The 57,671-nt window shown below is 41.4% G+C and carries 49 protein-coding genes, 4 tRNA genes, 1 pseudogene and 3 riboswitches (2 of these 57 running past the window's edge); of the genes and pseudogenes, 38 read left to right on the top strand and 16 right to left on the bottom strand.

Annotated elements, in window-relative coordinates:
- On the bottom strand, positions 1-1,615 hold the 5' portion of the coding sequence (locus ACZ5B7_RS30235) for an SH3 domain-containing protein (RefSeq protein ID WP_464492190.1). It extends 662 nt beyond the left edge of the window; 1,615 of the gene's 2,277 nt are visible here — the first part of the coding sequence; the start codon lies at positions 1,613-1,615; its stop codon lies beyond the left edge, outside the window.
- Between the two features lie 299 nt (positions 1,616-1,914).
- Between ACZ5B7_RS30235 and ychF the strand changes: the two genes are divergently transcribed.
- The 22 genes from ychF (at position 1,915) to rlmH (ending at position 21,510) form a co-directional block, all read left to right on the top strand.
- Positions 1,915-3,015, top strand: coding sequence for a redox-regulated ATPase YchF (ychF, locus tag ACZ5B7_RS30230; RefSeq protein ID WP_213147845.1), 1,101 nt, complete (start codon positions 1,915-1,917; stop codon positions 3,013-3,015).
- Between the two features lie 173 nt (positions 3,016-3,188).
- On the top strand, positions 3,189-3,476 hold the full coding sequence (gene rpsF / locus ACZ5B7_RS30225) for a 30S ribosomal protein S6 (protein ID WP_213147846.1): 288 nt from the start codon (positions 3,189-3,191) through the stop codon (positions 3,474-3,476).
- 217 nt (positions 3,477-3,693) lie between these two features.
- The gene (gene ssb / locus ACZ5B7_RS30220) at positions 3,694-4,209 is read left to right on the top strand and encodes a single-stranded DNA-binding protein (protein ID WP_464492189.1); all 516 of its coding nucleotides are present in this window, start codon (positions 3,694-3,696) and stop codon (positions 4,207-4,209) included.
- Positions 4,210-4,261: 52 nt separating this feature from the next.
- Entirely contained in the window at positions 4,262-4,501 is a 240-nt protein-coding gene (rpsR, locus tag ACZ5B7_RS30215; protein WP_173062335.1) for a 30S ribosomal protein S18, read from the top strand.
- Between the two features lie 199 nt (positions 4,502-4,700).
- A complete protein-coding gene (locus ACZ5B7_RS30210; RefSeq protein WP_464492188.1) occupies positions 4,701-5,645 on the top strand; it encodes a YybS family protein in 945 nt (314 codons plus the stop codon).
- 25 nt (positions 5,646-5,670) lie between these two features.
- Positions 5,671-7,644 (top strand): DHH family phosphoesterase, encoded by a 1,974-nt coding sequence (locus tag ACZ5B7_RS30205; RefSeq protein WP_423800252.1) that lies wholly within the window; start codon positions 5,671-5,673, stop codon positions 7,642-7,644.
- Complete coding sequence (rplI, locus tag ACZ5B7_RS30200; RefSeq protein WP_464492187.1) at positions 7,641-8,090, top strand: 50S ribosomal protein L9; 450 nt, start codon at positions 7,641-7,643, stop codon at positions 8,088-8,090. The genes ACZ5B7_RS30205 and rplI overlap by 4 nt, the downstream gene beginning before the upstream one ends.
- Positions 8,091-8,262: 172 nt before the next feature.
- Positions 8,263-9,615 carry a replicative DNA helicase gene (gene dnaB / locus ACZ5B7_RS30195; protein WP_213147851.1) on the top strand — a complete coding sequence of 451 codons (1,353 nt, stop codon included), beginning with the start codon at positions 8,263-8,265 and terminating at the stop codon, positions 9,613-9,615.
- Between the two features lie 199 nt (positions 9,616-9,814).
- Complete coding sequence (locus tag ACZ5B7_RS30190; RefSeq protein WP_464492186.1) at positions 9,815-11,107, top strand: adenylosuccinate synthase; 1,293 nt, start codon at positions 9,815-9,817, stop codon at positions 11,105-11,107.
- Positions 11,108-11,242: 135 nt separating this feature from the next.
- Positions 11,243-11,318: transfer RNA gene (locus ACZ5B7_RS30185), tRNA-Lys, on the top strand.
- A gap of 12 nt (positions 11,319-11,330) precedes the next feature.
- A tRNA-Glu gene (locus tag ACZ5B7_RS30180) sits at positions 11,331-11,402 on the top strand.
- Positions 11,403-11,470: 68 nt separating this feature from the next.
- A tRNA-Asp gene (locus ACZ5B7_RS30175) sits at positions 11,471-11,547 on the top strand.
- A 158-nt stretch (positions 11,548-11,705) separates the two neighbouring features.
- Positions 11,706-11,778, top strand: a tRNA-Phe gene (locus tag ACZ5B7_RS30170).
- 356 nt (positions 11,779-12,134) lie between these two features.
- Positions 12,135-13,589 (top strand): peptidoglycan DD-metalloendopeptidase family protein, encoded by a 1,455-nt coding sequence (locus tag ACZ5B7_RS30165; protein ID WP_464492185.1) that lies wholly within the window; start codon positions 12,135-12,137, stop codon positions 13,587-13,589.
- Between the two features lie 177 nt (positions 13,590-13,766).
- Positions 13,767-14,477, top strand: a complete 711-nt coding sequence (yycF, locus tag ACZ5B7_RS30160; protein WP_213116976.1) for a response regulator YycF — start codon at positions 13,767-13,769, stop codon at positions 14,475-14,477.
- Between the two features lie 6 nt (positions 14,478-14,483).
- The gene (gene walK, locus ACZ5B7_RS30155) at positions 14,484-16,313 is read left to right on the top strand and encodes a cell wall metabolism sensor histidine kinase WalK (protein WP_464492184.1); all 1,830 of its coding nucleotides are present in this window, start codon (positions 14,484-14,486) and stop codon (positions 16,311-16,313) included.
- Positions 16,310-17,632, top strand: a complete 1,323-nt coding sequence (locus ACZ5B7_RS30150; RefSeq protein ID WP_464492183.1) for a YycH family regulatory protein — start codon at positions 16,310-16,312, stop codon at positions 17,630-17,632. The genes walK and ACZ5B7_RS30150 overlap by 4 nt, the downstream gene beginning before the upstream one ends.
- On the top strand, positions 17,619-18,416 hold the full coding sequence (locus ACZ5B7_RS30145) for a two-component system regulatory protein YycI (RefSeq protein WP_464492182.1): 798 nt from the start codon (positions 17,619-17,621) through the stop codon (positions 18,414-18,416). The genes ACZ5B7_RS30150 and ACZ5B7_RS30145 overlap by 14 nt, the downstream gene beginning before the upstream one ends.
- Before the next feature lie 5 nt (positions 18,417-18,421).
- Positions 18,422-19,219, top strand: a complete 798-nt coding sequence (locus ACZ5B7_RS30140) for an MBL fold metallo-hydrolase (protein WP_464492181.1) — start codon at positions 18,422-18,424, stop codon at positions 19,217-19,219.
- Positions 19,220-19,396: 177 nt separating this feature from the next.
- A complete protein-coding gene (locus tag ACZ5B7_RS30135) occupies positions 19,397-20,632 on the top strand; it encodes a S1C family serine protease (protein WP_464492180.1) in 1,236 nt (411 codons plus the stop codon).
- Positions 20,633-20,737: 105 nt separating this feature from the next.
- A complete protein-coding gene (locus tag ACZ5B7_RS30130; RefSeq protein WP_464492179.1) occupies positions 20,738-20,929 on the top strand; it encodes a CxxH/CxxC protein in 192 nt (63 codons plus the stop codon).
- Positions 20,930-21,030: 101 nt separating this feature from the next.
- Positions 21,031-21,510, top strand: coding sequence for a 23S rRNA (pseudouridine(1915)-N(3))-methyltransferase RlmH (rlmH, locus tag ACZ5B7_RS30125; protein ID WP_464492178.1), 480 nt, complete (start codon positions 21,031-21,033; stop codon positions 21,508-21,510).
- 100 nt (positions 21,511-21,610) lie between these two features.
- Here rlmH and ACZ5B7_RS30120 read toward each other — a convergent pair whose 3' ends face one another.
- From ACZ5B7_RS30120 to ACZ5B7_RS30110, 3 genes are all read right to left on the bottom strand, one after another.
- The gene (locus ACZ5B7_RS30120; protein WP_464492177.1) at positions 21,611-21,769 is read right to left on the bottom strand and encodes a hypothetical protein; all 159 of its coding nucleotides are present in this window, start codon (positions 21,767-21,769) and stop codon (positions 21,611-21,613) included.
- A gap of 339 nt (positions 21,770-22,108) precedes the next feature.
- Complete coding sequence (locus tag ACZ5B7_RS30115; protein ID WP_464492176.1) at positions 22,109-22,816, bottom strand: ABC transporter ATP-binding protein; 708 nt, start codon at positions 22,814-22,816, stop codon at positions 22,109-22,111.
- A 3-nt stretch (positions 22,817-22,819) separates the two neighbouring features.
- Positions 22,820-23,887 carry an ABC transporter permease gene (locus tag ACZ5B7_RS30110; protein ID WP_464492175.1) on the bottom strand — a complete coding sequence of 356 codons (1,068 nt, stop codon included), beginning with the start codon at positions 23,885-23,887 and terminating at the stop codon, positions 22,820-22,822.
- Positions 23,888-24,070: 183 nt separating this feature from the next.
- Between ACZ5B7_RS30110 and ACZ5B7_RS30105 the strand changes: the two genes are divergently transcribed.
- Positions 24,071-25,045: a MerR family transcriptional regulator gene (locus tag ACZ5B7_RS30105; RefSeq protein WP_464492174.1), complete on the top strand. Its 975-nt coding sequence runs from the start codon at positions 24,071-24,073 to the stop codon at positions 25,043-25,045.
- Between the two features lie 109 nt (positions 25,046-25,154).
- Here ACZ5B7_RS30105 and ACZ5B7_RS30100 read toward each other — a convergent pair whose 3' ends face one another.
- The 5 genes from ACZ5B7_RS30100 to pruA all read right to left on the bottom strand — a co-directional run bounded on the left by ACZ5B7_RS30100 (position 25,155) and on the right by pruA (position 31,154).
- Entirely contained in the window at positions 25,155-25,664 is a 510-nt protein-coding gene (locus ACZ5B7_RS30100; protein ID WP_464492173.1) for a hemerythrin domain-containing protein, read from the bottom strand.
- Positions 25,665-25,863: 199 nt separating this feature from the next.
- Complete coding sequence (locus tag ACZ5B7_RS30095; protein ID WP_423800239.1) at positions 25,864-27,408, bottom strand: glycine betaine uptake BCCT transporter; 1,545 nt, start codon at positions 27,406-27,408, stop codon at positions 25,864-25,866.
- Between the two features lie 49 nt (positions 27,409-27,457).
- The gene (locus ACZ5B7_RS30090; protein WP_464492172.1) at positions 27,458-28,123 is read right to left on the bottom strand and encodes a hypothetical protein; all 666 of its coding nucleotides are present in this window, start codon (positions 28,121-28,123) and stop codon (positions 27,458-27,460) included.
- A gap of 177 nt (positions 28,124-28,300) precedes the next feature.
- Complete coding sequence (locus ACZ5B7_RS30085; protein ID WP_464492171.1) at positions 28,301-29,248, bottom strand: SDR family NAD(P)-dependent oxidoreductase; 948 nt, start codon at positions 29,246-29,248, stop codon at positions 28,301-28,303.
- Positions 29,249-29,522: 274 nt separating this feature from the next.
- Complete coding sequence (gene pruA, locus ACZ5B7_RS30080) at positions 29,523-31,154, bottom strand: L-glutamate gamma-semialdehyde dehydrogenase (RefSeq protein ID WP_464492170.1); 1,632 nt, start codon at positions 31,152-31,154, stop codon at positions 29,523-29,525.
- A gap of 298 nt (positions 31,155-31,452) precedes the next feature.
- A riboswitch (glycine riboswitch) is annotated at positions 31,453-31,531 on the top strand.
- Positions 31,532-31,660: 129 nt separating this feature from the next.
- Between pruA and ACZ5B7_RS30075 the strand changes: the two genes are divergently transcribed.
- Complete coding sequence (locus tag ACZ5B7_RS30075) at positions 31,661-33,025, top strand: amino acid permease (RefSeq protein ID WP_464492169.1); 1,365 nt, start codon at positions 31,661-31,663, stop codon at positions 33,023-33,025.
- A 74-nt stretch (positions 33,026-33,099) separates the two neighbouring features.
- Here the strand turns inward: ACZ5B7_RS30075 and ACZ5B7_RS30070 are convergent, their stop codons facing one another.
- The 4 genes from ACZ5B7_RS30070 to ACZ5B7_RS30055 form a co-directional block, all read right to left on the bottom strand.
- A complete protein-coding gene (locus ACZ5B7_RS30070; protein ID WP_464492168.1) occupies positions 33,100-34,299 on the bottom strand; it encodes a phosphoglycerate dehydrogenase in 1,200 nt (399 codons plus the stop codon).
- 49 nt (positions 34,300-34,348) lie between these two features.
- A riboswitch (ZMP/ZTP riboswitch) is annotated at positions 34,349-34,427 on the bottom strand.
- A gap of 256 nt (positions 34,428-34,683) precedes the next feature.
- On the bottom strand, positions 34,684-36,135 hold the full coding sequence (locus tag ACZ5B7_RS30065; protein ID WP_423800223.1) for a carbon starvation CstA family protein: 1,452 nt from the start codon (positions 36,133-36,135) through the stop codon (positions 34,684-34,686).
- 170 nt (positions 36,136-36,305) lie between these two features.
- Entirely contained in the window at positions 36,306-37,043 is a 738-nt protein-coding gene (locus tag ACZ5B7_RS30060) for a LytR/AlgR family response regulator transcription factor (RefSeq protein WP_464492167.1), read from the bottom strand.
- Positions 37,044-38,777, bottom strand: coding sequence for a LytS/YhcK type 5TM receptor domain-containing protein (locus tag ACZ5B7_RS30055; RefSeq protein WP_464492166.1), 1,734 nt, complete (start codon positions 38,775-38,777; stop codon positions 37,044-37,046).
- 327 nt (positions 38,778-39,104) lie between these two features.
- Here ACZ5B7_RS30055 and ACZ5B7_RS30050 point away from each other — a divergent pair, with 327 nt between their 5' ends.
- From ACZ5B7_RS30050 to ltrA, 6 genes and pseudogenes are all read left to right on the top strand, one after another.
- The gene (locus tag ACZ5B7_RS30050) at positions 39,105-40,265 is read left to right on the top strand and encodes an ABC transporter substrate-binding protein (protein ID WP_213147872.1); all 1,161 of its coding nucleotides are present in this window, start codon (positions 39,105-39,107) and stop codon (positions 40,263-40,265) included.
- A 152-nt stretch (positions 40,266-40,417) separates the two neighbouring features.
- Positions 40,418-41,302 (top strand): branched-chain amino acid ABC transporter permease, encoded by an 885-nt coding sequence (locus tag ACZ5B7_RS30045; protein ID WP_213117017.1) that lies wholly within the window; start codon positions 40,418-40,420, stop codon positions 41,300-41,302.
- A gap of 4 nt (positions 41,303-41,306) precedes the next feature.
- Positions 41,307-42,266 (top strand): branched-chain amino acid ABC transporter permease, encoded by a 960-nt coding sequence (locus tag ACZ5B7_RS30040; protein WP_464492165.1) that lies wholly within the window; start codon positions 41,307-41,309, stop codon positions 42,264-42,266.
- Positions 42,250-43,023: an ABC transporter ATP-binding protein gene (locus tag ACZ5B7_RS30035; RefSeq protein WP_378586379.1), complete on the top strand. Its 774-nt coding sequence runs from the start codon at positions 42,250-42,252 to the stop codon at positions 43,021-43,023. The genes ACZ5B7_RS30040 and ACZ5B7_RS30035 overlap by 17 nt, the downstream gene beginning before the upstream one ends.
- Entirely contained in the window at positions 43,016-43,729 is a 714-nt protein-coding gene (locus tag ACZ5B7_RS30030) for an ABC transporter ATP-binding protein (protein WP_464492164.1), read from the top strand. Before ACZ5B7_RS30035 ends, ACZ5B7_RS30030 begins: the two co-directional genes overlap by 8 nt.
- Positions 43,730-44,325: 596 nt before the next feature.
- Positions 44,326-45,584 (top strand): annotated as a pseudogene (gene ltrA / locus ACZ5B7_RS30025) (group II intron reverse transcriptase/maturase).
- 80 nt (positions 45,585-45,664) lie between these two features.
- Here ltrA and ACZ5B7_RS30020 read toward each other — a convergent pair.
- Entirely contained in the window at positions 45,665-46,264 is a 600-nt protein-coding gene (locus ACZ5B7_RS30020; RefSeq protein WP_464492163.1) for an NADPH-dependent FMN reductase, read from the bottom strand.
- Between the two features lie 247 nt (positions 46,265-46,511).
- On the opposite strand from ACZ5B7_RS30020, the gene ACZ5B7_RS30015 reads away from it, so the two are divergent.
- From ACZ5B7_RS30015 to ACZ5B7_RS29985, 7 genes are all read left to right on the top strand, one after another.
- Entirely contained in the window at positions 46,512-47,603 is a 1,092-nt protein-coding gene (locus tag ACZ5B7_RS30015) for an LLM class flavin-dependent oxidoreductase (RefSeq protein WP_464492162.1), read from the top strand.
- Between the two features lie 296 nt (positions 47,604-47,899).
- A complete protein-coding gene (locus ACZ5B7_RS30010; RefSeq protein WP_464492161.1) occupies positions 47,900-49,459 on the top strand; it encodes a flavin monoamine oxidase family protein in 1,560 nt (519 codons plus the stop codon).
- A 123-nt stretch (positions 49,460-49,582) separates the two neighbouring features.
- Positions 49,583-49,629: riboswitch (PreQ1 riboswitch) on the top strand.
- Positions 49,630-49,750: 121 nt separating this feature from the next.
- Positions 49,751-50,251: a preQ(1) synthase gene (queF, locus tag ACZ5B7_RS30005; protein WP_213147880.1), complete on the top strand. Its 501-nt coding sequence runs from the start codon at positions 49,751-49,753 to the stop codon at positions 50,249-50,251.
- Between the two features lie 205 nt (positions 50,252-50,456).
- Entirely contained in the window at positions 50,457-51,884 is a 1,428-nt protein-coding gene (locus ACZ5B7_RS30000) for a L,D-transpeptidase family protein (RefSeq protein WP_464492160.1), read from the top strand.
- Positions 51,885-51,997: 113 nt separating this feature from the next.
- The gene (locus ACZ5B7_RS29995) at positions 51,998-52,444 is read left to right on the top strand and encodes a DUF3052 domain-containing protein (RefSeq protein WP_464492159.1); all 447 of its coding nucleotides are present in this window, start codon (positions 51,998-52,000) and stop codon (positions 52,442-52,444) included.
- A gap of 924 nt (positions 52,445-53,368) precedes the next feature.
- Entirely contained in the window at positions 53,369-54,535 is a 1,167-nt protein-coding gene (locus ACZ5B7_RS29990) for an Alp7A family actin-like protein (RefSeq protein WP_464492158.1), read from the top strand.
- A gap of 15 nt (positions 54,536-54,550) precedes the next feature.
- Entirely contained in the window at positions 54,551-55,144 is a 594-nt protein-coding gene (locus tag ACZ5B7_RS29985; RefSeq protein WP_464492157.1) for a hypothetical protein, read from the top strand.
- A 216-nt stretch (positions 55,145-55,360) separates the two neighbouring features.
- Here the strand turns inward: ACZ5B7_RS29985 and ACZ5B7_RS29980 are convergent, their stop codons facing one another.
- Together ACZ5B7_RS29980 and gdhA are read right to left on the bottom strand one after the other, a co-directional pair.
- Positions 55,361-55,495: a DUF4023 domain-containing protein gene (locus ACZ5B7_RS29980; protein WP_464492156.1), complete on the bottom strand. Its 135-nt coding sequence runs from the start codon at positions 55,493-55,495 to the stop codon at positions 55,361-55,363.
- A 109-nt stretch (positions 55,496-55,604) separates the two neighbouring features.
- The gene (gene gdhA / locus ACZ5B7_RS29975) at positions 55,605-56,987 is read right to left on the bottom strand and encodes an NADP-specific glutamate dehydrogenase (RefSeq protein ID WP_464492155.1); all 1,383 of its coding nucleotides are present in this window, start codon (positions 56,985-56,987) and stop codon (positions 55,605-55,607) included.
- A gap of 158 nt (positions 56,988-57,145) precedes the next feature.
- Between gdhA and ACZ5B7_RS29970 the strand changes: the two genes are divergently transcribed.
- Positions 57,146-57,671, top strand: the 5' portion of a protein-coding gene (locus ACZ5B7_RS29970) for a LysR family transcriptional regulator (protein WP_213148103.1). It continues 380 nt past the right edge of the window; the window shows 526 of its 906 coding nt (coding positions 1-526); its start codon is at positions 57,146-57,148; its stop codon lies off the right edge, out of view.

Here is a 57,671-nt window from a genome sequence, read left to right as displayed (position 1 = left end):
TCCCTTTTACTATACCAAGTATTTGCAGCTGTTCCTGTGCCTTCACCTGACCGATTGACCAATAGTCTGTGCCGGCGCCGCCCCTTACATTCCAGACGGCACCATTTACGGTTCCGTTTGCAGGGCCGTTTAACGTTAAGGCATCAGCGCGGATGAAGGCTGTGTATTTCTTATCTGTTTGCGGACTAACACCCATTTCTAGCTTTACCATGTCAGTCAGACTGATATTATAGTTTTCGTAAACTTTATCTATGTTGTTGTTGGTTACATTTGGATTAAATGGTTCTGAAGCAGATAAGTACTGTGCACTAACATAACCTGTTTGTCCATTTGCTGTAACCTTTGCCCATCCGTTTTCTTCAGAGTTGACGGTTACAATCGTGCCTCTAGCAAGCTTTGTCAAGACAGCACCTGTTGTTGAAGCCTCGGCACGCATATTTAAGCTAGAGCCATAGACGACACTTACATATTTCTCCACTACTGCATTATCTTCTTGTGCTGGATTGTTTTCTGGAGCGGGCTCCGTACCGGCAGCCGGCTTTGTTTCCGATAAAAACTGCGGATCGACATAGCCTGTTTGTCCATATGCTTCAATCTTTGCCCAGCCATTTTCTTCTGATAAAACTGTCACCGTTGTTCCGCGGGCCAGCTTAACCAATACCGAAGCATCTGCCGCGGCACCTTTTCGCATATTTAAGGAGGAGTCATAGCCGACGTTTACATACTTGGTTACAGATACGGGTTCTTCCTTTTTGACTTCAGTATTTGTGTTTGCTTTTGCTGGGGCCAGATATTCAGCGCTGACATAACCTTCCTGGCCATTTACGTTAATCTTTGCCCAGCCATTTGCTTCAGAATAGACAGTTACTTCTGTTTCATTTGTCAGTTTTGTAATAACAGCAGAACTAGTGGAAGGGCTTTTTCGCACATTCAATTTGGAACGGGAATCGATATTCACATATTTAGTTACTGCCGGTTGTGGAGCCGGTGCTGTAACGCTGCTGCTTGCTGAAGGCTTGTCTGCCAAATAGGCTGAACTGACAAAGCCAGTTTTTCCATTTACCTCAATTTTAGCCCAGCCGTTTGTTACGGAAATAAATTTCACCTCTGTGCCCTTAGCGAGTTTTGCCATAATGGTGGCACTTGTTGATGCACTATTTCTCATATTAAGTGAGCCGCTGACTACATTCACATATTTTAATGTTGTTGCTGTTGTTGGCGGTACAGCAGGGGCAGCTGGATTTTGATTTGATAAAAATTTTGAGCTGACATATCCGCTTTTTCCACTTGCTGCGACGCTTGCCCAGCCGTTCACTTCGGAATAAACTGTTACAGCCGTTCCTTTTGGTAAAACGGCAAGTACAGCTGAACTTGTCGAAGCACTTTTTCGCAAATTAAGTGAGCCGCTATCAACATTTACATACTTTGTAATGGCTGATTGGACATTGCTTGTTTGTGTCGAATTGGATTCAGCAAAGACGGCTTCTTCGAAGGCAGCCGCTGACAGAACCGCAAAACAAAACGTCGGCAATATGGCCTTTTTTACAACACTAGGTTGGGGACGGGAATTTTTGTACTTTTCTACTCTGCTTGGTAATAACTCTTGTTTTTCCATTTCTCCTCCCTATAACTCATAAATATGTATTTTTTTCCTAACGTTAAGGAAAAAGTAATAGATTTATATTAAATTTTACCATATTTGCTAATTTAGTAGAGAAATTTAAGGAAAATTGTTGCAATAAAACGGCGTTTTTTTCACATTTTCTTTGATTATGAGGTTTTATGTCGTGTACTTTAGTCAGGAAAGGTCCATTCTTGTCTTTTTATAAACAAATGCCTATAATGGTGAAAGGCTTGTAATTTTTAGGACGAATAAAATTGAAATAGATATTTTATCTTGAGGAGTGAACGTAAATGGCTTTAACAGCGGGTATTGTGGGGCTTCCAAACGTGGGCAAGTCCACATTATTTAATGCAATTACCCAGGCGGGAGCGGAATCGGCAAACTATCCCTTCTGCACAATTGACCCTAACGTTGGGATTGTAGAGGTACCGGATTATCGTTTGCAAAAATTAACGGAGCTTGTTCAGCCGAAAAAGACAGTTCCGACAGCGTTTGAATTTACCGATATTGCCGGGATTGTTAAAGGCGCCAGCAAGGGGGAAGGATTAGGGAACAAATTCCTTTCTCACATTCGTGAAGTGGATGCAATCTGCCAAGTGGTACGCTGCTTTGCCGACGAAAATATTACCCATGTATCCGGTAAGGTTGACCCGATTTCTGATATCGAGACCATCAACTTGGAATTAATTCTTGCTGATATGGAATCGGTGGAAAAACGTATCGGCCGTGCAGAAAAATTGGCCAAGCAAAAGGATAAAGATTCTGCAGCAGAGTTTGAAGTGCTAGCAATGCTCCGCGACGCTTTTGAATCAGAAAAACCTGCAAGGTCCGTCGAATTTACAGAAGAGCAATTAAAAGTAGTGAAACACCTCCATCTTCTGACTATTAAACCAGTCCTTTACGTGGCAAACGTCAGTGAAGATGATGTTGCTGACCCGTCCGGAAATGAATATGTTCAAAAGGTCCGGGAATATGCGGCTAAAGAAAATGCTGAAGTAATTGTTGTCTGTGCTAAAATTGAAGAGGAAATCGCCGAGCTTGAAGGCGAAGAAAAGCAAATGTTCCTCGAGGAACTTGGAATTGAAGAATCCGGGCTTGATCAATTAATCCGCGCTGCTTACAATTTGCTTGGTTTAGCTACGTATTTTACTGCCGGTGTGCAGGAGGTTCGCGCCTGGACTTTTAGAAAAGGAATGAAGGCTCCTCAGTGTGCGGGGGTCATCCACTCTGATTTTGAGCGTGGCTTTATCCGTGCAGAAACAGTTTCATTTGATGACCTAGTGACTGCTGGTAGTTATAATGCCGCTAAAGAAGCAGGCAAAGTCCGTTTGGAAGGTAAAGAATACGAAGTAAAAGACGGAGACGTCATGCACTTCCGATTTAACGTATAATTTATTGAGGCTGACAGGTGTCAGCCTTTCATCATTTTTAATGAAGATTATGGCATTCCAGTGAAGGGAATTGCAATTCGTGTCGCTCTGTGCTATAATTTCAACTTGTGAGTAATGAATAATTGCTCCTTGCCCATATTCGGGCCGTTTTAGACCAAAAGGAGGTGACTGTGATGAACAAGTACGAAATCATGTACATCATCCGTCCAAACATTGAAGATGAAGCAAAAAAAGCTCTTGTAGAGCGTTTCAACAACATTCTTCTTGAAAATGGCGCGGAAGCTGCTGAATCGAAGGATTGGGGTAAACGCCGTCTTGCTTACGAAATCAATGATTTCCGTGACGGATACTACCAAATCGTTAAGACAACATCTTCGTCTGCTGCAGTTCAAGAATTTGCACGTCTTGCAAAGATCAACGAAGATATCATTCGTCATATCGTAATTAAAGAAGAAGAGTAGATAGAAAAGCGGAAGCGACTGTTTATCGGCGTATGACCTGGAGCGCTTCGACTGAGATAAAGGAAACACGAAGAGCGATAGCGATTCGATGTTGACTTATCGTAGGGAGAAGAGCGAAGGGCACTAGCCGATGGGAGCTGAAGCTAGACAAATATAAAAATTTCTGGTAAAAAATGTTTCACGTGAAACATTTCCGGGAGAAAAGGAGTTGATTCTGATGATGAATCGTGTCGTTCTTGTTGGCCGTTTAACTAAAGATCCTGACCTTCGCTATACACCAAGCGGCGTTGCAGTTGCTACCTTTACTTTAGCTGTAAATCGGGCATTTTCGAATCAGCAGGGGGAACGCGAAGCAGATTTTATTAACTGTGTCGTATGGCGGAAGCCGGCAGAAAATGTGGCGAACTTCTTAAAAAAGGGAAGTTTAGCAGGTGTTGACGGCCGGATTCAAACCCGCAACTATGAAGGACAAGATGGCAAACGCGTATATGTTACAGAGATTGTAGCAGAAAGTGTTCAGTTCTTAGAACCGAAAGGCGCATCAGGCGGCGGTGGCGGCGGAAGAGGCAACGATTTCTACGGTGCACCTCCATTGGAACCGCAAGGAAATCCATTTGGCGGCGGCAATCAGAATCAACGACAAAATTCTAACCAAGGTTTTACAAAAGTAAATGATGATCCATTTGCAGGAAGCGGTCAAATCGACATTTCCGACGATGATCTACCATTCTAATGTAGCCTTAATAGATCGGATTAATTTTTAAAAAGTGAAGGAGGGAATTTCCATGGCAGGAGGACGCAAAGGCGGACGCGCAAAACGCCGTAAAGTTTGTTACTTTACAGCAAACGGTATCACTAACATCGATTACAAAGATGTAGATTTACTAAAAAAATTCATCTCTGAACGCGGTAAGATTTTACCACGTCGTGTGACTGGTACTAGCGCTAAATACCAACGCAAATTGACTGTTGCAATCAAACGTGCACGTCAAATGGCTTTATTACCATTCGTTGCAGGTGAATAATAAAGCTGCATAAAAGACAGCCAAGGCGAGAGCCCTGGCTGTCTTTTTATTAGCTAATAGGAAGTATAAATTCAATTTCCCCACATTAACCGTCCTATCGGACTCGCCAATCGGCGAGTTTTCATTTACAAAAAATTTGAATAGCCTGCTATATCTAGCTAAAATTAAGAAGTAGAAGGTTTAGTTTCGAGGTGAAGAAGTGAAAAATGTCCGTAAGTTAACAGAAGGCGCCATGCTTTTAGCGGCCTTTACGGTTTTGTTTCTAATATCGATGTATTTACCATTTGTCGGAATGGTCTCAAGTTTATTTTTAGCCGTTCCCTTTATTTTGTTTGCGGCTAAAAATGAAGGAAAATGGATTATTGTATTTGTTGCTGCCTCTATACTTCTTTCCATTATTGTCGGGTCGTTCCTCTCCCTTCCATTAGCCTTGTCATTTGGAACAACAGGAGCAGTAATGGGGTACTTAATTCAAAAGAAAAAAGAGCGAATGACAATTTTCATTGCCAGTTCATTTGTATTTTTAATTAATATCATTGGGATGTATGCCGTTAGTATTGTCTTTTTTAACATGGACATCATCAATGAAATGATTACTACCATGAAGGATTCCATTAAAATATCAACCGACATGTTGAAAAATTTGGGTCAGGAAAAACAAGCAGAAAATACAGTAAAACAATTCACTAGAGGATTAGAAATGGTTAGAACCTTGATTCCAACATTGTTTGTATTAACCTCGTTTATTCTGACATTGATGATTCAACTGGTATCCTATCCAATCGTAAAAAGGTTTGGAGTTGAGGTTAAAAAGTGGAAGCCGTTTAAAGACCTCATCCTGCCAAGAAGTCTGCTGTGGTATCTTCTGATTACCCTGTTAGCAAATATGGTGCTAAACCCTCAGGAAGGGACATATCTATTTGCTGTATTATTAAATCTTACATATGTACTGCAATTCTTGATGATTTTTCAAGGCTATACCTTTATGTTTTATTATCTTGATGCGAAAGGAATCTCTAAATCAGTAGCAGTTATCCTGGCTGTTTTCTCCTTCATTATTCCGATTTTTCTTTATATTATAGGGATATTAGGTATAATTGATTTAGGCTTTGATTTACGGAAAAAGTTTAAAAAAGAGTCATGACTACTGTGATTGGGAGCTGAAAACTTTGCCTGCATTTTTAGAAAAACGATCGATACGTTATCCTTTTTATGGGTTAATCGGCGTTACAGTGGTACTGCTCATTGTCCTGCTATTATACAATTGGATATTAAGCTTGGCTGGGTTCTTTGCCATGTTTATCCCTCTTTACTATATGTTTGTGGTTGATCGGCGCCAGCGAAAGGAAATGGAAGAGTATATTGCAACCCTCTCTTACCGAGTTAAAAAGGTTGGCGAGGAAGCGCTGCTTGAGCTGCCAATCGGGATTATGCTGATCAATGAAGAATATACCATCGAGTGGGCAAACCCTTATTTATCCTCGTGTTTCGATGAGGATACCTTGCTAGGCAAGTCGCTTTACGATGTCGCTGACAGCCTGATTCCATTGATTAAACAGGAGGCCAAAACAGAAGTTATCACCCTTCATGATAAGAAATTCCGTGTCATTCATAAACCTGAAGAACGGCTCTTGTACTTTTTTGATGTAACTGAACAAGCTGAGATTGAAAAGTTATATCAGAATGAACGAACGGCTATCGCCATCATCTTCTTAGATAATTATGACGACCTGACACAAGGAATGGACGATCAAATGCGCGGGAGTCTTAATAATTTGGTTACCTCTATTTTAAATAAATGGGCAAACGATAATGGGATTTTTCTAAAAAGAATATCGTCAGAACGGTTTATTGCTGTTTTCAATGAGGAAATTCTTCACAGCCTTGAAAAAGGGAAATTTTCAATTTTAGACGAAGTAAGGGAAATGACCTCGAAGCAAAATACCTCTTTCACCCTAAGTATTGGTGTTGGAACAGGTGTATCTTCGCTGCCGGAATTGGGATTGTTAGCACAATCGAGCCTCGATTTAGCGTTAGGCCGCGGCGGTGATCAGGTGGCGATTAAACTTCCAAACGGCAAGGTGAAATTTTTCGGCGGAAAAACAAATCCAATTGAAAAGCGTACGCGCGTGAGGGCACGGGTTATCTCCCACGCATTAAGAGATTTGATTATAGCCAGTGACAAGGTCATTATTATGGGACATAAAAATCCGGATATGGATTCCATTGGTTCAAGCATTGGGATTTATAAAGTGGCTCAACTCAATCAAAAGGATGCTTATATTGTTGTCAACATGCAGGAAATGGAGAGTGGCGTTAAACGGATGATGGAGGAAATCCGCCATCAGGAGAAGTTATATTCCCGCTTTATAGGGCCGGAAGAGGCCTTAGAAATTGCCACTGATAAAACACTGCTTGTTGTGGTCGATACCCACAAACCTTCCCTTGTTATGGAGGAGCGGCTGCTCAATAGAATCGATAATGTCGTAGTTATCGACCATCACCGCCGCGGTGAGGATTTTATCGCAAACCCATTGCTCGTTTATATGGAGCCGTATGCCTCTTCTACTTCAGAGCTTGTAACGGAATTTTTGGAATATCAGCCAAAACGAGGTAAAATTGAAGTAATTGAAGCAACAGCGCTGTTGGCGGGAATTATTGTCGATACCAAAAGTTTTTCGCTAAGGACGGGATCAAGGACATTTGATGCTGCATCCTACCTGCGGGCTCACGGGGCTGACACGATCCTTGTGCAAAAGTTCCTGAAAGAAGACGTCGGTACATACATCAAAAGGTCGAAGCTCATTGAATCCGTCTATTTCTATCATGAGGGAATTGCCATTGCCAAGGGCACAGAGCAGGATTTCAATGACCAAGTGATTATCGCCCAAGCAGCAGACACGCTTCTAACGATGAATGGAGTGACGGCCTCATTCGTTATTTCGAAAAGAAATGAGGAACTGATTGGAATTAGCGCTCGTTCACTAGGAAACATAAATGTACAGGTCATTATGGAAGGGATGAAAGGCGGCGGCCACTTGACAAATGCAGCCACCCAACTGACAGGACTTACCATCGAACAAGCAGAGGACCAGTTGAAGCAAGTAATTGAGGATTATTTAGAAGGGAGTACAAAGGAATGAAGGTAATTTTTCTTAAAGATGTAAAAGGAAAAGGAAAAAAGGGTGAAATTAAAAATGTGGCGGACGGTTATGCCCATAACTTTTTAATTAAGCAGGGGCTTGCTGTTGAAGCAAACTCCGCTAACGTCAGCACGATGGATGCGCAAAAGAAAAAGCAGGAAAAGGAAGCGGCCGAAGAGCTTGCTGAAGCAAAAAAGCTCAAAGAAACATTGGATAAGATTACAGTTGAGCTGACAGCAAAGGCTGGTGAGGGCGGACGTCTATTTGGTTCTATTACCTCAAAACAAATCGCTGAGGAACTGCAAAAGAAGCATGGCATTAAAATTGACAAACGGAAAATGGAGCTCGATGATGCAATCAGGACATTAGGACATACGAAGGTTCCAGTTAAGCTCCATCATGACGTAACAGCCACCTTGACTGTTCACGTGAAAGAAGGAAAATAAAAGACAGCCTGTTGAGAATAAAATTTGCCAGTTCAAATTTAGATGAATCATGATAAAATAAAAAAGCAAGCTTAGAGACGTGATCGGTTTATCTGGTCACTTTTTTCTTTTTAAGATATGATTATTTTTATAAGTTTAATAATCACTCTCTAGTTAGGAGGGGTTTTAATAGATGAATGATTTGTTTGCTGACCGCATGCCTCCACAAAATATAGAGGCAGAACAGGCGGTATTAGGTGCAATTTTTTTAGAGCCTTCTTCTTTAACGATGGCTTCGGAAATCTTGATTCCAGAGGATTTCTATCGAGCCGCCCACCAAAAAGTCTTTAATGTGATGCTGAAGCTGAATGACGAAGGTAAAGCAGTTGACTTGGTAACTGTTACTGAGGAACTGGCTGCAGCTAAATTAATCGAGGATATAGGCGGTGTCAGCTATTTAAGTGAACTAGCAGGCGCTGTGCCGACGGCTGCCAATATTGAATATTATGCGAGAATCGTAGAAGAGAAATCCCTTCTTAGAAGATTGATCCGCACGGCGACTAATATCGCCACAGATGGTTATACTCGGGAAGATGAAGTCGAATCGCTTTTAAGCGAAGCTGAAAAAAGCATCATGGAAGTAGCCCAGCGGAAGAATGCCGGAGCCTTCCATGACATTAAGGATGTCCTTGTTCGGACGTATGACAATATTGAGGAAATGCATAAACGTGTTGGGGAGATTACCGGCCTTGAGACGGGATTTGTTGAACTTGACAAGATGACAGCAGGGTTTCAGCGCAATGATTTAATTATTGTCGGTGCTCGTCCTTCTGTTGGTAAAACAGCTTTTGCCTTAAATATTGCGCAAAATGTCGCGAAAAAAACAGGCGAAAATATTGCCATATTTAGTCTAGAGATGGGTGCTGAGCAGCTGGTCATGCGTCTTTTATGCGCCGAAGGGAACATTGATGCCCAAAGGCTTCGTACTGGGTCGCTGACAGAGGAAGACTGGGGTAAGTTGACGATGGCAATGGGCAGTTTGTCAAACACAGGAATCTATATTGATGATACCCCTGGGGTAAGAGTAGGTGATATTCGTTCTAAATGCCGCCGTTTAAAGCAAGAGCACGGCCTGGGAATGATTTTAATTGACTATTTGCAGCTTATTCTAGGAAGCGGCCGCTCTGGTGAAAACCGCCAGCAGGAAGTATCGGAGATTTCCCGTTCCCTTAAGCAATTAGCCCGTGAGCTGCAAGTGCCTGTAATTGCCTTATCGCAGCTATCCCGTGGTGTGGAGCAGCGTCAGGATAAGCGGCCGATGATGTCAGATATCCGTGAATCTGGGTCGATCGAGCAGGATGCTGATATTGTTGCCTTTCTTTACCGTGATGATTACTATGATAAGGAATCGGAAAACAAAAATATTATCGAAATTATCATTGCTAAGCAACGTAATGGTCCGACGGGTACGGTTTCGCTGGCATTCGTGAAAGAATATAATAAATTCGTAAATCTGGAGACAAGATATGAATCTCCAGGGGCGTAATGGGGCCTGATTCCCGCTGCTTTAGGGTTTTACTGCAGCGGGGTCAGACCCCTTTTTAGTAGATTTTTAGTTTACGAACATATTTTACTATTTTAATATAAATCGTTCGTGTTTAATTGACTTTTTTCATAAAAAATTGATAAACTATGTAAGGGAATTAATTAATTTAATGAAAGCTAAAAATTCGGAGGTGCCTTACATGTCATCAGTAGTGGTTGTTGGTACGCAATGGGGAGACGAAGGAAAAGGGAAAATCACTGATTTCCTTTCAGAAAATGCAGAAGTAATTGCCCGTTATCAAGGGGGAAATAATGCAGGCCACACCATCAAGTTTAATGGTGAGACTTATAAGCTGCATTTGATTCCTTCAGGGATTTTCTATAAGGAAAAAATTTGTGTCATCGGAAATGGCATGGTCGTCGATCCAAAGGCACTTATTCAAGAACTTGCTTATTTACATGAAAAAGGAATTACAACCGATAACCTGCGCATCAGTAATCGTGCCCATGTCATCCTTCCTTACCATATAAAATTGGACGAAGTGGAAGAGGATCGCAAAGGCGCTAATAAAATTGGTACAACTAAAAAGGGAATTGGTCCTGCATACATGGATAAGGCAGCCCGCAACGGCATTCGCATCGCTGATTTGCTTGACCGTGAAATTTTTGAAGAAAAATTGGTGCGTAATCTAGAGGAAAAAAACCGTTTATTTGAACGCATTTATGAAACAAACGGCTTCAAAGTCGAAGATATTCTTGATGAATACTATGAGTACGGCCAGCAGGTTAAGAAGTATGTCTGTGATACATCCGTCGTTCTAAATGATGCTTTGGATGAAGGCCGTCGTGTATTGTTTGAAGGCGCCCAGGGTGTCATGCTTGATATCGACCAAGGAACCTATCCATTTGTTACGTCTTCCAACCCAGTTGCCGGCGGTGTAACAATTGGTTCAGGTGTAGGCCCAACTAAGATCACTCATGTTGTTGGTGTATGTAAAGCGTATACTTCCCGTGTTGGTGATGGTCCATTCCCAACTGAGTTACATGATGAAATCGGCCACCAAATCCGCGAAGTTGGCCGTGAATATGGTACAACAACAGGACGTCCACGCCGTGTTGGCTGGTTTGACAGCGTTGTGGTCCGCCATGCTCGCCGTGTTAGCGGTTTGACAGATCTTTCGTTGAATTCCATTGATGTTCTTTCAGGAATCGAGACATTAAAAATTTGTACAGCTTACCAATATAATGGAGAAGTCATTACAGAATATCCTGCCAACCTAAAGATTCTTTCTCAATGTCAACCAATTTACGAAGAATTGCCAGGCTGGACAGAAGATATTACCGGCTGCAAATCCTTAGATGAACTGCCTGAAAACGCCCGTCACTATGTAGCGCGTGTTTCCCAATTAACAGGCATCCCATTATCCACCTTCTCAGTCGGACCTGACCGCACCCAAACAAACGTCGTCAGCAACCCGTGGAGACAAGTTTAATGAGACATGGGGACGGTTCTTCTGCATCAAAACAGAAGAACCGTCCCTTTTTTAAAATTTTTTTAAAAAAACTATTGCCTAATAAACACCACCATGATAATATAAAAAGCGTCGTCACAAACGGCATCTAAATACGAGCCATTAGCTCAGTCGGTAGAGCATCTGACTTTTAATCAGAGGGTCGAAGGTTCGAGTCCTTCATGGCTCACCATTCTTTATGAATGGCCCCTTGGTCAAGCGGTTAAGACACCGCCCTTTCACGGCGGTAACACGGGTTCGAATCCCGTAGGGGTCATCGGCATTGGTCGGCCGCTAAATGACTGGCAAGGACGGTCTCCTTGCTGGCTGACCATATTATAAATTGGTCTGGTAGTTCAGTTGGTTAGAATGCCTGCCTGTCACGCAGGAGGTCGCGGGTTCGAGTCCCGTCCAGACCGCCACTAAAATAGTATGGCTCAGTAGCTCAGTCGGTAGAGCACGATCGAATAAGCTTCCTTGAAATACTTCAGGGCAGACATCGAGACGCTCCTTGAATAAGCCTTCTGAGATGTCTGCAAAGGACTTTCCTCATACTTGTTGTAGGAAACCATCTAAATATGGCTCAGTAGCTCAGTCGGTAGAGCAAAGGACTGAAAATCCTTGTGTCGGCGGTTCGATTCCGTCCTGAGCCATCCCAAAAAGAAGTTCGCACACGTGGCGGACTTCTTTTTTATTACATTTGTTACATAAGTGTAATAAAAAATCCTATTTTTTACAAAAGGTATAGAAACTTGTCTTATTTTGTAAAATCACCCCGATATTGGATAAAACCCTGATATAATAGGGATTTCCACCTATTACCCGCACATAAAAACAGGAAAAAATGACCAACATATTTCAAAAGACGTAGGATAATGTCAGTAATTATACAATTGTGTTACATTATGGAGACTATTAATCTCTTCTCTATAAAACTATGGTAAAGTAAGAGAGGCTAAAATTCTGGGAAACCCTTTCATTGTGTTTTACCGTGGTTTAGGAGGAAATAATGTTTTCTTTAAATAAAAAAAATAATTCTAAAAAACTATTATTAATAAAAACAACCATAGCATCAGCAGTAGCCGCATCTGTTATTGCGTTTAGCAGCGGACCGGTGGCATTGGCTACTTCATCTAATTTAAGCACTGTTTATCATGTTTATCTCAATGGTACATACATAGGTAATGTAACGGATAAAGCAATTGTTGATAAAATTGTTGCAGAGAAACTGGATTCCATGAAGGAATCCATCAAAGATCTTAACATAAAGCTTGGCGAACAGGTTCAATATGTACCTGAACAAGTTTTCAGCGCCAATGCAAACAATCAAGAAACTCTTCAAAATTTAAGAAATACATTCCAAGTTCAAGCAGAAGCGGCTGCCATTGTGATCGATGGAGCACCAGTTGTTTATTTGGAAAATAAGAGTGCGGCAGAAGACGTAATCAAGAATCTTAAATTGCAGTATGTTACTGAACAGCAGCTGCAAGATCTTGAAGCTCTTAAGTCCTCTGACCCTAGTACATTACCCGCTTTAAATGAAAATGAAACACGTATTTTAAATGTAAGTCTTTCAAAAAATGTATCTGTGGAAACGAAAAATGTAGAGCTGCAAAAAATTGTAACTCCTGCTGAGGCTGTTACCCTTTTACAAAATGGCACTTTGGAAGAAAAGAAGTACGCTGTTCAAGATGGCGATGCACTTGAATCAATTGCCCATCAAAATGGATTGACAGTTCCGGAACTGCTAGCCCTAAATCCTGGATTAACAGCAGATTCATTAATAAAAATCGGCCAGGAAATTAATATTACGGCCTTAAAGCCATACGTGGATGTAATCGTTGAAAAAGAAGTAAACCAAAACGAAACCATTCCATTTGAAACGCAAATCGAAGAAGACGCAAATCTTCCTAAGGGAGAAAAGAAAGTACAACAAGAAGGACAAAACGGATCTCGTTCAGTAACCTACCATATTTCGGAACAAAATGGTGTTGCTGCCCAAAAGGACGTTACTAGTGAGCAAGTTCTGCAGCAGCCTGTAAATAATATTATCATTAAAGGAACAAAGGCCATTCCTTCCCGTGGTGAGGGCACACTTGCTTGGCCGACTGTCGGCGGGTATGTATCCAGTGAAATGGGCTTCCGCTGGGGCAAAAAGCATAAAGGAATCGATATTGCCAGACCAAGCAATTTAACAATCAAAGCAGCCGATAATGGTGTAGTTGTTTCAGCAGGCTGGGACAGCGGCGGCTATGGAAATAAAGTCATCATTGACCACCAAAATGGAATGCGTACCCTCTATGGACATATGTCCTCCATTAATGTCAAAGCCGGCCAGACAGTTTCCAAAGGAACAGGCATTGGTATTATGGGTGCAACCGGAGATGCAACTGGTGTCCACCTCCATTTCGAAGTATACAAAAATGGCGGCTTGGTAAACCCACTTTCTTATCTAAGTAGATAACAGTCTCTAGTTTTAACTAGAGGCTTTTTCTTTTGGAAACCCTAGTAGTTAACTGGAAGGAGTCTTCCAAATACTTGTTATAGATGAATTTCAGGCGAAACAGTGGTAAAGTAAAATGGAGTAGTTATGACTTTAAAAAGAAAAAAATAGACAATAAAAACAAAAAGGAGCAATGGTATGGAAAAGAAAATTCTCGTTGTTGATGATGAAAAACCGATTGCTGATATCCTTCAATTTAACCTGAAAAAGGAAGGATATGATGTCTATTGCGCCTATGATGGAAACCAAGCACTTCAATTAGTTGAAGAAATCCAACCAGATTTAATCCTGTTAGATATTATGCTTCCGCAAAGAGATGGAATGGAGGTTTGCCGCGAAGTACGAAAAAAGTACGAAATGCCAATTATCATGCTGACAGCCAAGGATTCAGAAATTGATAAAGTCCTGGGACTTGAGCTTGGTGCTGATGATTACGTGACGAAGCCGTTCAGCACTAGAGAGTTAATCGCCCGTGTGAAGGCGAATTTGCGCCGCCATCAGCAAATCATTGCACAGCCTGATGCCGAAAATGAAACGAATGAAATAGTCGTGGGCGCTCTTGTCATCCATCCGGATGCCTATGTCGTGTCTAAACGTGGGGAAACCATTGAGCTTACCCATCGTGAATTTGAATTGCTTTATTACTTGGCACAGCATATTGGGCAGGTTATGACACGTGAGCATTTACTACAAACGGTCTGGGGCTATGATTATTATGGCGATGTTCGGACAGTCGATGTTACGGTACGCCGCCTTCGTGAAAAAATTGAAGATAGTCCGAGTCATCCTGCCTGGATTGTGACGCGACGCGGGGTAGGTTATTACTTACGAAATCCTGAACAGGAGTAGTGACTGGTGAAAAAAGTAGGCTTCTTTCGCTCGATACACGTTAAATTTGTGATTATCTATGTGCTCCTCCTTTTAGTTGCGATGCAGATTATAGGTGTTTATTTTGTCCGGCAGCTGGAGGAAACATTGAGGACAAATTTCCAAACGGCCTTAAAAGAGCGTGTGAATTTGCTAGGATATAATATCCGCGAGGAAATAGAGAAACAAAGAACTTCGGAAGACCCGACGCTTGAGGAAGATATCAATAAAATCCTTAGGGATTTTGATAATGCCGGGGATATCTCAGAGGTGCGGGTGATTGAAAACAGGTCACTAAAGATTCTCGGAACCTCTGATTCAGACAATCAAGGGGTAGTGGGCCAAAGAACAACTGAACTTCGCATTAAACAATCAATGGTTTTGGAAGAAGACCAAAGTGCCCTGTTAATTGATAAGAAGACGGGAAACCGGATCTGGGTCCTTTCTACTCCAATTAAATCCGGCAAGAAGGTCATCGGGGCCATTTATCTTGTCGCAAAAATTGAAAGTGTTTTTGAACAAATGAAAACTATTAATAAAATTTTTGCTACAGGGACAGCCATTGCCATGTCAATCACAGCTGTATTAGGGATCTTGTTAGCCCAGACCATTACAAGGCCGATTGCCGATATGAAAAAGCAGGCATTGGCAATGGCCAAAGGGAATTTTTCTCGTAAGGTTAAGGTGTATGGGTACGATGAAATCGGAACGCTGGCGATCACCTTTAACAATTTAACGAAGAAGCTGCAGGAAGCCCAGGCGATGACGGAAGGAGAACGTAGAAAGCTATCCTCTGTCCTCTCCTATATGACAGATGGCGTTATTGCTACGGATAGAAAAGGCCGGGTTATCCTCATAAATGAACCGGCAGCGGAAATGCTGGATGTTTCACGTGAAACAGTGCTCTCCCAGCCGATTGTGTCATTATTAGATTTGGATGACACCAATACCTTCGAAGATTTGTTGGAGGAGAATGATTCGCTCATTCTGGATTATAGTACTAAGCAGGAAAGATACATCCTTAGGGCCAATTTTTCCGTTATCCAAAAGGAAACAGGCTTTGTAAACGGATTGATTTGCGTTCTGCATGATATTACGGAGCAGGAAAAAATTGAATTTGAAAGACGGGAGTTTGTGGCCAATGTTTCCCATGAGCTGAGGACCCCGTTAACAACAATGAGAAGCTACCTGGAGGCACTAGCAGATGGGGCATGGCGTGATGAGGAAATTGCCCCGAACTTTCTGGAAGTGACAAGCAAGGAAACGGAACGAATGATTCGCCTTGTCAATGACCTGTTGACATTGTCAAAAATGGACAGCACTGATTATCGAATGACAATGGAATGGGTAAACTTTGTTGATTTCTATGACCGAATTATTGACCGTTTTGAAATGGCAAAGGAGCAAAACGTAACATTTAAAAGAGTTCTCCCTAAGCATGGCATCTTCGTTGAAATGGATGAAGATAAAATGACTCAGGTCTTATACAACGTCATTTCCAATGCTCTGAAGTATTCTCCTGAAGGTGGACAGGTGACCTTCACTATACAAGAAAAAAATGAGACGATTATTGTCAGCGTTTCAGACCAAGGAATGGGAATTCCCAAAGAGAGTATCGGAAAAATATTTGACCGTTTTTATCGAGTCGATAAAGCAAGAACGCGGAAAATGGGCGGAACAGGTTTGGGACTGGCCATTGCTAAAGAAATTGTCAGTGCTCATGGCGGAAATATCTGGGCATCTAGTAAGGAAGGGAAAGGAACTACCATTTCATTTTCCTTGCCATATGAAAGTGCTGAAGAGGATGAATGGTCATGAAATATGAAAATATAAAATCCATTATCTTAACAATATTGGTTTTCATCAGTATTTTGTTAACCTGGAATCTTTGGACATACCAGCCTAACTTCGACACGATGGAAAATGACAGCTATGTGGCAGAAGTCTCGGTGAGTGAAAAGCAAGAACTGCAGAAAATCGTTCGTCCTGACCGAATTTTGTTTCATATTAGAAATGATCATTATGGGACCAATAATCCGGATGAAATCGACAACGTAATTAAGGAAATTAGCAAATGGTCCATCTTTGATATAAAAAACTATACCGACAATGTTGAAAACATAAATGACCTTATTCACAGTCCCGGAAACGCAGAATTAATCTTTCCGGGTGAGGTCCCAATCGCTTTATATCGTGGTGTCTTAAACATTGAGGGGAAAAAGGTTCCTTCCTTTAATTTTAATAGGATGATTATCAATGTGGAGAATTCCAGTAATGAGAATGGAATTGTCTATTTTGTTTCGTCGGAAAACCAACAGGTTTATATCAGTCATATTTCACCGGCCAATTTAACTGCTTTTAACCGGGACTTTTTTAAAAATGCACCTCGCTTACCGCGATATTTTGCGTATAAACCCTCGGAAAATAAAACGATCTTTTTACCTGAAGGCGAAACAGAGATGAAAACGTATAAGTATTTGCCTGTTACGCTTAATTCGGAAAAGTTTAAAGAAGCCTTGTTCCGGGACCCAAGCAATGTGCAGAAGAACCCGATTCGTGCAGGGGAGGAATATACGAGCGATTCAAGTAAAATGACAGTCAGTGATGATACGAATATACTTTCATACGTCAATCCGACTGCAGATGATGACTTTTTCGATAATTCCTATGACTTGGTGAAGCGCAGTATTGATTTAATCAACGAACATGGCGGTTGGACGGATTCCTATCATTATGTTTCAAAAAATGAATACAGTGCCACTGTTGTTTTTCGTCTTTATACCGGTGATGGCTACCCAGTTTTTAGTGAACGGGGCATTTCTGAGATTACAGAGGTATGGGGCCGAAATGAACTTACTAAATATATACGGCCCAACATTTCCTTGGAGCTGCCGCTGACAACCGAAATGAAAACGGTGAAACGGGCTTCCGGTCATGATGTGTTAAATTTCTTGGAGAATAAAAGGAATTTTAAGTCAGATCTTCTCGAGGAGTTAGTATTAGGGTATCGAATGGATCGGGATTCGGAGGAAAACCAGTTAATCCTTTTAGAGCCTGCCTGGTTCTATCGCTACGATAAACAATGGGGAGAGCTTACGATGGATGACCTAGGGGGGCCGGCACATGGATTGGAGTAAAATTAAGACAATTTTCATCGTTACATTCTTAATCCTAGATGTATATCTGTTATTTCAATTTATGAAAATCCGTGATGCCAATAAATATGAATTCGTAACTGAAACTACTTTTGAAGAGAAACTAAAGGCTGACGAAATTAAATACGAAGAACTGCCGACAGCGAAAATAAAGTCGCAGTACTTAAGTGCAAAACCAAAGGTTTTTACAAAAAGTGATACGGCAAAGCTGAAAGGGCAGTCCGTTACCCTAAAGGACCCTGGTACCACCCTTCAAGCGGAATTTGAAAAGCCGTTTGCATTAAGCAATAAGTTCGAACCTGCCGAATTGGCCTCCTTTTTAAAGGACAATATTTTGTACGGAGATCAGTATCAATTTGGGGAGAAAAATGAGAAAAAGAGTACAATCACCTATTTTCAACAATATGAAAGCTTTCCATTATACAAAAATATTAATGGGATGATTACCTTTACGTATAATTCTGAAAATCAAATCGTCTCTTATCAGCAGACCTATCTTGAGGGCTTCGAAAAGATGGCGGCGAAGGAAGAAATACTCACGCCGTTAAAAGCGATTGAAACGTTGCACCAAAAGGGAGACATCAAACCAAAAAGCAAGATTACCAAGGTGGAGCTTGGCTACTCAACACGTATCCAATTAGCAGCCTCCCAGGTGTTGGCGCCAACCTGGCACTTTGTGGTCAATGATAAGGAAAATTTATTTGTAAATGCTTTTGAAGGGCAAATCATCCAATTCAAAAGCGATGAAAAAACTAATGTGGAGTGAAATGTATGTCTTTACGTTATAGCATTCTTACAAGCGGCAGTACAGGCAACGCCCTATATGTAGAGGCTGAAGAGCACTCCTTTCTAGTCGATGCAGGCTTAAGCGGAAAGCAAATGGAGGCACTGTTTCAGCAAATCGACCGGGATATCAGCAAGCTTTCTGCCATTTTTGTAACCCACGAGCACAGCGATCATATCAAAGGGATTGGCGTTTTAGCGCGTAAATATAAGCTGCCAGTCTATGCAAATGAAAAAACCTGGCGGGCCATGGATGGTTTAGTAGGTGCAATCCCAACTGAGCAGAAGTTTGTGTTTGATATGGAATCGGTAAAAAGCTTTGGTTCGGTTCAAATTGAATCTTTTGGGGTCTCCCACGATGCGGCTGAGCCAATGTTTTATATTTTCCATCATTCCGGCGGCAAAAAGCTCGTGCAAATTACAGATACCGGTTATGTAAGCGATCGGATGAAGGGCATAATCAAAGATGCCGATGTATATATTTTTGAATCCAATCACGATGTGCAAATGCTGAGGATGGGCAGATATCCTTGGAACATTAAACGAAGAATCTTAAGTGATGTCGGCCATGTTTCCAATGAAGATGCAGCACTTGCGATGAGTGAGGTCGTTGGTGACCGGACTAAACGAATTTATCTTGCGCATTTAAGCCTAGATAACAATATGAAGGATTTAGCGAGAATGTCAGTGTCACAGACATTGGAAAGCCGCGGATTAATAGTCGGTGAACAATTTGACCTGTTTGACACAGATCCAAAAATACCAACTGTGTTAACTGCAGTATAATGGGGTTGCTTTCATTTGAAGGCGCCTCTTTTTTTATTATGAAAAAAGTATGAACAAAAGATGAAATTTTATGAAATATTATTCAAATTTTTAGTAAATTACTTGTATTGGAGTATAATTGTTTATATAAGCCAAAATAAACGTTAGCAATGGTTCTGAAGAGAGGAATGGTGTAAATTGGGCTATTATGATAATCATTCTCCAAATCGCTATCGGGAGCAAAAAGGGAATAAAAGTGGAATTTTTATTGCCAGCCTGGTTGGAGCCGTTTTGGGAGCCATTTTGGTGATTGTCTCCATCCCTGCTCTTGCCAACCACGGTGTACTTCCCTACAATGTAGAGCCGCAGCAGAGTACTGTGACAGAAACTGATAATACATCTAAGCAAAATGTTGTACATAAGCAAATTTCGTATGATGTTAACACCAATATTACCAATGCTATTGATAAAACAGCTGCTGCTGTTGTTGGAATTAATAACATTCAGTCATCAGGATTCTGGGATAACGGAGAAAATAATACAGAGGATCCGGCAGGAACCGGATCAGGGGTGATTTATAAGGCTGCTGGCAGCAGGGCTTTTGTGGTAACAAACCACCACGTCGTTGAGGGGGCTACAAAGCTCGAGGTTAGTCTCTCGGATGGTACAAAGATACCGGCCAAGCTATTAGGAAGCGATATTTGGACAGACTTGGCCGTGCTTGAAGTGGATGCTGGAAAGATTAAAAAGGTTGCGGAATTCGGTGATTCTGACAGCTTAAAGATGGGTGAACCGGTTATTGCCATCGGCAACCCGCTTGGTCCTACCTTCTCTGGTTCAGTCACACAGGGAATTATATCTGGATTGAAGCGGACGATTCCGGTTGATATCAATCAGGACGGCATCATTGATTGGCAATCAGAAGTATTGCAAACCGATGCTGCCATCAATCCAGGAAACAGCGGCGGTGCTTTAATTAATATGGCAGGACAGGTAATCGGTATTAATTCGATGAAAATTTCCCAGGAGGCCGTTGAAGGAATCGGCTTATCGATTCCGATAAATTCAGCTAAGCCGGTTATTAACGATTTAGAACAATTCGGCAGCGTCAAGCGGCCATATATGGGTGTAGATCTAAAATCGGTTGATGAAATTCCTGCCTATTACCAGCAGGAAGCATTAAAATTACCGCGCGATGTGACGCATGGGGTAGCGATTCGCCAGGTAGTTCCAGGCTCACCAGCAGCGGTTGCAGGTCTACAGGAATTGGATGTCATAGTTGAAATGGACGGACAGAAAATTAATGATGTCATTGATCTAAGGAAGCATTTATATCAGGTAAAGAAAATCGGTGAGCAGATGATGATTAAATTCTATCGGGACGGCAAGCTCAAAGAAGTAACGATGACATTGGCTAGTGATAAAACTCAATAATGCTGTTGATTTAGGGAAGTGATAATTCACTTCTCTTTTTCTTTTTGCTATGATAAATGAGGCTTTTAGCTTGTTTTGAACACATTGGTTTGGTAAAAGCTATAGATGATTGAATATTGTTCGGGATGGTGTAATAAAATGATTTATTGTTGTGAGGAACATGTGAGTGAGGCAATGGATACAATTTTGGAGGAATATGAAACCTATCCAATTTTAAATAAATTAGGTGTGGATAATTTATCAACAACCTGTGAATATTGTCGAAAACAGGCTGTATATATTGTGGGGAACAAATGATTCCATACAAGATGTGGATAAAAATTGTGAATATGTGGATAACTTCTGTGGATAAGTTGTTTGTAAACTGTTTGTAATCAAATGTTAAAGGGTTGTGGATTGTGAATATCTCTATTATTACGGTTGGTAAACTGAAAGAAAAGTATTTGAAGCAGGGAATTGAGGAGTATTTAAAAAGATTATCGGCCTATGCGAAAGTAGAAGTCGTCGAGGTTGCCGATGAGAAGGCCCCGGAAGAATTAAGCGAGCTGGAAATGGTGCAGGTGAAACACAAAGAAGGTGAACGGATTTTGGGGAAAATTAGTCAGGATACATATGTGATTGCGTTGGCGATTCAAGGGAAAATGCAATCATCGGAAGAGCTGGCAGATACTTTGGATAAGCTTGCGACTTATGGAAAAAGTAAGATAGCTTTCGTAATTGGCGGATCATTGGGGTTAAGTGATGAGGTGGTAAAAAGATCGAACGAACAGCTGTCCTTTTCACCGATGACTTTCCCCCATCAGTTGATGAGGTTGATATTGGTTGAACAGATTTATCGGGCGTTTCGAATTAACCGAGGAGAACCTTACCATAAGTAAATGAGGCTTTGGATATTAGGAGATTATATAGATAACGAAAAAGCCAATGTTCAAAACATTGGCCTTTTCGTTATATGTTTAAAATGAACCAGCCTTAATCTTATGCTGATTCCTGCTGAAAACAAGGATCATTGAAGTATACAACTTCAGAAAGAACGTTATAGCCCTTCATTTTTTTGAGAGTCTCTCTTGCTTCTTGTTCTGTTTTAAATTCAAACATAGAAATATTTGAATCTAAATAACAAGTTATAATCCACATAAAAATTCCTCTCCTTATTTTTAAGTTATTTCTGTCCTGCAGACAGAGACTTCTATAAATATGCTCCGTTAAGTTAAACCTTGCTTTCATAAGGTTTTAATCCAAGGCTTAAGGAAGTAATTATCAATTGCTACAGACCAATCATAAAGCAATAATGAAAATAAATAAAATGCAAAAAATATATAATAGGTTATAAAAAAATTTTATATGTTGAATTTGGAGGTAAATAGTGGATTATCGTGATTGGGTAATACTGAGGTCTACTGGATTTATAGGTGTACTCGGATTAGGTCATAATCTCAAAGGAAAGGCTTGGTAAAAACCAAGCCTTTGTCAGTCTTATAGTTGTGCCTTTTTGTTCATTTTGGAGGACTCCTCTGAAACTGCTGAAAGGACACCATCCGTCATTCGGTAGACTTTGTCGCAATAGCCGACAAGCCGAATATCGTGCGTCACTACGATGGTTGTCGTTTGTTTCTGCTTCGTGACTTTTTTCAGCAGCTCCATGACTTCATAGGCACGGTCTGAGTCAAGGGAGGCTGTCGGCTCGTCAGCTAAAATAATCGAAGGGTTGCTGTACAGAGCCTTAGCGATGGCTACACGCTGGCGTTCCCCGCCGGATAAATCGGATGGATATTTCATTAGTAAGTCACTAATTCCCAACTCCTCGTACAGTTGATTCCGCTCCATTTTTGACATATTTCCCTTTTTTACTTTGTCTAATAGTTTCAATTGATTGGCCACGGAGAGGAATGGGACTAGGTTCGACGCTTGTAACACAAATCCGATTTCCTTGAGTCGGATTTGTGAACGTGCCTTTTCATTCAACGTGGTTAGGTTTTGGCCATTGATGACTACATCCCCTGAGGTTGGGGTTAATAACCCCCCGACAATCGTGAGAAAGGTACTTTTTCCAGACCCCGAAGGGCCAATAATTGCTATCAACTCGCCTCGGTGGGCAAGAAATTCTGTTTCCTTTAAGGCTTCCACTTTCTTATGGCCACTTCCAAAACTCTTCTCTACTTGATGTAACTCCAACACTGCCATGGTTTATCCTCCTATCGCTTTCAGTGGGTCAATTCGAACAATTGTTAAGACTGAGAAAACGGCACCAGCAGTGGCAACAACCATTAGAATTAAGCCATAGAAGACCATCAAGGCCAGGTCAAATGAAACAGGAACCGCTGCCGGTAAAAAGGCTCCTGAAATGAGTGTGAAGGCAAACCCTGCCGCCGTTCCAATGAACGCTAAAATAAAGGTTTGGGCTATAACAGACCAAGATAAATAAGAGCTGGAAATACCTTGCGCCTTCATGACCCCAAACATACTAATCTTCTGCACGGTCAGCACATACAAGAAAATGGCGACAATGACGGAAGAAATAGCAAAGAGGAAGTAAATCATGAAATTTAAGGTGAGTTTTTGTTCAGTGTAACCCGGTAGATTTTGAATGAATGATTCAATTTCAATGGAATTCAGATCATCATTTTGGGTGAGATTTGAAATAGAAGCATCCTGAACAACAATTCCGTTAATTTGATCTTGTTTCTGATCGGCTGCTTCACCGAACTTGACTTGGTGGAAGGTTGCAAGATTCGCATATAGAACAGGTGCAGCATTAAATCGGGCATGGTCTGTAAATCCAACAATTGTTAATTGTTGATCACTGGAGGACAGTGATAATGTATCACCTAATTTGAATCCCTTGTCTTTGAGTGAACCGTCAGCAATCACTTCATTTGCTTTTTTAAAAGCTCTGCCTTCCTCCACATTTGGCATTAGAAATTCACCTTTGTTAATACCAAAGAGAGAGATATTTTGCTTGTTATCGCCGTTGCTGGCAATTGCATTTTGCTGACCGATTACCGCCGTTTTTTTCGCTTTAATGTCGTTTAGCTGATCGATTGACATGGATGATTGATACAAGCTTTTATCTGATTCCTCGGTAAGGATAATCGCTGTCGCTCTCCATTTATCAACCGCCTCCCTATTCAGACTGGCGAGACCAGTTGCAAGTCCAGAAAGAAAAAAGACAAGATAGGAAACGAGCATTAAAATCCCCGTAATCAAAGTGAAACGAAGTTTATTTTTTTTAATTTCCTGCCAGGCTAAAAACACCCCGTCACTCCCTTTCTCGAAAGTATTAAATTCCAATTTTACTTAATTATTAACGGAGATAATCTTTTTTGTCAAATGTTTGTATAATAAAATATACAAAACATTATACAAAAGTTCTGGGATTTTATAATAACTGAGGGAACTTTTTATCTTCAATCTTTGTATAACGTTTATGGGGTAACGTTGTACAAAGTACAGAGATTCGATATACTAAGTATGGCTATGGGGGACGGACCAGGTATTAAGGGGATGAAATGGATGTATCAATCTGATGAAAAAGGACTATTTGCAATTCAACAAGTTGCAGATATGACCGGATTATCAAAACAAGTGATTAGAAAATGGGAAGAGCGTTATGGGATTATTCAACCGAAGCGATTGGAGAATGGTTATCGAATATATAGCCAACAGGATGTCAAAACGCTTTTAAAAATCAAACTACTTTCGGAACAAGGCCACTCGCTAAAACAAGCCGCCATGCTTGCAAAAGAGATTGATGAAAACCCAGTACCGGTACAAATGGAGAATTCCCCCCGTTATGAGCAATGGAATGAGTATGTCCTTCAGCTTCTGGAAAAAGGCAGGCACTGTGATGAAATAGAATTAAATTTTATCTTAAAACAAGCGCTTCATCATGTAGGGATAGAGCGTTTTCTAACCACTATCGTGGTACCTTTTTTAAAAGAGGTAGGAATAAAGTGGGAGAGTCATGAGTGGGATGAATATCAGGAATCTGTATCGAGTCTGGTAGTACGAGATTTCTTGGTTCAAATTCGACGAAATTATCAATATCGGGAAAATGCTCCATTCGTTCTCGGAGCATGTCTGCCAACTGAACAACATGAAGTACCACTGCATCTGATCCTATTGCGTTTCATGATGAAGGGATGGAAAACTCAGTTAATCGGGGCTTCTCCTGCACCAGGTGCGATTGAATCATTGGTTTGCAAGTTAAAGCCGGATGTCGTTCTGTTGTCCGCTACAACCGCGATACCATTTGAAACAGATCCTCAACTGCTGCAGAGATTGGATCAATTTGCTGAAAAGCAAACCGACATTGCCTTTTACCTTGGTGGTCAAGGGGCAGTCACTTATCTCTCAGACTATAAACCACGGGCGATTCATGTGACAAATTCCATTAATGACATATTAAAATAAAACACTTTTTATTACCATGAAAAGGTAAAATCAGAGGCCCTATCCAAATTAAAACTGGATAGGGCCTTTGATTTAGTGGATTAATGTTTGGTCAAAAACCGCTGCTTGCTTATCGCGTCTGAAGCAGTCGTTCAAGTTCCTCTTTCTCGCCAACCGACAGTATATTCTCTGCCAATGGAAACAGCATTTTTTCTTCTTTAGCAAAGTGTTGTGTTAAGGTAGCAAGCGCTTGGACAGCGTAAACTGTAATCGATTGCGCATCGTCTTCATTAATATCCAAGCCAGTCAGGGCGGCTTCAGTTAGAAAATCCTTTAGATGCTGCTCTGCCTTATCATGTTCATATTCCATCGTTTCGATTGTTCTGTCATTCTCCCCGAGGCGGCGGGTCATCATAGGGAACAATCCTTCCTCTTCACGTTTGGAATGTTCCATCAGATTATCATGGAAAGACAAAACCCGCTCGTACAATTTCGCAAATAGACGTACCACAGCAGAACCTGAATTGAATTCTATCTCTTCAGAAATCTCAGAGATAAAGTCCATATCTGCCCGAAGCGATACATGCTCGTCCTTTAATTGTTGCAGCGGGGCACTTAATACAACTTTCGAAGCCTCCATCGTCAAACCCCTCCTCATTCTTCCTTCACCATGCATCTGAGAATCTTATAAATCCATGATGGCTTCAAGTCACATCTCATTACCACTTCTTAAAGCATACGCTAAAAGTGCTGATAATCTTGTGATATTTATCATAAAAAACATAGGGGGAATTCGGTCTGAAGGAGTCTTTTGCCGAACAAATTTACTTATTATTTAATCAACTATTTTCGTTCTTTAGGCTATAGTGCTGCGCACTTCTTTTATTGCCTTGTTGCATTTCAGCTTCCTTTTTTAGGCCTGTCAGCAAGGAGTAGCACATGGCGAGCATGATTATGGCAAATGGAAGTGCGGCTGCAATGGAAGCAGTTTGCAAAACCTCCAAACCGCCCGCGAGCAGCAGAACAGCAGCTAAAGCAGATTGGATGACACCCCATGTCATTTTTATTTTGTTAGAAGGATTAAACGTTCCACCTTCACTAAGCATCCCCAATACAAAGGTCGCGGTATCGGCAACAGTTATATAATAAATAGCTACTACCGCGAAACCTAAAATGCTTAACAAGGAACTTAATGGCAGGTGGTCGAAGAAAATAAATATGGACAAGGACACATTTTCGGCGATATGTTTTGCCAAATCATGGTTTCCAGAATGTTGAACAAGCTCAAGTGCTGAACCGCCAAAAACGGACATCCAGAGACAGGTTCCAAGTGTCGGAACAATCAAAACGCCAATAACAAATTCCCTTATTGTCCTCCCTCTGGACACCCGGGCGATAAACATGCCGACAAATGGCGCCCAGGCTATCCACCAAGCCCAGTAAAACAAGGTCCACGAAGCAATCCATTTCTCACCTTTTCCAAAAGGACTTAACCGTAAACTCATATGTATAAAGTCACTTAAATACAGGCCTGTTGTATTAAAAAAGACTTTAATAACGGTTAGGGCTGGACCGACAAACATAATCAGCACAAGGATTGCCACTGAAAAGATGATGGCTGCATTGGATAAGTATTTAATTCCTCTTTCCAGGCCTGTATTAATGGAAATAATAAAAAGGACTGTTGCGACCACAATGACAATCAACTGGATAAATAATGTATTAGGAATGCCAAATATGTCATGCATACCTGCAGTAACCTGCATCGCCCCAAGCCCCAAGGAGGTTGCAATTCCAAAGACTGTTGCAAAGATGGACAGGATATCAATCGTTTTGCCAATCGGGCCGTAAATCCTGTCGCCCAAAATTGGATGGAACGCTGAACTGATCGCTGCAGGGAGCCTTTTATTATATTGAAAAAAAGCAAGGGCTAACCCAATAACAGTGTAGATGGCCCATGGGTGCAGGCCCCAATGGAAAAATGTATATTTCATTGCGGTGTTGGCTGCGTCAATCGTATAACCTTTCCCGTACGGAGGAGCTGTGTAATGGGTTACTGGTTCAGCGACGCTCCAGTATACAATTCCGACCCCCATACCAGCACCGAACAGCATTGCCAGCCAAGAAGCGGTAGAGAAATCAGGCTTATCAGTTCTCCTTCCCAGCCGGATATTCCCATACTTTGAAAACAACAAGTAGATAGAAAAAAAGACAAAGAATAGAGTGGCACCGAGATAAACCCAACCCAGGTAATCAATGGAGCCATTATAAACGGCGTTGGTAACTTTGGTAAGATTATCTGTAAAAAAAACTCCCCAGATAATAAAAATGAGGGTCAGCAATAAAGAGATAATAAATACACTATTTTCTTTAAACTTTTCCATGGAAACCTCCTGCAATTGATGAATACTTATTTAAATAGATTTAGCTCGGTCAGTTATTAAAAGGGTTGTATTGAAATTCCCACCTATCCGTATTAATCAACTCTTCATGCGGCACCTCTAACCCGCCGCCAAGATAAATGGTTTGCCCTTTAATCGCAATCACCATAGCCTCTATTAATACATCACTATCCTTCTTTTTATAAATGTCTCCCAACTGTGCCGATAACTCCCCATATGGATGAACAATTTGCGGGAGGGTGTCATCCAAGCCTTCTTCAAGATTTGCAATGTCTTTATAATCGATAGGATGACTGTCGGGTGCACGGCCAGGTACCATCAATAAATATTCGTTATGCTTGATACCATCTAAATCGCTTGTAATGACCCCTTTGTTATCAACAGTTTCAACCACTTCAATTTCATTTAAAGAGTAATGATCCAGGGTATCGGGGGCGGGATTATTAATTAAAATATAGTCTCCAGCTTGAGGTCTTTGATTGTTCCGGAGTGTGTATACTTTATGATCAAAAATAAAACTGTCATTTTCCTTCGGTATATATCTCTCCACACTCGCTGCATTGGTTATGTGCTGTGTTAAATCTCTTAGCTTTATAAGATGAACGGAGAATTTATACATTGGTTTTACACCATATACCTTGTGTAGCTCATTGTTAAAGTACACAAATTGCCCTTTTCTTACTTGATACAGTTTCACAGCTAAATCTCCCTTCAATTATAGGTAGTATAGGATTCATCAAACATTGGAATTTGGAAGCAACGTTTTCTTCTTTAGGATGGCTTTTTTTAGAAAAAACTATTATCTATGTAAAATAGAAAAGGCTGAAATATACAGATATAAACTGTATATTTCAGCCTTAAATGGAATGTTTCTTTAATATGTTTGATTGGAAGTAAGCGTCGTGCTCAACCACCATATCTGTTCAACATTTTGAGGATCTATTGCGTACTTGGGATAAGTGCTTAAGCCGAATATGTTTTTCAATTGAGTAAAGCCCTTTTCGCTTATTGCTGGTTTAGCAATTTCTCTCTTATGGTTGATAAGCTGCCCGGTCACATCCTTAAATTCATCTGATGTGCAAATGTGAAAATAGGTATCGGCCATGCCTGATGGTAGAGGATTCGTAAGATTTTGTACCCTTGCAAATACTTTCCAAACAGAATTCATTTTTTCAATCGTCTCTTTTGAAAGTTTTACACGATTAATTTGCAGGGCATTAACTTTAATCCCTCTGTTTTTCAATTCTTCTGCCATTTTGAAGGTCAGCATTAATAGTGCCATTTTCGAATCACCATACATCTTATAAGTGCTATAAGGCCGGGTGTCCTTCAGTTCTCCACGCAAATTGTCAAATTCAATCTTCCTTTTCGGGTCGAAGAAATTTTTGATGTTTGTCGTACAAGCATGGAGTATTCTCGGGTCTGGTGATTTTTCAAGATGATCGGCCAATAAATGAGTCATTAAAAAAGGACCAAATGTATTCGTAGCGAAGGATAATTCGATATTGTCGGTACTAAGTTTATATTCTTTTACACCGTGATTTAAGTAGGCGGCGTTGTGGATGAGGATGTCCAACCGCGGGTATTTGGATTTAAAAGCTGAGCAAAATGCACGAATAGAATCAAAGGAAGAAACATCCAGTTCCATCAGATCTACATCGGTATTTTTGGTGGCTTCAATTATGTCTCTTTGTTCGGCGGTACTAATCTCCATATTGCGGCAAGCCATAATTACATGATAGCCTTCTGATGCAAATTTATAGGCAGCTGCTTTTCCAATCCCGGAATTTGCACCTGTAATAATTACAATTTTGTCTTTCATAACGGGCCTCCTTCTTTTCACTCAAATTTGGTCCATCCATGTTCTAGATTCACAAAAAAAAGAGCTTATATAAGTAATAAGCAATATGAAAATATTACCATATGGTAATAGTAAAAGGTGTCGAATCCTAGATTGAAAACAATTGTTTATTCGGTGAGAAAAGTATTTTATTTTAAATGGTTAATAATGGGGAGTATAAAGGCATTGGTGCCGGCTAGAAAAATAAAAAAAGAGGTTGAAACGTTTGGTTTCAACCTCTTTTTTACATTATTTATTATTCTGCATCCATAAATGGATAAGCAACTTCTGCAGTTGGTGCAAAGTTTTCTTTGATGACACGAGGACTTGTCCAGCGGATCATGTTGAATACAGAACCTGCTTTATCGTTTGTACCAGATCCACGAGAACCGCCAAATGGCTGTTGATTAATCATCGCACCAGTTGGTTTATCATTGATATAGAAGTTTCCAGCTGCGCCGGATAAGCGGTTTTCTAAGTGAACAATGGCCCCGCGATCTTGGGCAAAGATCGAACCTGTTAAGGCATACATAGAAGCAGTATCTACTGCATGCAATGTTTCTTCTAATTGATCATTTTCATATACATAGATGGTTAAGACTGGTCCAAAGATTTCTTCCACCATTGTTTTGAAGTTTGGATTTGTAGTCACAATGATGGTCGGTTGAACGAAATATCCAACAGAATCATCATAAGTACCGCCAGCAATAATCTCTGCTTCTTCAGAAGCTGCTGCATAGTCGATGTAGCTTGTAATGGAATCAAAAGCCGCTTTATCAATAACTGCACCCATGAAGTTTCTGAAGTCGCGGACATCTCCCACTTTAAGCTTTGCAGTTTGTTCCACTAAACCAGCTTTTACCTCTTCCCATAAGCTTGCTGGAATGTAGGCGCGAGAAGCGGCTGAACATTTTTGACCTTGGTATTCAAACGCACCACGAACAAGGTTAGCTACAACTTTGTCTGCTTGTGCTGTTTCGTGAGCAAATACGAAGTCCTTACCGCCTGTTTCCCCAATTAAACGAGGATAAGATTTATAGCTTGCAATGTTTTCCCCTACTGTTTTCCAAATCGTTTGGAACGTACTTGTAGACCCAGTAAAATGGAATCCAGACATACGAGGGTCTGTTAATACCACTTCTGATACTTGTGAACCACGAGAAGGCACGAAGTTGATGACACCTTTTGGTAATCCTGCTTCTTCTAAAATACGCATAAAGTAGTAGTTTGCTAGAATTGAAGTTGTTGCAGGTTTCCACACGACTACGTTCCCCATCATGGCAGGCGCTGCTGGAAGGTTTCCGCCAATGGCTGTGAAGTTAAATGGAGAAATCGCCAAAACAAATCCATCTAATGGACGGTAATCGGTACGATTCCATACATTCTTCATGCTGCTTGGCTGAATTTGATAAACCTGATTTGCATAATCAACGCCAAAGCGTAAGAAGTCTATTAATTCTTGTGCAGAATCAATTTCAGCTTGAACAGCTGTTTTGGATTGTCCTAACATTGTCGCAGCATTCATGACATCACGGTATGGTCCAGAGATTAAATCAGCAGCTTTTAAGAAAATAGCTGCACGGTGTTCCCAAGCCATATTAGCCCATGCTTCTTTAGCAGCCATCGCCGCTTCAACAGCATCACGCAGTTCTCTTTCTCCAGCTTGAGAATAGTTTGCTAAAACATGTTGATGATTATGTGGCATAACCACTTGCTTCACTGTATCCGTCTTTATATTTTCGCCATTAATAATGACAGGGATATCGATCACCATTTCAGATTGGCGTTTTAATTCTGCTTTTAATGTTTCCCGTTCTTTTGTACCTGGCGCATATGAATTGCCCGGCTCGTTTGTAGGTGTTGGGATTTTGAAAATTCCGTTACTCATTCTTTCACGTTCCTTCCCGTTTATATATTCTGTTCCTTTATAGACAAAGCTACTTATTTCGACAATTATTATAACATACTTTTTCTGTTCTTTGGCTTTCTATTACAACTTAATGAAAGCGAATTCAAATTCTTATCTCTGGGATTTAAATTAATTCCAGAGAGTCATTAAAATATTTAAGAGTCATTTGTTGTTGACAAAATAATTTAATACTACTAAAATTAAAAATTATTCAACAATATTATCTAAAAAACTTAATAATTAGCAAGCTATGATTGCTATGGATCACACTATAGCAGGAGCAGCTTCTGGAGAGACCGCGGATTCCGCGGCGCCGAAGGGTTCACAATCTCAGGCAAAAGGACAGAAGAGTACTGAATATATATTTGTCATGCTGACAATTGTCAGCTTAATAAGTATTATTTGTTATTCTTAGACCTAAGAGATTGGAGGACATCCAATCTCTTTTTTTATTGGGTTTTTTAAATTTTAAGGGGGAGTCAAGGTTGGCACAGCAAGAATTAAAGAGGAATTTAGCAAATCGGCACGTTCAACTTATCGCAATTGGCGGCACCATTGGTACCGGATTATTCCTGGGGTCGGGTAAAGCCATCCAACTGGCTGGCCCATCCATTATCTTTGCTTATTTAATCGTAGGTATTGCCTGTTTCTTTGTGATGAGGGCGCTGGGGGAACTCCTGCTGTCTAAGGCGGGCTATCAGTCTTTTACTGACATTGCCGAAGATTACCTTGGACCGCGAGTTGCGTTTGTAACGGGATGGACCTATTGGTTTTGCTGGATTATGACCGCTATGGCTGATGTGATTGCTGTTGGTGTATATGTACGATATTGGTTTGATATCCCACAGTGGATACCTGCAATTGTCTGTTTGGTCGTCTTATTGGGCCTCAATCTATTAACGGTAAAGCTTTTTGGAGAATTGGAGTTCTGGTTTGCCTTAATAAAGGTCATTACCATTCTTGCCTTAATCGGAATTGGGATCATTTTGCTAGTGATGGGATTCAAGACAGATGCAGGGGCGGTTTCTATTAAAAATCTTTGGGAACATGGCGGCCTTTTTCCAAATGGAATGACAGGCTTCTTGCTTTCATTCCAAATGGTCGTTTTCGCATTCGTTGGTGTGGAATTAGTGGGTGTATCGGCAGCGGAAACAGCCAATCCGGAAAAAAATATCCCATCGGCCATTAATAAAATTCCTTTGCGGATTTTATTTTTCTACGTTGGCGCATTGATTGTTCTTCTATGTATTAATCCATGGACAGAACTGAATGCCGCTGAAAGTCCGTTTGTCAAAACGTTTAGTTTAGTCGGGATACCGATTGCCGCAGGAATTATTAATTTTGTCGTTTTAACTTCTGCCGCTTCTGCTTGTAACAGTGGGATGTTTTCAACAAGCCGGATTTTATATAATTTAAGCAACAATAGCCAGGGACCAGCCAATTTTGCTAGACTGAATAAAAATCATGTGCCAAGTAACGCGTTGTTGATTTCGACTCTTGTCCTGACAGGGGGAGCGCTCCTTAGCAAGCTTATTCCGGAGCAGGCTTTTGGAATTGTGACAACCATTAGTGCCATTTGTTTTATTTGGGTTTGGGGCGTCATTCTGATTTGTCATGTAAGGTATAAGAAAACTCGTCCGGACTTACAGGCAAAGTCAAAATTTAAAGCACCATTTACACCATTTGTTAATTATGCGGTCCTGACCTTGTTTGCGGCGATTCTCATCATCATGCTGTTCGCCGACGCTACCCGTCCGGCCCTATTGTTGACACCACTATGGTTTATTCTATTATTTGCTTTGTATTCCTATAGAAGGAAAAAAGAGAAAAAATTAAAATTATCAGCATAGAATCAAATTGGGTAAAAGAAATGGAGCCGGTATTGAAACCAGGCTCCATTTTGATGTAACTTAATTTTTCCTAATTAAATGATCCGAACTGTCACCATTCCAGGAATTTGTTTTACTTTTTCCTCTAATCCTGGAATAACTTCACCGTTTACTTTATTATCAATGTCAATAATTGTATAGGCATAACCCCCGCGGCTTCTGTTGACCATATCAGCAATGTTTAAATGATAGCTGGATACTGCAGATGTAATCTGTCCAACCATATTTGGAACATTCTGATGGAATGCTGCTACGCGCCGCTTACCAGTATAAGGCAGGCTGGTATTTGGGAAATTCACTGAGTTTTTGATATTGCCTGTTTCTAAAAATTCCTTCACCTGACGAGCTGCCATGATCGCACAATTTTCCTCTGATTCTATTGTAGAGGCGCCTAAGTGTGGAATCGGAACTGTATTTTTCATTTTGATCACATTTTCATTCGGAAAATCGGTAATATACTTTCCAACTTTTCCGCTTTCGAGAGCGGCAGCCATGTCTGTTTCATTGACAAGTTCACCACGGGAGAAGTTTAAAATATGAACACCAGCCTTCATGATGCTGAAGGTTGCTTGGTTAAACATTCCTCTTGTGTCATCGGTTAGCGGTACGTGAACAGTGATATAGTCTGATTCTGCAAATAACTGTTCAATCGTCATGGCCCGCTGCACATTGCGGGACAAATTCCAAGCGGTATCAACAGAGATAAATGGATCAAATCCGATAACATCCATATCTAAATCCAGCGCATCATTGGCCACAAGTGCACCTATCGCTCCTAATCCAATAACACCCAACGTTTTCCCTTTAATTTCTTTTCCGACAAATTGCTTTTTGCCTGCTTCGACAAGCTTTGGAATTTGTTCGCCTTCACCATCTAACGACTTAGTCCAAGCTACACCGGCAAAAAGGTTACGGGAAGAAGCTATTAATGAGGTAAGGACCATTTCTTTTACAGCGTTGGCATTTGCCCCAGGGGTATTGAACACAACAATACCTTGCTCTGTACATCTATCGACCGGAATATTATTGACACCTGCTCCTGCTCTTGCGATTGCCTTTAAATTTTCACCGAATTCTAACGAGTGCATATTAAAGCTGCGAACAAGGATGGCATCAGGATTTTCACTGCCGTTGTCAACCAGAAAGCCGTTCTTATTGAATACGTTTAGCCCTCTTTCCGCGATATTATTAAGGGTTTTGATGGTGTTCACTTTTTCTACAGCGATAGTGCTCATTTTTCTTCCTCCTTTTATAAGCAGAAAGAGGTAAGGGAGTTAATTCCCTTACCTCTGCCCAGGCGAACGGCTTCGACACCGTGTGCTCCCTCGCGGTTATCCGCGTTTCGCCAGTTACACACGGCCTTTTAAACTTATTACATCGTATCACAAATTTTCATAATTTTCTACCCTAAATGATTCATGGGGGCGGTTCTTTTGTTTTAAAGCAAAAGAACCGCCCCCAGGGTTCAGCCTATCGCAGGAAGAGCGCCAGGAGCCCACCAGCTGTGATGAGAATAATAATAATTTTTGCGATCAATGGAAGAGAATTGTTTCCCTTTTGATTAAGCTGTTCTTCCTGTTCGTTCACTACTTTCCGATAGTTTGGGTTACAGCAGCCCATTAGGCCACCTTGTTCCAGCCAGATATGTCTTCTTCGAGAGGAAGATTATTGGCACGAGCCTTTTTAGCGGCATTAAAGAATAATGCGAGCAGGATTAATGTGCCGATGACACCGCCAATCCATGAAACAGTTACGGATAATCCGAATCCGATTGGTGCGTTTAGAATATAAGTGATAACCATCAAAAGCATGAACGTTCCAGGAATCAGCGGAACAAAGTAGTTTTTCTTCGCAATATAGAGATACATAGCGCCGACAAACAAAGCAATGACCGCTGTTGATTGGTTGGCCCAGTTAAAGTATCTCCATAAAATATTAAAGTCGATTTGAGTTAATGCTGCTGAAATCACAAAAAGTGGAACAGCAATCCATAAACGGCTGGATAATTTCTTTTGCGCGATATTTAAGTATTCTGCAATGATCATCCGTGCACTGCGGAAAGCAGTATCCCCTGAAGTGATCGGCAGGACAACGACACCAAGGACAGCGAGTGTACCGCCGATTGCACCAAGCAGTGTTGTGGAGGCTTGACTGACCACTGCACCAGGTCCGCCGGCAGCAAGGACTTCCTGTAAGCCATTATAGCCATGGAACATGCTCATTCCGGCAGCAGCCCAAATCATCGCGATAATTCCTTCTGTGATCATCATACCGTAGAAAATTTTACGGCCTTCTTTTTCATTTTGCGTTGTACGTGATATGATCGGTGTTTGTGTTGCATGGAATCCTGATAAAGCGCCGCATGAAATCGTGAAAAACAATAATGGAAAAATCGAAGCGCCAGCAGGGTGGAAATTTTTAAAAGAAAGTTCTGGAATTGGCTGGCCGGTAACGACTAAGCCTATTCCTACGCCGATGGCACTGATTAAAAGCAGCGCACCGAAATAGGGATAAAGACGGCCGATAACTTTATCAACTGGTAAGAGTGTAGCCAAAATGTAATAGAGAAAGATAGCACCAATAATAACTGCTAAAGCCACCTTGCCATCCATCAAGACATTTAAAAGGGCGGCTGGTGTTGTCACAAATACAGTACCTACTAATAGAAGTAGCAAGACAGCAAAGCCATTGACAACGTGTCTCATTACTTTTCCTAAAAATCTACTGGCAAGCTCCGGCAGATGGGCGCCACGGTTTCGGATGGAAATCATTCCAGTTAAATAATCGTGTACCGCACCGGCAAAAATACAGCCAACCACAATCCAGATAAAGGCGACCGGCCCATATAAAGCACCTAAAATGGGCCCATAAACTGGTCCAGTTCCGGCAATGTTTAATAATTGAATTAAAGAGTTCTTTGGTGTACTCATTGGCAAGTAGTCAACACCATCATTATTGACAAAGGCCGGTGTTGCTCTGCTTTCTTTGACGCCAAACAATTTTTCAACGAATTTGCCATACGTGAAATAACCGATAATTAACAAGGCAATCCCTGCAAGAAATGTATACAAGTTTTTTCCCCCTCTTTACAAACGGATGAATGCGTTTACATATTTAAGTATAAAAGAGAGAAATTGAGATATGGGTAATTTGTGACTAACAGGTAGATTTTTGGGATTAACATGTTTTCTTTTAGGTCTAAGATGCTGAAATTTAAAATATTTGCTTATCTGTTTACATATTAAATTTCGAGTCTTGTTCTTAATCCCTTTACATAATTCCTGCTAACAGACAGCATTTCCTTTCTTCCTTCGATTTGCAGCTGATAGGCACCATTAAACCAAGGAGTCAAGCGAGTTACATAGTCAAGATTCACAAGGAAGCTTTTATGAATTCGGAAGAAACCAAAAGTGGTCAGCCTAACCTCCAATTCCTTAAGAGGAATTTTCGTTTCAAACTCACCGTTGTTCGTGATCAGCCTTGTCCATTTGTCATCCCTGTAAATATAAAGGATATCCTTTGGTTCAATATAGAAAATTTCCCCTTCTGTTTCAATGGCCAGCTTTCCGGATTGTTTACCTGCGTCCGCATCCGCATCTGTGGGAGTGCTCCTATTTTTTATAATACGGCTAACCGTCTCCTTTAACTGTTCCTCGTCATAAGGCTTTAGCAGATAATCTACGGCATTAAAGCGAAAAGCTTCCACGGCAAATTGCGGGTAGGCCGTAGCAAACACGACTAATGGTGCCTTTTTTAATTCCATCAATAATTTTGCGGTACTCATCCCATTCATTTTTGGCATTTCAACATCCAGAAAAACGACATCTGGCTGAAGCTGAATGGCCTTCATGATTGTCTCCTGGCCGGATTCTGCTTCCCCGACAATTTGAATAGCAGGGAAATTCCCTAACAGGTGTTTAAGTTCATCCCTGCTGTATAGTTCATCATCTACAATCAAGGTTCTAATCAATTGTTCCATTTAGCCCACCTCCAAACAAGGAATAGAAAGGGAAATTTCTGTCCCGATATTAATTTCGCTTTTTACATCAAGGGCAGCTTCTTCGCCAAACACCATCGTCAATCTGCGATTTACATTATAAAGGGCTAACCCGTTTCCAAATTCAGAAGCTATCGGTGCTTTGCTGATCTGCCCGGCCCGCTCCGTGCTCATTCCAACCCCATTGTCCTCAATTTTCACGTATGCCGACTCTTGCAGTTTTTGAATTGTAATTTTTACAACACAATTGCTGACCTTGTCTTTAATCCCGTGCTTGATGGCGTTTTCAACAATTGGCTGCAGAGTCAGGGGCGGAATCTGTTGCAGAAGGGCGTCTTCTTCTACTTCATAGATAACTTTCAATTTATTGATAAATCTTGCTTCTTCAATCGCCAAATAGGCTTTCACATGTCGCAATTCCTGTTCAAGTGTTGTCATGTTTTGAGTTGTGATGGATAGGTTCTGCCGTAAAAAATGCGACAGTGAGACAAGCAGTTCCCGTGCCTTTGCTGGATTGATACGAATGAGTGAGAGAATCGTATTTAACGAGTTAAATAGAAAATGTGGGCTTATTTGTGCTTGAAGAGCCTTAATTTCCGCTTCCTTTGCCAGTTGATAGGATTTATCCGCTTCAGCAATCTCAAGCTGGTTGCTTAATAGCAGGCTTAGACCAGAGATCAGTTCCATGATGACTGGGGTGATTTCTTTTTCTGAGCGGAAGAAAAATTGCAAGGTTCCAATTGTCTCTCTCCGTTGTTTTAAAGGTGCAATGACGACGGCGTCAAGCGGACATCCCTCGGTGTCACAAAGGGTATTTCGCCGTGAAGTGGTAATTTCCCCCTTCTTTATAACGTCCTGTATGATGTTGGTTTGAATCGCTTGATGTGGTAAATGATGATCATGGCCTTGGCCGACATGGGCCAATATTTCCACTGAATTTGTCATGGTCACGGCACTCGTATTCATTTCATTATGGAGAATGTGGCAAACCACTTTGGCCGATTCGGTATTGAGTCCATTCCGGAGAAAGGCCAGAGTTTTGTCAGCGATACGCAGTGTTTTTTGGGCTTGCAGGGCCCCTGCTTTCTCTTCTTCATTTATGACACTTTTAATAATGAGAAGGAAAAGAGCACAGCCAATCCCATTTGCAATAATCATCGGCAGGCCAATAATTTCAACTAAATCCCACGCTCTTTCAAACGGCCGGGAGATTAATAGAATGACCAGCATTTGTACAGATTCTGCAATGGCACCAAGCAGAAAAGAAGACTTTAGTTTTACATGCTTGTCTTTCTTATGGAAGAATCCTGCCAGTATTCCGGTGAGAATCGTGGCAAGCCCGCATGATATGGCTGTAAACCCACCTAATGTAAAGCGGTGCAGCCCCGCAATTAATCCGGCGCCAATGCCGACACGATAGCCGCCCAGAAGACCTCCTAAAACGACACCTATGACCCGGGAGTTGGCAATCGCTTCATCCGAATTTAACTCCGAGATCCAGCGATTAAATTGAAGACTATTTGTACTAAGTGTCAGTCCTGAATACGTGCCGATAATCCCAAAGAAGCCAAAGAAGACTATCGCAAGCACTTGCTGTTTTCGATTCAATTCCTCCCGATAAATCATGTCGCGAAAGAAAGGGAATCTTGTCAACACAAAGGCTATCATCACAAGGATTCCAAGCCGCTCTACCATCGTAACTAATAATTCAAACATGGAAATCCTCCTTTTTTGTGCTTTCTAAGAATAACCACCTTTCTCCTATTGTAACAGTATTAATAATATTCGTAATTATTTTTAAAGGAAACTGCGAGACAACTGTCGATTTGTTATAAATACCTTTCCATCATTTTAAAGTAAAAATTTTTTCTATTAATTTTTTTAATAAATTCCGCTAGATTACAAGAATGAAAGCGTTTAACTATTTTTTCGAATAGAAATAAGATTCTAAAAATTCAGTGCAAAATCTTTACATTGAAATAATATTAGTATTTAATAGATATATATAACTAATTTTGTCGAAAAATAGGGGGAAAGAAGGACATGAGAAAAATCCTTAATAAGTCGTTTCTGCTTTTTACTGTTCTTTTACTTGTTGTCTTAACAGCATGCAGTAATAATTCAGAAACTTCTGGCAAAAAGGGCGATACGAAAGAAAGCGGCAAGGCCGTGGAAGCAAAAATCGGTGTTGTTTCCTATTTAACTGGACCTGGAGCAGCTTACGGTGAAGCTATTACTAACGGTTTTAATTTAGCGAAAAAAGAAATTAATGCAAAAGGCGATGTCAAAATCGACCTTGTTGTTGAAGACTCAGCAGGTAAACAGGAACAAGCTTTATCTGCAGCTCAAAAGTTAATGAGTGACGATAGTATTGTAGCCCTATTGGGACCTACTTTAAGTACAGAAATGAATGTTGTCGGCCCTGAGGCAGACTTGAATGGTATTCCAATCATGGGTACATCTACTACTGCTGAAGGAATCCCACAAATCGGTGACTATGTATTTAGAAACTCACTGCCAGAAGCACTAGCTATTCCTGCAGCAGTGAAAAAAGCAGTTGATAAATACAAAGTGAAGAAAGTGGCTATTCTTTACGGAAATGATGATGTGTTTACAAAGTCCGGTTATGACACGATGAAAAAGACAGCTGAAAAAATGAAGCTTGATGTAGTAACAACTGAAACCTTCCAAAAGGGTCAGGCTGACTATAATGCACAATTAACAAAAATTAAGGGCCTTCAACCGGACTTAATTCTATGTTCAGCTCTATATAATGAAGGTGCTGTTATTATGGACCAGGCCCGCAAACTGGGAATTGATGTACCATTTGTCGGCGGTAACGGATTTAACTCTCCACAGGTTATTCAAATTGCTGGACAGGCTGCTGATGGACTGATTGTGGCAACTCCTTGGTTTGGCGATAAGCAAGATCCAAAAGTTCAAGAGTTCGTGAAAAAGTATGAATCCGAATATGGCAAGAAACCAGACCAATTCGCAGCACAGGCTTATGATGCGCTTTATATCATGGCTGAAGCACTAAAAAATGCAGGCGAAGCGGACCGCGATGCACTGCGTGATTCTCTTGCTGAAATTAAGGATTTCCCTGGGATCCTTGGTAAATTCTCCTTTGACAAGGATGGAGACGTTGTGATGGATCCAACCGTTCTTATTATTAAGGACGGGAAGTTCCAAATTTTCGAATAAGCTTGAACGTTCGATAGTTTGAAGGTTATCAAACAGAACAATGAATCACTACTATCAGCTGCTCCCCGCTACAGGCTGCCAAAGCCTAAAGGCGGGGGGCTTTAATTACTACTACTGGTTTTTGAAAAAATGGAGTTAGAGGGTGAGATGTTTTGCTATTAGAACAGCTAATAAACGGAATCACGCTAGGAAGCATCTATGCCATCGTTGCCCTTGGATTTACGCTGGTTTTTGGAGTTCTTGGCATCATTAATATGGCGCATGGCGAAATCTTTATGTTTGGCGCTTTTGTAGGCGTCATGGTCACAAGTACATTGGGTTGGCCGATTTGGATGGCATTTCTAGCTGCAATTATTGTCACCGCAATTTTAGGTTATATGCTTGAGCGATTTGCCTTAAGACCGCTTCGCGGAAAAAAGGGCGTATCGCACCTTGCCCCATTAATCAGCACAATCGGGGTATCAATTTTACTGGAAAATCTATCGCATCACTTATTCGGCGCGGGTAATCATCCGTTTAAAAATGCGTTTGCTGAAATACATTTTACAATTGGTTCTATCACTATCTATGTAGTGCAAATCGTCATTTTTGTGATTTCAGTTGTGTTAATGATGGCTCTTTCGTATTGGCTGTCTAAAACAAGAGCAGGGAAAGCCCTCCGTGCGACAGCGGAAAATTTGGATACAGCTAGTATCCTTGGTGTCAATACGAGACAGATCATCACTTTAACAGTCGTGATGGCATCCGCGATGGGCGGAATTGCCGGTATTCTTGTTGGGATGGCGTTTAACTCCGTTAACCCGCAAATGGGCTTATCGATGGGGCTTAAAGGACTTGCCATCATTATCCTTGGTGGAATGGGCAATGTGAAAGGCGCTATGGCTGGCGGATTGATTCTTGGATTAGCCGAAACGCTCATTGTCGCTTATGGAGATTCAGGATATCGGGATGCTATTGCATTCCTCGCAATCATCGTGATTCTTTTAATCCGGCCGCAGGGACTATTCGGCCAAAAGACATCTGAGGGAAGGCCGTGATGATATGCTTGGAGACTTTTTAAATCCATACTACCTTCAAGTCGCTTCGTTTATTATGATTAACATTATTTTAGGCTTAAGTATTTATGTTACCCTTTCTTCCGGACAACTCTCTTTAGGGAATGCCGGATTTATGGGGATTGGAGCCTATACATCAGCATTATTAACCATTAACTACGATCTGCCCATTGTTGTCAGTGTCATTGCAGGAGCTATCGTTGCAGGACTAGTCGGTATTCTAATCGGAATTCCGTCACTTCGGTTAACGGGGGTTTATTTGGCGATTGCCACCCTTGGTTTCGGTGAAGTCATTCGGGTGTTCCTTATTAATTGGGAATCTCTTACTAAGGGTGCAGTTGGTCTTTCAGGTATTCCGCAAATCGGCAGGGAACTGCTAAAGGTCTCCAGGGATGCTGGATTTAATCCGCTGGACATTGGCTTAAAAAATAATCAGTACGTTTATTTACTGGTACTAATTATATTGGTCATCATCAATATTCTTTTAATCTGGTTCCTTGTTAGACAAAATAAATCCCGTGTCGGCCGTGCTTTTGCAGCCATTAAAATGGATGAGAAAGCGGCGGAGGCAATGGGAGTCAATATCACGTATTATAAAGTTTTATCTTTTGTTCAAGGGGCGGTTATATCAGGTTTTGCGGGCGCATTATTCGCCCATGTTATGGGCTATATCAGCCCTGCTGATTTTTCCTACCATCGCGCCGTTGAGATTTTGATTTTCGCGGTATTCGGCGGAAGCGAAGTCATTTGGGGCTCTATTTTTGGTGCCGCCTTTATGACCTTGATGCCAGAGGTATTGCGTTTTATCAGTGAATACCGTTATATGATTTATGGTGCCATTTTGATTTTAATGATGGCATTCCGCCCACAGGGAATTATTGATGTTCCCCTTTTACAGAAGTTTCAGCTGTCAAAAAGGAGGGGTAAACATGGTTCTAAAAATTAACAACATCACGAAAAATTTTGGCGGTATTTCAGCGTTAACTGATGTTTCTTTTTCCATTAAGGAAGGAGAAATCTACGGTCTTATTGGTCCAAACGGTGCAGGGAAAACGACTATGTTTAATATGATTACGAATATGTTCCCTCCAACATCGGGCGAAATTACCTTTTTAGATGAAAAAATTACCGGATTTAAACCACATAAAATTACCAATAAGGGAATTTGCCGGACCTTCCAAAACATTCGTCTTTTCTCTCAAATGACGGTTCTGGAAAATGTGTTGGTTGGAGGGCACACCCGCAGTAAATCAGGTGTCTTTAGCGGTGTACTGAGGACAAAGGGACAGCGTGCTGAAGAAGAAAGATTACGTGTAACTGCGAAGGAGATTCTCGAATTAGTAGGCTTATTGGAGTTTGAGGATGCGATTGCGGAAAACCTAGCTTATGGCCAGCAAAGACGGCTAGAAATTGCGAGAGCTTTAGCAAGCAATCCAAAGCTGTTATTATTGGATGAACCCGCTGCTGGTATGAATGATACCGAAACAGCTGATTTATATCATTTGATTAAAAAGGTCCAGGAGCGAGGCATCACAACTCTGTTAATTGAACATGACATGCCGCTTGTCATGAGGCTGTGTGATCGAATTACCGTTTTAAACTTCGGTAAAAAGCTTGCTGAGGGAACACCGGATGAAATTCAAAATAACCAAGCTGTTATTGAAGCCTACCTCGGATCAGAGGGAGATGATGAAATTGCTTAAAGTATCTGGAATTGAGACATTTTACGGAAAAATTCAGGCCCTAAAAGGAGTCAGCCTGGAAGTGGAACAAGGGAAAATTGTCACGATCCTAGGGGCGAACGGGGCCGGAAAAACAACAACGATGAAAACAATTGCCGGATTAATTAAGCCGAAGACCGGAACCATTGAGTTTCTTGGGGAAAATGTCACTGGCTTGAGACCGGACCAGCTAGTTAAAAAAGGGATTTCTCTTGTTCCTGAGGGAAGGGCCATATTGTCGGGAATGACTGTCATGGAAAACCTTGATATGGGGGCTTACCAAAGAAAAGATAAAGAGGTTGAAAAGGACCTGGAAGATGTCATGAAAAGATTCCCTATCTTAAAAGAGCGGAAGAATCAGCTTGGCGGAACACTTTCAGGCGGACAGCAGCAAATGCTTGCCATCGCCCGCGCATTGCTGGCACGTCCTAAATTATTATTGCTGGACGAGCCTTCAATGGGACTAGCTCCATTGATCGTGGCGGAAATTTTTAAAATTATCAAGGAAATCAAAGATGCCGGCACTACTGTGCTTGTCGTCGAACAAAATGCGAAACAGGCCTTGAAAATAGCTGACTATGGATACGTGTTGGAAACCGGGAAGGTTATCATTCACGGGAAGGCGAAGGAACTGTTGGAAGACCCAAGAATTGTCGAAGCATACCTTGGAAGAAAGTCGGAAAAATAGCGATATGAAAAGGAGATTGCCGATGCAATCTCCTTTTTTGATTGCGCGCCCGGCATGGGTGCAGTCTCTAGGGTGAAAGTCCCGAGCCATGAAGGCAGTAGTAGTGGTTAGCTTAACGCAAGGGTGTCCGTGGTGACGCGGAATCTGAAGGAAGCGAACGGCAAACCTCCGGTCTGAGGAACACGAACTTCATATAAGGCTAGGTATCATTGGATGAGTTTGCAATCCAAAACAAAGTCCATACTGCCGAAGGTGGTACAGAGTAAATGAAGCAGATAGATGGAGGGAAAGACTGCACTCTTACCCGGGGAGGTCTGATTGACAAGCCAAGTACACTTGGTAACCTGTCTAGCAATGGATAGCTGAACAATCAGAAGTCAGCAGAGGTCATAGTACCATTCTAACTCGAGAATGAATGGGGAGGACTGAACTATTAAGAGAGAATGAAGTCTGTACATTCGGCAATTGCATTGAACACAGACAATCCGAAAGGACCTACCTAAAGGAGGAAGCGGTGAATCCGCTGGGGACTCTAGGAGGGTGGAGCAAGAGTCGGCATAAACAGAGCCTTCATTCACGTGGAAAGGAATATCATCATGTTAATGGAACGAATCTTGTCACGAGAAAATCTCTTAACTGCCCTTAAACGGGTAGAGCAGAACAAAGGAAGTCACGGCATAGATGGAATGTCCGTAAAATTCCTACGACGACATCTCTATGAAAACTGGGATTCCCTTCGGGAAGCTTTGAGAACAGGTAACTATCATCCTTCCCCTGTTCGCCGTGTCGAAATCCCGAAACCAAGCGGAGGAATAAGGCTTTTAGGCATACCAACTGTGACAGACCGTTTCATCCAACAGGCAATTGCCAAGTATTAACCCCAATCTTTGACCCAACCTTTTCTGAAAACAGCTATGGTTTCCGTCCTAATAGGAGTGCCCATAATGCGGTAAGAAAGGCAAAGGGATTTATCAAGGAGGGTTTCCGTTGGGTAATTGATATGGACTTAGAGAAATTCTTTGATAAGGTCAATCATGACAAATTGATGGGGATACTCGCTAAAAGAATCGAAGACCGCATACTTCTCAAACTAATCCGGAAATATCTTCAATCAGGTGTAATGCTCAACGGTGTCGTTCAATCAACGGAGGAAGGTACTCCGCAAGGAGGACCTCTGAGTCCTCTCCTTTCAAACATAATTCTTGATAAACTAGATAAAGAATTGGAAACCAGAGGACATAAGTTTGTCCGTTATGCGGACGACTGCAACATTTATGTTAAGTCATTAAAAGCAGGAAAACGTGTAATGGAATCCGTTTCGACGTTTATCGAGCAGAAACTGAAGTTGAAGGTAAACAGGGATAAGTCGGCAGTTGACCGCCCGTGGAAACGGAAATTTCTTGGTTTCAGCTTTACTTTAAATAAAGAACCGAAGGTACGAATTGCGAAAGAAAGTATTAAACGCTTTAAGACGAAGATCCGAGAAATTACCTCTCGGTCAAAATCTTTTCCAATGGAAGTAAGGATTGAAATGTTAAACCGTTATCTAACAGGATGGTGTGGGTACTTCGCCTTAGCTGACACACCAAGCAAATTTAAAGAATTCGATGAATGGATAAGAAGAAGACTCAGAATGTGCAAATGGAAACAGTGGAAGAAACCTAAAACCAGAGTCAGGAAACTAATGGGTTTAGGTGTCCCTGATTACAAAGCATATGAATGGGGCAATTCCCGAAAGAACTACTGGAGAATCGCATGTAGTCCAATATTACACAAAACCCTCGATAACTCATATTGGAGTCAACGAGGGTTGAGAAGTCTATATAATCGTTATGAATTTCTACGTCAATCTTAATGGAACCGCCGTATACCGAGCGGTACGTACGGTGGTGTGAGAGGTCGGGGGTTAGTCACCCCCTCCTACTCGATTAAATATTATCGAATAGTTTTTAACGCGCCGCTCCAAGAGTTTACTTGATCAAGCATAGCATTTACGTTATCAAGGTGTAATGCTTGTGGTTTGAAAACAGATCCGTTTTCAAAATCAGTGAACAAGGATAATGTAGGATGAACGCGAACATCAGCAATCATTAACTCGCCCATGATACCTCGTAAATGTTCTGCCGCACGAGCGCCGCCTGTAGAACCATAGCTTACGATACCTGCTGCTTTGTTGTTCCATGCTTCACGAGCAAAATCAAGTGCATTTTTTAAAGCGCCAGTAATGCTGTGGTTATATTCCTGAACGATGAATACAAAGCCATCTAAGTTAGCAAGCTTTTCATTCCATTTTGCGATTCCTGGTTCTGTTCCATCAGTTGTTCCTAAGAATGGTAAGTTGAAATCAGCGATATCTACGATTTCATAATTAGCATCGCCGCGTTTGTCAGCGATCCCTTTTACCCATTCGCCAACTTGCGGGCTTACACGTCCTTCACGAGTGCTTCCTAAGATAATACCGATATTTAATTTTTCAGTTGTCATTTTGTTTTCCTCCTTAGCTGAATTGCCAAATAATTTGTCTATAAAACCCATTGCTGCTGCACCACCTTGTATTTTCTTGATGTTAGGCTTGTGACCTTATTTTTTTGCTTTTTTGCAAAAAATAAAACCTAAATAAACAAAGGTAAATGAAGTGTATTAGGCGCCTTTACAAATCGTTTCCCTTGAATTAAAATATCTTTAATCTGAGATTTATGATAGAATAATGAATGGATATTGTCAAGTAATCAATACTATTAGTAAGTTTTGTTTGCTGCAGAACTTTGGGAGGATACCGCAAATGAAGACAGATAATATAAATGAAAATAACGGTATGGAAATTGGCATATATACACTAGGAGACTTGGTACCAGACCCGCAAACAGGTAAAACCATTAGTGCCAGACAAAGGATGGGAGAAATTTTAGAAGCTGCAAAAATTGCCGATGAGGCCGGCCTCGATGTCTTTGGTGTTGGTGAACATCATCGTCTCGACTATGCGGCGTCTTCACCCCCTGTGATTCTTTCCGCCATTTCTCAAGTGACAAAGCGGGTGAAACTGGCAAGTACAACGACCGTCTTAGGGACCGTTGATCCAGTTCGGTTATTTGAAGACTTCTCGACGCTGGACCTTTTGTCAGGTGGACGGGCAGAAGTGATTGCAGGCCGCGGGGCCTTTGTGGAATCCTTTGCACTGTTTGGTTATGATTTGGATGATTATGACGGGCTGTTTGAGGAAAACATCGATTTATTTTTGAAGTTAAATGCAAATGAAAGAGTGACTTGGACGGGAAAATTTAGAACCCCATTAAGGGATGTAGAAATCGCCCCTAGGCCTGTCCAAAAGGGGATTCCGTTTTGGGTAGGAGTCGGCGGTTCGCCGGAAAGCGCGATTCGTGCAGGTAAATATGGCGCGGGCTTAACAATGGCGATCCTTGGCGGTGATCCGATGAGATTTAAGCAGATTGTGGAAGTATATCGCAAGACAGCAACAGAAGCTGGGTTTGCGCTTGATGATTTAAAGGTGGCCGTAACGGGACATGCGTTTATTTCAGAGACGAGCCAACTGGCGAAAGACAATTATTTCCCTTATTACGCAAATTATCGTGGTTTTTTCAATCAGGAACACGGAGTAAATGCCATGGCGCGAGAGGAGTTTGATAAGCTTACTGGACCGGAAACTGCCCTGTTTGTCGGCAGTCCGCAGGAGATTACTGAAAAAATCCTCCGCCAATATGAGGTTTTCGGGCATCAACGTTTTATGGCGCAAATGGATATCGGCGGCATGCCATTTAAAAAGGTAGCAGAATCCATCGAACTTTTGGCGACCAAGGTGGCGCCGGTTGTTCGACGCGAAACAAACAAAGCAGTTAAACAGCCTGTTTCATTGTAAGCATCAGTAGTTGGGGTCCCAAAAAAGGGGCTCCTTTTTTGCGTTTATAAACTAAAAACAGTCATTTTTTACTCCCTGCTAAAGCCGCATAAATGGGAATTCTGGCCATGCTGCTAGCCATTGTGTTCCTAAGTATCTACAGGTCACCCAGTCCGTTGATAAAAATAAACCAGATGACCTACTGCTTGCCTAAAGCCAAAAAGAGAAGCCATGCATATTTTATTGATAGATATTACTATCACAGGATAGTAATTCAATCATTAGCATGATCTATTTTTGCAAAAGGAGGACAGGCTTTGGCACGTACACCATTAGCAGGTATTTTGCAGAAGTCTTTTGCTGTGGCCAGTGCCGCAGTGGAAAAGGAAAAAAGCACTGGACAAGCTAATTTGAAGGAAGATGCCACATTACAAAAAGTCGAAGTCATTAAAGCAAAGGAAATAAAGCAGTTAATAAAAAAGAGTGATGGTTTTCATAAAGCACCAAGGGTAGTCATTGTGGGAGCAGGATTAGCGGGACTCACGAGCGCCTTTCGTCTTAAACAAGAGGGAATTATCTCAACGATTTATGAAGCGGCCAATCGTGTTGGGGGGCGTTGTTGGACAAGAAGGGGGCATTTTAAAGACGGCCAAATCGTCGAACGCGGTGGGGAATTAATAGATACAGGTCATAAAGAGATTCAAGAATTGGGAAAAGAGCTTGGCTTGAAATTTGATAATGTAGTGATGGCAGAACCAACAGGGACAATGCCATTTTATTTTTTTGATGGCTGCTCCTATACCTTTGAGGAAGTCACAAATGATTTTATGCATATTTTGCCTAAACTCAAAAAGGATTTATTAGAGGTTGGTGAGACCACACTTTACAATCATTATACTGACCGTGGGTATGAACTGGATCATATGTCAGTGTTGGATTATATTAATGAAATTGTACCGGGAGGAATTCAATCCAAATTCGGCAAATTATTGGAAGTTGCATATACCGTCGAAAATGGAGCAGATGCAAGTCTGCAGAGTGCATTAAATCTCCTCTATATGTTGGGCTTTGCCCAAAAGGATCATTTTCACATATATGGAGACTCAGATGAATGCTTTCATATTAGAGGTGGAAATGATCAGCTCCCCACCTTATTAGCTGACAATCTTACAGGACAAATCGAGTTAAATTCCCCTCTTATAAAAATTGAACAAACCAGCCAAAATGAAATAAGACTTACCTTTCGAAATCGTATAAAGGAATGGGAGGTTTTGGCCGATAAAGTTATTCTGGCTATACCATTTAAGATTTTAAAAACGATAGATTTTGAGAATGCCAGCTTTCGAGACTTAAAGAAAATAGCGATTGAAGAATTGGGAATGGGTGTAAATACAAAGCTCCATGCACAGTTTGCTAAGCGATTCTGGAATGACCTTGGGAATAATGGAGAAACCTTTACGGATACTGGCTACCAGCAGACCTTCGAATCCTCACGTACCCAACAAGGCATTTCAGGAATTTTGGTCAATTATACGGGAGGCGAAACAGCAGCCAAACTTTCTGCGTTAACAGTAACAGAAAAGAATGAGATTGCTAAAAGTTTCTTGGACAAGTTAGACCCCGTGTTGCCAGGAAGTACAAGTAATTGGAATGGTTTAGCCACGGTTGATCACTGGCTTAGCAACCAATGGTCAAAAGGAGCCTATTCTTACTGGAAAGTAGGCAATTACACAAAATTTGCCGGAATAGTTGGAGAGCGGGAAGGCAATATCTTCTTCGCTGGTGAACACACCTCCATTAAGTATCCAGGCTATTTAAACGGAGCGGTGGAATCCGGGGAAAGGGCTGCGAAAGAGGTAATTAATGACTTACCATAAAAAGGATGCAAGGGGGACGGTTCTTTTGCTTCCGATGTAAAAGAACCTCCCCTGTGATTTCCATTTGACGTATAGGAAAGTGTTCATTATAGTATTATATAGAAAATAGAATACCCGTATCGAACGGGAGAGGTTCATAGCTGATACCCTCTATAAAAAACTATGGATTCATGTCAATAAAGCCATGTCCATAAGGATGTGGCTTTTCTGCTTTTATCCCCTTAGTTTGATTAGAATGGTGAAGAACCTCTCTTGTGAAAGTGCTGGGGCACATTTACAGGAGGTTTTTTTATGTCTGGACGTACAGATGAACAAGGTTTAAAGGATTTAACACTGCTCGGAAATCAGGGCACCAAATACTTATTTGAATATGCGCCGGAGGTCTTGGAGGCTGTCGATAACCTGCATCCAAACCGCGACTTTTTTGTAAAGTTTAACTGCCCTGAGTTTACAAGCCTTTGCCCGCTGACGGGACAGCCGGATTTTGCAACGATGTATATTTCTTATATCCCGGATCAGAAAATCGTTGAAAGCAAGTCGCTGAAATTATATCTGTTCAGCTTCCGTAACCACGGCGATTTCCATGAAGACTGTGTCAACATCATCATGAATGATTTAATCAAGCTTCTGGATCCACGGTACATTGAGGTTTGGGGCAAATTTACGCCGCGCGGCGGAATTTCCATTGACCCATGGTGCAACTATGGTAAACCGGGAACCAAGTATGAAGAAATGGCCCAATTCCGGTTGATGAATCATGACCTTTATCCTGAAAAGGTGGATAACCGATAAGATACAGTTAACAAGAAGATATACTCAGAAATCCCCTCCCTCCTTTGGTCCTAAGGCCATGGGAGGTTTTTTATTAAAAAATCTTTACAATATTTCCACCTACGTTAAAAAATTAGAAATTTTACAAATTTATTGCTAAAATTTGACAAAATATTCCTCCGATTCGTGGTACTTTATAATCATCAACAGAATTGGGGAGAGAAATATGAGGAAATTTTCGTCTGCGGTTTTAATTTTTGTATTAACTTTCTTTTTCTTTTCAAGCCAATCAGAGGCTGCTACTTCTCAGTTAATTATTATTAATAAGAAGACAAATACCCTAGCATATTACGATGGAGGCACATTAGTAAGGACTTTTAAGGTGGCGACAGGGAGGTCAAGGGACTTAACTCCCGAAGGGAAATTTAGGATTGTTAATAAAATTGTAAATCGCCCTTATTATACAGGCCATATTGCCGGAGGGGACCCTCGCAACCCACTAGGCGACCGCTGGATGGGCCTTGAGGCAAGAGGAACCTATGGAACCACCTATGGCATCCATGGGAATAACAATGAAAGCTCCATCGGCCGGTACGTCAGCTCAGGCTGTGTGCGTATGCATAACTCTGAAATTCGATGGCTTTTTGACCGAATTCAAAATTATACTGAGGTGGTTATTACCCATTCCGGTGATAGTTTTGATACTATCGCCATGGCTAATGGATACGGAGTAACCGTACCAGTTAATGGGGAGAATCAAGGTACGCCGGCACCACAAATTCAAAACGGCTGGGTGCAAGCAGGTGGCAATAAGTATTATTATGAAAATGGAGCGGTAAAAACAGGCTGGCAGACGATAAATGGCAAAAAATATTTCTTTGATAAAAACGGAATAATGAAGACCGGCTGGCTGACGGATAGCGGCAAGAAATATTATTTGGATAGCAGCGGTGTGTTGAAAACAGGCTGGCAAGAGATTAAAGGGAAGAAATATTATTTTGCAAATGATGGTGTGATGAAGATCGGCTGGCTGGAAGATGGCGGTCAAAAATTCTATCTTGATAAAGACGGTGCAGCGAAAACGGGGTGGTTAGAAGACGGTGGCAATAAGTATTACTTTGACGCTGCCGGGGCAATGAAAACCGGCTGGATCGAGGAAGGCGGAATGAAATATTTCCTTGACCCTGCCGGCGCGATGAAAACTGGTTGGCTGGAGGACGGCGGAAATAGATATTATTTAGATAATACCGGAGCCATGAAGACCGGCTGGCTTGAAGCGGGCGACAAGAAATATTATTTTGCCGCCGATGGAGTGATGCAAACCGGGTGGGTGAAAGATGGAGAAAAATGGTACTATCTTGACCAAATTGAAGGCATGAAGACCGGCTGGATTAATTATAAAGGAAAATGGTATTACATTAACTCCAATGGCGTGATGGATAACACCGTCATCAGCAGGCTTGAGGACTTTGATCCTGTTGTTACGGAAAATACCGGGTGGACGGATATTGGCGGGAATAAATACTTTTTAAAGAAAAACCCTACTCTTGTCACTGGCTGGTTGAACTTCGAGAATAACTGGTACTATCTCTACATTAATGCCGATATGGCGAAAAATTTCCTCAAAGATAGTAATAAGCTTGTACAAAATTAAGAATCGCAAGGAGAAGGCACTTCATGAAGTGTCTTCTTTTTACATGAAAGGTATGATAAGTCAAAGGAAAAGTTTAAAATGTTTGTAGGTGTATAGGAAAGGAAGGAAGTTCAATGTCAGTGCTAAAGAAGTTGCAGTTTAAGGACCAGGGACAACCGGTGTTCATTGTCAACGCACCACAGTCCTACGATGAGGTCATTCGAACATTTGAAGGTGAAGTCCACCGCGAGGCGGTAATGGAACGCTATGATTTCGTACAGGTATTTGGGACAAGCAATGAAGAATTGGGGGCTTTGGCAAAGAGCGCAGAGAAATTCGTAAAAGAAGACGGACTTTTCTGGCTATGCTATCCGAAAAAGTCCTCAAAGACCTATAAAGGTTCTGATTGCAGCCGCGATACGGTGATGTATTTATTGGCAGATGAAGGTTACGAACCTGTCCGGCAGATTGCCATCGACGACGATTGGTCTGCCTTAAGGTTTAAGAAGACCGAGAATATTAAAACCATGAAGCGAAGCTTTGCTGTTACGGAAAAAGGAAAAGAGCGGACGGAAGATTAGGCAAATAAGTCGAACACACTCTTTCTTCCCCATATATATATTGAAAAGCTAAGAAACGGATTTGAAGGTACTCGTGTTGGGTATCTTCTTTTAAGTTTCACCTGGAATTTTGTAATAATCTACCTATGTATACAATGAGTAAACATGTTTACTTTTCGTATACATTTTGTTTGCAAATCCGTTTACAAGTATACAAAGTTGTCTACATCCTGACACCTAGCCATGTATACAGATTTGTAATTTTTGTAAACATTGTCGTTTACAGCAGATAGCGCTAAACGGTCCGTAAAAGCCGGGCTTTTCTGGCGATGCTATCCGAAAAAGCCTTCTAAGACCTATAAAAGTTCAGATTTGCAGCCACGACATGGAGATGTATCTACTGGTTGATGAAGGCTATGAACCTGTCCGGCAGAGCGCTATCGACTATGATTGGTCTGCCTTAAGGCTTCGGAAGGCAGAGCAAAGTAAAACTATATAGCGAGGCTTTGTTGTAACAGGAAATTTAAGAACCAGCCTATCGCACTTTGTAACCGGATCGAGAACGATTCGATAAACAGGTAAAAACGAAAGAAAGTAGATTTTAGGGTCCCTAAAAATGGGTCCCCTTTTTTAGTTTCTCTGAAATATTTGTAATAATCTAATGTTGTTTACAATCTGTAAACGTGTTTACTTTTTGTATACATTTTGTATACAAATATGTTTACATGTATACAAAGTTGTATACATTCAGTTATTCCGCCATGTATACAACTTTGTTATTTTTGTAAACATTCACGTTTACAAATTTCCCCATGTTTACATCCTGTTTACAATTTTACACTTGTGTTTCTTTTCGGCTAGCCTCATTGAAGAAACTAGTAATCTTCTATACGCTTATAGAAAGTGCTAGATTGCAAGTCTATTAAATGAAAAGGAATGATGAACATGACTAAATCCAGAATTGCAGCTATCGATGTAGGTAATGACTCCATCAAGGCTATTTTTGGTGAATTAGAATATGAATTAAATATTCCTAACATTATCGCAAGAGACACCGAGGACCGTCCTGTCATCGGCATTGAAGAACTGGACAGCAAAGACCCATTAGATGGGATACATATTAAAGTGCACTCCCCTGCCCTAAAGGAAAATAATATTATCTACCGTGTCGGAAATTTGGCGACAAAAAGCAATAACACCACTGAACTAGATCCAGGCAGCAGCAAGTCTGAGGAAGACCAAACATTAATTATGCTTTTTACGACATTGGCAATGGATGCCGTAAAAGCCGAATTCCCGCGCACGAAAAACATTATTGATGCCAATTACACATTAGGGACGGGCCTGCCGCTTCGTGAAGTAAAGGAAGGCAAGGATGCCGGTTACCGTTCAAAATTGCTTGGTAATGTCCATCAGGTTGAATTCCTTGTGACCCCAAAATACCAAGGCATTAAAGTTAATATTAGGTTCAATGAAGTAAAGGTTTATCCTGAAGGCTTTGCGGCATACATCAACCTTGTCATGGATAATAATTTAAAAGTTATTAATAAGGACTTAATCGATAAACGCATTTTAATCCAAGATATCGGCGGCCTCTCCACGGACATCGCCGTCATTAAAAACCGCAATGTCGACGATGACAAGGCGCAAGGGTTTAATCTTGGGGTATCCGAATCGCTAGAAATGATTCGTGAGGAAATTCGCAAAAAACACGGTGTGGAGCTCGACAGCCGCCGCGATGTCGTAGAAATTATTACGAAGAAAAACGACCGCAATCACATCATGGTGAAAGGAAGCCGGACAAGTGTCCATGACATCACCGACCGGATCCTGCTAGACCTTGCGAAAAAACAATACCGCTTGCTGCGTAATGTCTGGTCTAAGAACTCGCAGACGGAAATCTGCTACTTTGTCGGCGGCGGGTCCATCATTTTAAAGGAATATTTAAAAGCATTGAATAACGGTTTAGATGGTTTTAACATTGATTTCTTTGAGGACGAGAAGGAAAGCATTTGGATGATGTCGAATGCTTATTATAAGTTAATTACGGATTTTGTTCGTAAAACTGAGAGGCAAAAGGCTCCCCAAGATAAAGCACCAGTAAAAAGCTAATTTTAGGGTGATTCTATGAAAAAGGCATCCGATAACGAAATCAAGAGGGGCCAGGCTTTATCCTTCCGCATCCCTTCTGATACTCCGGATCACATATTAAAACAGCTTCAAAAAATTAAGGAAACAGAACGCCGGAATTTTTCCAGCAAAATTGCTTCGTTTGTTATGGAGGGTGTTAGCCAGTCCTTTTCCCGGGAAAAGGAAACGGTCACCATCCCCCTCCCCAAGGGACTAACGAAAGCACAGCGTGATTGGCTGAAGCACGAGCATTCCGAAGCACTGCTGGGAAGCATTCTTTATCAGTTGATTTCCGACCCAGTAAGGTCGACCGCACTGCTGGCCTCGTTGAACAGTAATGCGGTTGATATTGATGAGGCGTTGTATCTGCAAGAGAATACGGTTTTCCCGTCTCCTGAGCCACTTTCCTTATCGGAGAGCCCTTTTGAAGAGGAAATAGCTGCAGGAATCGACTTGGCTGATGATGATTTGGACGAGTTTGCTTTCGAGACCATCGACCAGGCCATGTCCCCTACTGAGGATGAAGCCGACGAGAAGGATCTTGATGCCGATGACCTGCTGGGCGGGTTTTTGGCGAGTATGAATAAATAAGGTTTAAGATGAGGCACCTTGTGAAGAGGTGCCTTTTGTATGCTAAAATTCGGGGTGAGGAATCCTCCTGGCTTCGTCATGCAGGCCTATTAATGCCAATGCTTTTTCAGGTGTGGATTAATGGACTTTACAAAAAAAGCTAGATTCCTAGTTTAATAGCAGCAAAATAAAAATAAACCAAGCCACAACCTGAGTTATGGCTTGGTTTTTCAACTATTAATGCGTTTTATTGGGCAATTTCTTACTAGGCGTATCACTGCCCTGATTCTGTCTGTTTTTTAAATCCTTTGCCTGATTTTCATGTAGCTTTTCAACAAACTCATGGGTGCTGCCTTCAAGATTTTTATCCATTATTCGAACCTCCTATTTAAACTGAACAATGGTTAATGTAACCAACCACTCCCAAAAACATGCAGACACAAAAAAATCCCCTCACAAAAAGGGGATCTTAACCAAAACCTTAAATAACGCCCTGCACAATCATCGCTTCAGCAACTTTAGTGAATCCAGCAATATTGGCTCCAACCACTAAGTTGCCAGGGAAGCCATACTCTTCGGAAGCCTTCACAGCGTTTTGGTAAATGTTAATCATGATTTGATGCAGTTTAGCATCGACTTCTTCAAACGTCCAAGATAAGCGCTGGCTGTTTTGTGCCATTTCTAGTGCAGAAACTGCCACACCGCCGGCATTGGCTGCTTTACCAGGGCCAAACAGAACATCATTATTTAAAAATACATCGACTGCTTCAAGAGTGGATGGCATGTTAGCGCCCTCGGCAACAGCTTTCACGCCGTTTGCCACCAGCATTCTTGCAGACTCTTCATTGATTTCATTTTGTGTTGCACAAGGAAGAGCGATATCGCATGGAATCGACCAGATGCCGGAGCAGCCTTCATAGTACTGCGCTTCCGGGTGGTATTTCACATACTCGCTGATGCGCTTGCGGTCCACTTCTTTGATTTGTTTCACTGTCTCGACATTAATGCCGTTTTCATCATAGATATACCCGCAAGAATCGCTGCAGGCCACAACCTTAGCGCCAAGTTGGGTAGCTTTTTCGATCGCATAGATGGAAACATTGCCAGATCCAGAGACAACGACGGTGCTGCCGGCGATGCTTAGGCCTTGATTTTTCAGCATTTCCTGTACGAAATAAACGGTACCGTAGCCGGTCGCTTCTGTTCTTGTTAAGCTCCCGCCGTAGCCTATGCCTTTTCCGGTTAAAACGCCAGCCTCATTGCCGCCGCGGATTTTTTTATAATAACCGAAAAGATAGCCGATTTCTCTGCCACCGACGCCGATATCCCCTGCAGGTACGTCGATATCCGGGCCGATGTGGCGATAAAGCTCTGCCATAAAGCTTTGACAGAAGCGCATGATTTCACGGTCTGATTTCCCTTTAGGGTCGAAATCAGAGCCCCCTTTGCCGCCGCCGATGGGCTGGCCAGTTAAAGAATTTTTTAAAATTTGCTCGAAGCCCAAAAATTTAATAATGCTGGCATTAACAGATGGATGAAAACGCAAGCCGCCCTTGTAAGGTCCAATTGCACTGTTAAACTGGACTCGGAAACCGCGGTTTACATGGACCTTTCCGGCATCGTCTACCCATGGAACACGAAAAGTGATTACCCGCTCAGGTTCAACAATTCTTTCAAGAATGCCCTCCTGCATATATTTTGGGTGTTTCGCAAATACAGGCACAAGCGAATCGAAAATTTCCTTAACGGCCTGATGAAATTCACTCTCGAATGGATTGCGGCTCTTCACCGTTTCATAAACTTCACTTACATAATCCCTTGCTGCCTGTGATCCTGACTGTTTTACATGCTCAATAGTTTGCATGAAATCACCCCTTTTTTTAAAATAATAAATTCGACCTAAATACTGAATATTTGTTTTTTTGCATCAATTAATTTTATTATGTAAAATTAATCTAATCAATACTAATAATAGATATAATTAATATAGGAATGAGATTGATTGGAAGGGCCGTGGAAAAGATGGAGCTCAGGCAAATCAAATATTTTATAGAAGTGGCTAAACGGGAGCATGTGACAGAGGCGGCGTATCGGCTCCATGTTGCGCAATCTGCAGTCAGCAGGCAGATTTCCAACCTGGAGGAGGAGCTCGGGGTCAGCTTATTTATCCGTGAAGGGCGCAATGTTAAACTGACGCCGATTGGTGAAATGTTTTTAAAGCATATGGAGCAGGCGGTCAAGCTAATTGACGATGCCACAAGTGAGGTAGAGGAATTCCTTGATCCTGAGAAAGGGACAATCCGTATTGGGTTTCCCAGCAGTCTAGCGGGGTATACGCTGCCAACAACGATTTCAGCCTTTAGAGAGCGGTATCCTAATGTAAAGTTTCATTTAAATCAGGGATCCTATGCCTATTTAATTGAAGGGGTAATAAAGGGAGAGTTTAATATGGCGCTAATGGGCCCGGTGCCAAAGAAGGAAAAGAAAATTACTGGGAAAACGCTTTTTACCGAAAACATTGTGGCCTTACTGCCCGAGTCCCACCCAC

The organism is Neobacillus sp. S1115, from assembly GCF_055385565.1.
The sequence above is the reverse complement of the archived record's forward strand: the minus strand, read 5'-3'. Positions and strand labels throughout refer to the sequence as shown.

Excerpts from the sequence above, each read along its gene's own strand:
- ACZ5B7_RS30120 (WP_464492177.1), bottom strand. The coding sequence starts at position 21,769 with ATGTGGATTATAACTTGTTATTTAGATTCAAATATTTCTATGTTTGAA.
- ACZ5B7_RS30070 (WP_464492168.1), bottom strand. The coding sequence starts at position 34,299 with ATGAGCACTATCGCTGTAGAAAAAGTGAACACCATCAAAACCCTTAAT.
- ACZ5B7_RS30095 (WP_423800239.1), bottom strand. The coding sequence starts at position 27,408 with ATGGAAAAGTTTAAAGAAAATAGTGTATTTATTATCTCTTTATTGCTG.
- ACZ5B7_RS30015 (WP_464492162.1), top strand. The coding sequence starts at position 46,512 with ATGAAGACAGATAATATAAATGAAAATAACGGTATGGAAATTGGCATA.
- rpsF (WP_213147846.1), top strand. The coding sequence starts at position 3,189 with ATGAACAAGTACGAAATCATGTACATCATCCGTCCAAACATTGAAGAT.
- ACZ5B7_RS29985 (WP_464492157.1), top strand. The coding sequence starts at position 54,551 with ATGAAAAAGGCATCCGATAACGAAATCAAGAGGGGCCAGGCTTTATCC.
- dnaB (WP_213147851.1), top strand. The coding sequence starts at position 8,263 with ATGAATGATTTGTTTGCTGACCGCATGCCTCCACAAAATATAGAGGCA.
- ACZ5B7_RS30000 (WP_464492160.1), top strand. The coding sequence starts at position 50,457 with ATGAGGAAATTTTCGTCTGCGGTTTTAATTTTTGTATTAACTTTCTTT.
- ACZ5B7_RS30145 (WP_464492182.1), top strand. The coding sequence starts at position 17,619 with ATGGATTGGAGTAAAATTAAGACAATTTTCATCGTTACATTCTTAATC.
- ACZ5B7_RS30100 (WP_464492173.1), bottom strand. The coding sequence starts at position 25,664 with ATGGAGGCTTCGAAAGTTGTATTAAGTGCCCCGCTGCAACAATTAAAG.
- pruA (WP_464492170.1), bottom strand. The coding sequence starts at position 31,154 with ATGAGTAACGGAATTTTCAAAATCCCAACACCTACAAACGAGCCGGGC.
- ACZ5B7_RS30040 (WP_464492165.1), top strand. The coding sequence starts at position 41,307 with ATGCTTGGAGACTTTTTAAATCCATACTACCTTCAAGTCGCTTCGTTT.
- gdhA (WP_464492155.1), bottom strand. The coding sequence starts at position 56,987 with ATGCAAACTATTGAGCATGTAAAACAGTCAGGATCACAGGCAGCAAGG.
- ACZ5B7_RS30150 (WP_464492183.1), top strand. The coding sequence starts at position 16,310 with ATGAAATATGAAAATATAAAATCCATTATCTTAACAATATTGGTTTTC.
- ACZ5B7_RS30060 (WP_464492167.1), bottom strand. The coding sequence starts at position 37,043 with ATGGAACAATTGATTAGAACCTTGATTGTAGATGATGAACTATACAGC.
- ACZ5B7_RS29990 (WP_464492158.1), top strand. The coding sequence starts at position 53,369 with ATGACTAAATCCAGAATTGCAGCTATCGATGTAGGTAATGACTCCATC.
- rpsR (WP_173062335.1), top strand. The coding sequence starts at position 4,262 with ATGGCAGGAGGACGCAAAGGCGGACGCGCAAAACGCCGTAAAGTTTGT.
- queF (WP_213147880.1), top strand. The coding sequence starts at position 49,751 with ATGTCTGGACGTACAGATGAACAAGGTTTAAAGGATTTAACACTGCTC.
- ACZ5B7_RS30140 (WP_464492181.1), top strand. The coding sequence starts at position 18,422 with ATGTCTTTACGTTATAGCATTCTTACAAGCGGCAGTACAGGCAACGCC.
- ACZ5B7_RS30130 (WP_464492179.1), top strand. The coding sequence starts at position 20,738 with ATGATTGAATATTGTTCGGGATGGTGTAATAAAATGATTTATTGTTGT.
- ACZ5B7_RS30020 (WP_464492163.1), bottom strand. The coding sequence starts at position 46,264 with ATGGGTTTTATAGACAAATTATTTGGCAATTCAGCTAAGGAGGAAAAC.
- ACZ5B7_RS30035 (WP_378586379.1), top strand. The coding sequence starts at position 42,250 with ATGGTTCTAAAAATTAACAACATCACGAAAAATTTTGGCGGTATTTCA.
- ssb (WP_464492189.1), top strand. The coding sequence starts at position 3,694 with ATGATGAATCGTGTCGTTCTTGTTGGCCGTTTAACTAAAGATCCTGAC.
- ACZ5B7_RS30055 (WP_464492166.1), bottom strand. The coding sequence starts at position 38,777 with ATGTTTGAATTATTAGTTACGATGGTAGAGCGGCTTGGAATCCTTGTG.
- ACZ5B7_RS30050 (WP_213147872.1), top strand. The coding sequence starts at position 39,105 with ATGAGAAAAATCCTTAATAAGTCGTTTCTGCTTTTTACTGTTCTTTTA.
- ACZ5B7_RS30115 (WP_464492176.1), bottom strand. The coding sequence starts at position 22,816 with ATGGCAGTGTTGGAGTTACATCAAGTAGAGAAGAGTTTTGGAAGTGGC.
- ychF (WP_213147845.1), top strand. The coding sequence starts at position 1,915 with ATGGCTTTAACAGCGGGTATTGTGGGGCTTCCAAACGTGGGCAAGTCC.
- ACZ5B7_RS30165 (WP_464492185.1), top strand. The coding sequence starts at position 12,135 with ATGTTTTCTTTAAATAAAAAAAATAATTCTAAAAAACTATTATTAATA.
- ACZ5B7_RS30085 (WP_464492171.1), bottom strand. The coding sequence starts at position 29,248 with ATGAAAGACAAAATTGTAATTATTACAGGTGCAAATTCCGGGATTGGA.
- ACZ5B7_RS29995 (WP_464492159.1), top strand. The coding sequence starts at position 51,998 with ATGTCAGTGCTAAAGAAGTTGCAGTTTAAGGACCAGGGACAACCGGTG.
- ACZ5B7_RS30190 (WP_464492186.1), top strand. The coding sequence starts at position 9,815 with ATGTCATCAGTAGTGGTTGTTGGTACGCAATGGGGAGACGAAGGAAAA.
- yycF (WP_213116976.1), top strand. The coding sequence starts at position 13,767 with ATGGAAAAGAAAATTCTCGTTGTTGATGATGAAAAACCGATTGCTGAT.
- ACZ5B7_RS29980 (WP_464492156.1), bottom strand. The coding sequence starts at position 55,495 with ATGGATAAAAATCTTGAAGGCAGCACCCATGAGTTTGTTGAAAAGCTA.
- rplI (WP_464492187.1), top strand. The coding sequence starts at position 7,641 with ATGAAGGTAATTTTTCTTAAAGATGTAAAAGGAAAAGGAAAAAAGGGT.